Below are 54,129 nucleotides of genomic sequence, written 5' to 3'. Positions count from 1 at the left end.
CCAAGACTACTCCGTCTCGGTGAAGCAGCTTCTACACCCCACCATAATATAACGTCAATCCCTAAAATCAGAAAAAATTCATATTCTTCAAAGAAGTGCATTTTTTCGTAAAATAAGGCGGCCATACGGCCGCCCAATTTTTACACTCAGTTTTTAGCAACAGCCTTGGTTTTCTCTGGGAACGCAGTCTCCCAGCCCCCCCCAAGGGCATTATAAAGCTGCACCAAATTACCCGATATAGTTGCGGTGCTATCCGCCAACTGCGTCTGAGACTGCAAAAGCCGACGCTGTGTATCCAAAACCTGCAGATAACTTTGGAGCCCATGTTTATATTGGCTCTGCGCTAGTTCGAGAGAGCGCGCATCTGCCGCAACCTGGTTACGAATGTTCTGATTACGCTTTTGCTCTGCCTGATAGGCCGTAAGGGCGTTATCCACTTCCTTCCATGCGTTCAGAACCGTTTTACGATACCTCAGGGCGGCAGCTTTTTGTGAGGCCTTCTTCATGTGCAGTTGGCCTGTTAGACGCCCACCCTGAAAAATAGGCAACGTGATAGCTGGCCCAACATTCCACATACGGGAACTCCAGAAGCCCATATCGCGGAAAGAGAAGGACTGGAAACCAAAGCCCGCATCAATAGTGACTTTTGGATAGAAATCCGCTTCAGCCTGCCCCACCTCTGCTGTAGCGGCATGAAGCTCCTCACCCGCTTCTCGGATATCGGGGCGACGTTCTGCCAGTTCTGATGGCAAACCAACAGGCACTTGCGGCGGCACTGGCGGAATACCTGCGGTTTGCTCCAATTCCGTATTCAATCCGCCTGGAGGCGCGCCCATCAGCAGATTGATCGCATTGATCTGCATAGCAATGCGCTGCTCAAACTGAGGGATAAGCGCACTTGTCCGCTCCACCTCTGAACGCGCACTATCCACATCTAGCTCGCTGACCAAGCCGCTTTTATAACGTGATGAGCTCAATTGCAGGATTGCTGATGCTGCATCACGATTCTCTTTCGTGATGCGCAACTGTTCCTGCAAGTTACGCAGAGTCATGTAATCTGATGCCAATTCCGCCTGCCGTGCAATCAGAATACCTCGGCGCTCTTCCATAGTCGCGTTCATATACGCTTTAGCAGCTTCGTACTGCCTGCGCACACGGCCCCAAAGATCTACTTCCCAACTGGCCTGCACCCCATCCTGCCACTGATTCAGCAAAGGAATGGAGATGGAAGAGGACTGCGCAGAAAGCATTTCCCCCATACCTGTTCCAGCCGCGTTTTCACCAATACGCTCTACAATACGCTGCAACTGTTTGCTGCTATACTGCGCCCTGCGGTATGATCCAGAAGCTGCAAGATCTGGAAACCGCTCTGCTCCGGCTAGCAGTAACTGACCACGACTAACTGCAAATTGTTCAGTGGCTTGCTGTACATCAAGGTTCTGATCTGCCAGACGTTTTTCAAGCGATGTGAGTTCGGGATCATTAAAAATGGCCCACCACTGCGGATCTGGCGCTTGCGTTGTAGGAACACTCAGCATCTGTGATGTATCTTTATTTGCTGCGCGCTGCCACTGGGAGGGAGACCATGTATCCGGCTTTTTATAATCTGGCCCCACCATGCACCCCGCCAGCATGAAAACCAGCGCCAACGCGCCTGTGCGCTGTGCATTCCGTTTTGCCACCCGTTCACCCTCACCGAAAATGATATGCCTGATAGAAAATACCAGCCCTTGCACTGACCGACCAGTTCGGTCAGCATGGTAACCTACCTTCTTTCCTCTGTGCGTCAATCGCCTGATCTTTAAAGTCTGAAATCCTGATGTCCGAATCTTCCTCCGTTTCCTCCCTCACTTCTGCTTGCACGGGGGAATCAGAAGCAAAGCGAGAGCAGATTTTAAAAGGGGCTTACAACGTGTTTGCTGAACACGGTTACGAAGGCGCCAGCATGTCTGCCATTGCGCGGGAGGCAGGTGTTTCTAAGGGCACATTATATAATTATTTCACCAATAAAGCTGATCTCTTTGGGGCTTTTGTAGAAAAATGCTGCCGGGAAAAACTCCCTCCTGCCTTGGCCCCCGTACAAAAAGAGGCATCCCCCAAAGAAACACTTACAGCCGTAGCCCGTGCCATGGTACAACTGATTACCCAGCCTGAAAGCTTGATGCTTTACAGAATGATTGTTTCTGAGGCCCCGCACTTCCCGCAACTTGCAACCATCTTTTGGTCTCATGGCCCACGCATTGCCATTGAAACTCTGTCCAACTGGATTCGCGAACAAACCCAGCGCGGCACATTAAAAACAGATGATCCTGTTTTTGCTGCAGAGCAGTTTTTCTCACTTTGCCAGACACGAATTGCGCATAGAAAGCGCTTCAACATGCCCTATGACAACATGACTGAGGACGAAGAGAAAATTATTCATGCCTCTGTAAACATGTTTCTGGCCACTTATGGCACATAAAATACCCACTAAAAACAAACCCCGCACACATGATTGTATGCGGGGCTGCTTAAGCAAATAGCTTGGGAGCAAAGATTTATTTCTTCAGCTCTTCAACCAACTGCGGCACAACTTCAAACAAGTCAGCTTCCATTCCATAATCAGCAACCTGGAAAATGGGAGCTTCTGGGTCTTTATTGATCGCCACAATCACGCGGCTATCTTTCATGCCAGCAAGATGCTGGATAGCGCCGGAAATACCGAAGGCCATGTAGAGTTCAGGCGCAACAATCTTGCCTGTCTGCCCCACCTGATATTCGTTCGGCACAAAACCAGAATCCACAGCAGCGCGAGATGCCCCAATAGCTGCACCCAGAGCATCTGCCAGTGGGTCTAGCGTATGGAATTTTTCTTCGCTCTGCATTCCGCGCCCACCGGATACCACCACACGGGCTGTTTCCAGATCTGGACGTTCAGAATCAGACAGCTGTACAGCCTCAAACTTAGAAACTGCTGGCGCATCCACTGCTTCCACAGCTTCTACCGGAGCATTGCCGCCCGTAGATGCTGCTGCATCAAAGGAAGCATTGCGCACTGTCAGCACTTTTTTAGCATCTGAGGATTTGACCGTAGCCAGAGCATTGCCTGCATAAATGGGGCGTACAAATGTTTCTGCATCCACAATGCGGACAACGTCTGGAATAGGCTGCACATCCAGCAGAGCAGCCGCACGTGGCAGCACGTTTTTGCCCGTGGCGCCCGCAGCCGCAACGATATGATCGTACCGGCCTGCCAGAGAAACAATAAGAGCAGCCAGAGGTTCAGCCAGCTCATGTGCATAGCGTGCATCTGCTGCGTGCAGCACCTTGGCAACGCCCGGCACAGCAGCCGCAGCCTGCGCGATGGAGGCATCACCCGCCACCAGCACATGCACTTCACCCAACTGGGTAGCTGCCGTTACAGCAGACAGAGCGGCCTTTCTGATCTGGCCTTCTTCATGATCCAGAAGAACAAGAGCGGTCATGATCAGATCACCTTTGCTTCGTTACGCAGTTTTTCCACCAGTTCCGCAACGGAACCAACCTTGATGCCAGCCTTGCGTTCCGGCGGCTCAGCCACGGAAACAACACTTAGGCGGGGTGTCATATCCACACCCAGCTCAGCGGCTTCAATGGTTTCCAGCGGCTTTTTCTTGGCCTTCATGATGTTCGGCAAAGACGCATAGCGTGGCTCGTTCAGGCGCAGGTCGGCCGTGATGATAGCGGGAAGCGTGAGGGAAACTTCCTCCGTGCCACCATCAATTTCACGGCTAACACGTGCATGGCCATCAGCAATTTCTACCTTGCTGGCAAATGTGCCCTGCCCCCAGCCAAGCAGGCCAGCAAGCATCTGGCCTGTGGCGTTCATGTCATCATCAATGGCCTGCTTGCCCAGAATAACCAGACCGGGCTCTTCCTTTTCAACCAGCTTACGCAGCACTTTGGCTACGGCCAGAGGTTCAGGGCTTTCTTCTGACAGAACGAGAATGGCGCGGTCTGCACCCATCGCCATGGCAGTGCGCAGCGTATCCTGCGCCTTCTGAACACCAACAGAAACCACAACAACTTCAGAAGCAGCGCCTTTTTCACGCAGGCGCACAGCTTCTTCCACCGCGATTTCATCAAACGGGTTCATGGACATCTTGACGCCAGTGGTATCAACACCACTGCCATCTGCCTTCACACGCGGTTTGATGTTGTAATCAACAACCCGCTTTACAGGTACAAGTATCTTCATGACTTCTTTCGCTTGCAGACGCAGGATGGTTCGGACGCAGCCTTACCGTACTTTACTCCAAATTCACATACCGGCCGGATAATTAGGACCACCACCACCTTCTGGCGTGGTCCAATCTATATTCTGGGCGGGATCCTTGATGTCACACGTTTTGCAGTGCACGCAGTTCTGGGCATTGATCTGCAAATGTGGATTTGTGGCTTCGTCTGCCACTTCATACACTCCAGCGGGACAATAACGGCTTTCCGGCGCACGGAAAACATCCCAGTTCACCGGCTTCCACAGGCTGGGGTTGCGCAGGCGCAGATGCACCGGCTGATCTTCCTCATGATTCGTAGCAGACAAGAAGACCGAAGAAAGACGATCAAACGTTAGCTTGCCATCGGGCTTCGGATAGAACGGCTTTTCAGACAAAGAAGCAGGCTTAAGGGTATCGCTATCTTCATGCTTAAAGTGCAGTGTCCACGGGGCACGGCCACGCAGCAACATGGCATCAATAGCCGCGTACACAGCACCACCCTTGGCACCAAAATGCGCAAAAGCCGGACGAATATTGCGGGCAGAACGTAGTTCTGGCCACAACCATGAACGCCGCACTTTTTCTGTAAATGCGCCGGGTTCAACACGGCCGGTTTTTATGGCTTCTACAACGGCTTCTGCCGCCAGCATGCCGGACTTCATCGCTGTATGGGTGCCCTTGATTTTAGGCACGTTCAGGAAGCCAGCAGAATCCCCAATCAAGGCGCCACCGGGGAAAGTTAGGCGCGGGATAGCCTGCAACCCACCTTCAGAAAGAGCACGTGCACCGTAAGAGATGCGACGACCACCTTCCAGATGCTGGCGGAAAGCCGGATGCAGCTTGATCCGTTGCATTTCTTCAAAAGGAGAAAGCCACGTATTGGCGTAATCCAGCCCAACCACAAAACCATAGGACACCAGATTTTCGCCAAAGTGGTACAACCATGCACCACCATAAGTGCTGTCATCCAACGGCCAGCCAAAGCTGTGCTGCACCAAACCGGGGCGATGTTTTTCCGCCGGAATTTCCCACACTTCCTTAATGCCAAGGCCGTATGTTTGTGGGTCCACATCCTTGCGCAGATCGTAATGCCCCATCACCTGCTTGGTCAGAGAGCCTCGGCACCCTTCTGCAAACAAGGTGTAACGGGCACGCAGTTCCATACCGGGCTGGTAATTGGGGCCGGGCGTGCCTTCTTTGGTTACACCCATGTCTCCCGTTACAACGCCAACCACGCGGTTACGCTCGATAATTACATCGGCACCGGCAAAACCTGGATAGATTTCCACGCCCAGTTCTTCTGCCTGCGTGGCTAACCAGCGGCAGACTTCCCCAAGGCTGACAATATAATTGCCGTGGTTGGCCATGTGCGGCATGACTTTATCCAGCAGGGGCACGCGCAGGCTGCCCGTTTCGGTCAGATACAACATATCTTCCGATGTTACCGGCGTGTTCAGCGGCGCACCACGTTCCTTCCAATCAGGAATGAGTTCTGCCAGTGCGCGGGGTTCAATAACGGCCCCGGAAACAATATGCGCCCCGATCTCGCTGCCTTTTTCAATCAGGCAGACGCTCAGATCTGGAGAAAGCTGGCGTAGGCGAATTGCAGCAGCCAACCCGGCCGGGCCGCCCCCAACAATAACGACATCAAATTCCATCGATTCCCGCACAGGCTCGCTCATTCCCGTTTCATCCCCGTTTAAAGATATGCTGCTTCCCTAAACCCGATTTGGCGCAGAATTGCAAAAACGGGCACGCAGGCCCGTTCTGCCAGAAACAGCCATGTCAGAAAAATTAGTGCTGAACAGAGCGCGGCCCAAACGCCAGTTCGTGCACTGCCCGCCAGTTCTGATCAACAAAATTAACAATCAATGTGCGACGCGTACCTTTAATGGGCCGCTTTACAAAACCGTGCCATGTTTTGTCAGACGGAATAAAAAGCACAGCCGAATTAAATGCCCCAGAAGCACGTGCAACTGATTTGCCATCTGGAGTCATCAAATCTGTCCCCAGTTCATCGGCCCCTTCCCCAGTGGAAAGAGAGATAAGCAGGGTAAGTTTTTTAGCCCCAATATCCGTATGTGGCTCTAACCAGAAGCCATCCGAATCCAGACACAATTCCAGACGCAGCGCTGCTGTATCCAATTTTACATTACAGACACGTTCAAACGCATGCCGCATGGCATCACTATCCAGCAAATGCGCCATACGGTTTAAGCGTTCATCTTGCTGACGAACCGCGGGATCAACAAACACGCGAGACTTGTTCCGTGTTTCACGCCGACCGCCCACATCCCCTGCAATAGCCGACTCGCCTGGATCCCATGCCAATAATGCCTTGCAGGCATCTGGCTCCAGCACATTTGCCAACATCCAATGTGGAAAAGGGTGAGAGGCCACTGGCGTTTGCGCCAGCAAATTTGGCAGAGAGAATGTCCCGCTCTGATCGGGAGCAGTGGCATCAGGACTCATGGCGTCCGATCCTTCAGCTGTCACAGAATATCGGCTGGATAAAGGCAGCGCTATGGCTGTCTTGCATAGCTCCCTTTCATGGGAAAGCTTTCCTTCCTTGCGCCAAAATACTGGCACAATCAAGGCTTGGTTCTACTTAAAGAGCAGCAGAAAACTGTGGTGCAGCACCTTGCCCTGTTGCCTGTGCCTGCTGCTGCAAAGCACGCCGCCGCGTATCAAACACAGCCGCCACATGCCTTACAAAAGGCCGGCCAAACGCAGTAACGCTGATGTTCTGGCCATCAATCTTCACCAACTCATCCTGCTCAAATGGACGAAGTTGTGCAAGCTCTTCAGAAAAATCGTACCCCTGCCCTACAGCGGCAAGGTCAACAGCCATATCGCACATAATGCGTTCAATAATGGCCCCGCGCAGTTTGTCATCTTCCGTAAAAGCAACGCCACGCGCTACCGGGAGAGAATCGGAATTTTCAGCCATTGCCCGCGCATAAGCGGCCACACTTGTAATGTTCTGGGCAAACCCGGCAGGCAACATGGAAATGGCCGAAGCCCCCATCCCTAACAAAACAGGGCAGGAATCTGTTGTATAACCCTGAAAGTTACGATGTAGCGCTCCAGCTTTGGCTGCTTTAGCCAAACCATCTTCTGGTAGAGCGTAATGATCTAACCCTATGGGTTGGTAGCCCTGTGCCTGCAAAACCCGATCTATTTCCGCCCGCTGCGCCAGTCTTTCATCAGACTTCGGCAAGGAGGCTTCCGGGATCAGGCGCTGCCGCTTTTGCTTCCACGGCACATGCGCATACCCAAATACCGCCAGCCGATCTGGCCGTAAGGAGGCAATTTTAAGCGCCGTTGCGCCCACGCTTTCTACTGTCTGGTAAGGTAAGCCGTAAATCAGATCAATATTCACGCCAGACACACCAGCGGCACGCGCTGCCTGAATACTTGCTTGCGTCTGCTCAAAAGACTGATGACGACCACACGCTTCCTGCACCCGAGGTTCCAGATCCTGCACGCCGAGGCTAATACGGGTAAAACCCAAGTCACCTAGCAACGCAGGATAATCCTGCGGCACATGCCGAGGATCAAGCTCCATCGCCAATTCGGCTTGTGGATCAAACTGAAAAAATGTTCGGATAGAGCGTATAATCTGCCGCAAAGCATGCGGAGGTAAAGTGGTAGGCGTGCCGCCACCAAACTGCACATGCTTTACTGTGCGTTGTTCCCCCACAAGGGCCACAATACGGCGCATTTCCTCACGCAGAAGATCACCGTAAGCTAAGCGCCCATCCTCATGCCGCATAACGGATGTGTTGCACCCACAAAACCGGCAGAGTTCATCGCAAAAAGGAACATGAAAATAGAGGGAGACAGGTTCATTCTCAGGCAGTGCTTTCAACCAACCTGCAACCTGTTGGGGGCCGACCGCTTCCGTAAAGCTGGCTGCGGTCGGGTAACTTGTATAGCGCGGCAGATTCCCACCGTAGCGGGAAATCAAATCAGATACGGATACCGCGCCCATAATGTGCCTTAGAACCGGTAAGCGATACCAGCGGAAACCACTGTCGGATCCAGAGATTCGTGTGCTTTCACTTTCAGGCTTTCTGCCGGGTTTTCAACCCAAGCATGCATACGCACAAACATCTGTTTAACATCTGCGTTGAAGAACCAGTTGCCCACGATCTGGTAATCGAAACCAACGTTAACAGACGGGCCACCGGTGAAGCCAGCGTTCAGCTTGGTCAGACCCAGAGCAGAACCACGGTTACCGTTCATGTTGTGGAACCACATAGCCGTTGCACCCACACCCACATATGGGTTGAAGCGCTTATGCGGACGGAAATGCCAAGCGAATGTTACCGTTGGGGGCAGAACCCATGCGCTACCAACATCCAGCTTGCGGGGGCCACCCAGAGAAGGCACATCGCTACCCAGCGCAGCCACTTCATGACGGGTGCTGGTGGCAATCAGATCAACAGACAGGTTGTCTGTGATGAAGTATTCCACCGTCAGTTCCGGCATGGCCTGATTGGTGGTGGAAAGATGCGTGTTGTTCAATGGCAGATGGTTCAGACCAAGGCCAGGAGCTGTCAGCCAAGCCTTGCTATCACGATCCTGCGGCAGAACGCCCACACCGGACAAACGGATCATGAAGTCCCCACGGCCAAGACCGATTTTTGTGCTGGCGCAGGTTTCAAACAAGCCACAATGCCCCGCACCCGGCTTTGGTGCATCGGGAATGCGCTGCATGACCGGTGCATTCACATATGCAGCGTTAGGAGCTGTTGTCTGAGCTTTGGCGGTACCGGCCAGAGCGGCAACGCCAGCCACCACTGCCGTAAAAAGGGAACGGAACTTGACCATGCCTGTGTGTCTTTCCACTGCGCTAGAGAACAATATCTGAAGCGGGAAAAATCATGCGCGCGTTCTTCCAGCCTTGATTTAGATCAAATCCCAGACATCTCCGCCCCATATGCGACAATACTGTGTCATTTTAACCACAGCGCATTTTAAGGCCTATAGCCAAGGCAAATTGTAACCAATCCACCCCAGACAACTGCGCATTATTGATTTATATCAACAAGGACATAATAGTTACGCCACATATTCCTTTTCTTTCCGGTCCAGCACGTTCGCCATAATGCTGAAGGTACCGGGTTTTCCGGATTCTGCTTCCATGCCACCTTCTCCTTCCGCTCAGGCACTTCATTCCGTTGGCAAACGCACCGGACGCACAGATACCGATTCCACTCGATGTTTGATGTGCAAGGTGCGCGAGTATAACCTGTGCAGCAGCATAGAAGATCAGGATGTGGCGGTTTTGGCACACGCCACACGTCAGATTTCCTTGCCTCCGGGCACGGCAGTTATTGAAGAAGGCACACCGGCATCTGCTTTTTTCAATGTTATTAGCGGCACAGTTAAACTGTTTAAATCTCTACCAGATGGACGCCGCCAGATTACCGGATTTGCAGATGCAGGCCAGTTTGTTGGCCTTAGTAACTCACGCACCTATTCTTTTGGGGCAGAAACCGTAAGCACTGTATTATTGTGCCGCTGCACACATGCGCAGATAGAAAATTTATTGGCCGAATACCCAGGATTTGCCCGCCATCTCCTCTCGGCTGTCACGCATGAATTGGCTGATGCACAGGAACAGATGCTGCTGTTAGGGCGCAAAACCGCCAAAGAAAAAGTTGCCAGCTTTCTTCTAGACCGGATCAAACAATATCACCGCACCTATCCGCATGATCCCGATGCAGAAACCACAGCTTCTGTGCCCATGACACGTGTGGATATTGCAGACTATCTAGGGCTGACAATTGAAACGGTAAGCCGCACCATCAGCGCCCTCCGCCGTGATAAAATTATTTCGGGCACAGAAAATCACTGCATCCGCATTCTTTCCCTGCCCAATCTGCAAGACATCGCTTACGGCCTTAAATCCATTTAGCGCATAAAAAAAGACTGGCCCATTTCTGAACCAGCCTTTCCAACGATTCGGATAACCTCAATTTTTTAGTTATCGTCGTCATCACCGCCATCATCAGATGACGGGGCATTATTACTGCCATCTGGAGAGATCGCGATAAACAGAGACTGATTATCCCGCATAACCCGCAACAACACAGGCTTTTTAGACGCCAGTGCGGCCTTTACGCTGGCCACCGCCGCCCGCGGGGAATCCACAGCCTGACTGCCAATTGCCTGAATGACATCTCCTGGCCGAATACCCGCCTGATCTGCCGGGGAACCAGGATCAACGTCACTCACAACAACGCCGCGCACATCTGCCGAAAGCCCCAACTGCTGGCGCACATCGCGAGAAAGGGGTGCCAAGGCAATACCAAGCCGCTGGCCACGTGCAACATCCGTATTACTGCCGCTGCTGCCATCACTGGAAGCAGTTTTCAGATCTCCGATTGTAACGGTAGCTGTCTGGGCTTTACCGCCACGTAGATAACCGATTGTAGCCTGCTTACCCGGTGCCATAGACGCCACGCGCACAGCCAGATCATGTGGGTTGCTGACTTTCTGCCCATTAAAATCGGTAATCACATCTTCCGATTTCAGGCCAACTTTTTCAGCCGGACTACCGGGGCTTACGCTTGCAACCAGCGCACCCACTGGCGGTGCCCCCGGTGTGGAGGGAGATGGCAAACCAAGGGCGCGCGCCATAACAGGAGAAATAACCTGTGCATTTACGCCCAGATAGCCGCGTACCACATGCCCCGTTTTGCGAAGCTGCTCGACCACATTGCGCACGGTATCCGATGGAATCGCAAACCCGATGCCAATAGACCCCCCGCCAGAAGGTGAAAGAATGGCGGTATTCACCCCAACAACCTTACCGTCCTGTGTAAACAGCGGGCCGCCGGAATTCCCACGATTAATGGGCGCATCAACCTGAATGAAGTTATCGTACGGGCCTTCGTTAATATCTCGGCCACGGGCAGAAACAATACCAGCCGTAACAGTGCCCCCCAGCCCATACGGATTACCAACGGCAATCACCCATTCACCGGGCTGCACATCATCTGATTCCCCCAGTTCAATAAAGGGTAGTTTTTCAGACGTTGTCACCTTCAGAAGCGCCAGATCGGTTTTGCCATCACGCCCTACCACCTTGGCAGGCAGCGTTGTGCCATCATCCAATGTTACCGTAACCTTGGTGGCGCCTTTGACCACATGGTTGTTGGTCACCACGTAACCATCGGCTGAAATCACAAAGCCGGAGCCTCTGGCCTCAATCGTCTGATGAGAAGGCTGCGGCATCATCTGGAAAGGAAACGGGAACGGGAAGGGCATGCCGCCCATACCGCCGCCATCCCCTTCCACTGCATCTGCCCGGATCATGGATGTAATAGACACCACGGCTGGCTTAACCTGCTTAACCAGACTGACAAAATCCGGAATACGCTGAGAAGTGGGGGTGTTCGGCTTAATAACACTATCAGCTTCTGCGCGTGCTGGCGTGCTGCACCATGGAGCGGCGGCCGTTACCAATACACAGCTTGCCAGAAGGGCTGAGAGCCAATTACGGCGTCTGTTCCGCGCCCAAACTTTTGTCACAGATTTTCCCGACATCACGACTTCGACTGTTCCTTGTTTTATCCCGACAGGACAATTCCCGGACGGTCCAAACACCCCTCTCTGGCAGCCACCACAGATTGCCCAGAGTTTACAGTGTCTTACGCCTACAACGCTAACATGGTTTCTTAACCAAGAAAAAAAAGCTGTCTCTTTGATAATTTCACAAGATGTTATCGGCAGCGTAATGTCTGGAAAAAAGTTTTCAGCATTTCCGCCGATTCCTGCTCCCTTACGCCGCCTATAACTTCCATACGATGTAAGGTTTCGGGGCGATGCGGCAAGCGTGCACCGTGCTCTACGCCACCGCCTTTGGGGTCATACGCGCCAAACACCACCCTCCCCAGCCGAAAATGCGCCATAGCCGCCGCGCACATAGGACATGGTTCAAGCGAGACAAATAAGGTGCAGTCTGCCAGCTTTTGCCCCTGCCGCTGTTGCACGGCTTCGCGCATGACCAACATTTCAGCATGAGCTGATGGATCATGCAGCTCTTCAACGCGGTTACCTGCCTGCGCCAACACTTTTCCGGCGCTATCTAACAGCACGGCCCCCACCGGCACTTCTCCGTTTGCAGCAGCAAGATGCGCCTGCCACAACGCCAGCTCCATGCCGTTTTGTTTAGTCATGCCGTATGCTCACGAAATGTTACTCTCTACCATCCGAAACGTTCAGGTTTTTTTCGCTTTTATCTACTAGAAAATATCCAGATTCTTCTTGCAATCGTGCATGCTTTTTTGTCATCCTGCCTTAAAGGAGCCTTAATCTGTTCTGTAACAGAGCGTGAGGGTGCCTTTGGGGTTGTTTTTCAAGCATACCAAACCCGATTGAGGAGGGTCAGAAACATGCATAGCCTGTCTTTCATTCTGGCTGCTGCGGCCATTGGATTTGGTCTCGCCATTGCAGACGGTGTCAATTACGAACCGGCAACCTTGGCGCCGCCCCCCACCGCCACCAAAACGCTTCCTATCAGTATTCCTTCCTTTCTGTCCCGCTAACAGGCAAGCCAGAAACGGATTGACCGCACGGGTTTTTGTTTCCCGCACCAATACTTTGCTACATACCCCTGAAAGAACGGTATTGCCTCTCTTTCTCCTCCGTTCTTTCAGGATAGTGGCATATGATAGAAAAACGTCCCGTTATTGGTATTACGCTTGATTTGGAAGATGGCGGTGAAGGCCGTTATTCCCTCTTCAAATGGTATGCCATGCGGGAAAATTATATGTCTGCCGTTTCCACCGCAGGCGGGCTGCCTGTTGCGTTGCCTTTGTTTCCGCAGCTTTGTGCCGATTACATGCACCTGCTGGACGGATTGATTATAACGGGTGGTGCATTTGATATTGATCCCTCTTTATATGGGGAAACGCATGTGCACCCCACCGTAAGCCTGCGCCCTCGCCGCACGCAGGCTGAGGCTGCTTATCTGGCTGAAGCCTTACAGCGTGATATGCCGGTTTTGGGTATATGTGGTGGCATGCAACTTATAGCCGTGGCCCTTGGCGGCAGCCTGATCCAGCACATTCCAGAAGAATGCCCCACAGCCCTTCCGCACGAACAGCCAAACCCACGGGATGAAGCAAGCCACAGTGTAACGGTCACGCCGGATACCTTATTGGCCCGTATTACGCACAACCCCGCACGTATTGGCGTTAATTCATCCCACCATCAGGCTGTCAAAACACCGGGAAGATGCATTATTAACGCTGTAGCAGAAGATGGTATTATTGAGGGGATTGAAGATCCCACACATTCTTTCTGCCTTGGGGTGCAATGGCACCCGGAATTTGGCATAGACCCCGCAGACAAAGCACTTTTCAAAGCCTTCATACAGGCAGCAGGAGATTCAGCGTGACGCAGGAAACCCGAGGGGAACGCATAGCAAAATGGCTGGCCCGCAGTGGCGTTGCCAGCCGCCGTGATGCGGAGCGCATGATAGAGGAAAACCGCATCCGCCTGAATGGCCAGCCGGTAACACACCCTGCCACCTTTGTAACAAATGGCGATATTGTGCAGGTTGATGGAGAACCCGTTTCAGCCCCGGAACGCACTCGTTTGTGGCGTTACCATAAGCCAGATGGTTTGGTGACAACGCACAAAGACCCGGAAGGTCGGCCTACGGTTTTTGCCTCCCTGCCAGAGGGTATGCCGCGCGTTATCAGCGTTGGACGCCTTGATCTGAACAGTGAAGGACTGCTGCTACTCACCAATGATGGCGAGCTAGCCCGCAGGCTGGAACTTCCCTCCAACGGCTGGCTACGCCGCTACCGAGTGCGCGTCTTTGGCGTGGTGGATGAAGAACGCTTGGCAAGCCTTGCCCAAGGCAGCGTGTTTGATGGTGTGCGTTACGGCCCTATCCATGCTGTTCTGGATTCGCGCAAGGGTGACAATGCGTGGCTGACAGTTTCCCTCAAGGAAGGGAAAAACCGTGAAATCCGTAAGGTAATGGCGGGCATGAACCTGCACGTCAGCCGCCTGATACGCACCAGTTATGGGCCTTTTCAGCTTGGCACTTTGCTGCGCCGTGAACTGGAAGAAGTTTCTCCCCGCGTGCTGCGTGATCAGCTCCCCAAAGCAACAGAAAAGACCCCAACCACCCAGCGCGCACCTGCAAAACAGGCAGATTAATGGTTCGGATTATTGCTGGCAGCCGTAAAGGGCGGCTACTAACAGCCCCCACAGGGCAGACCACACGCCCCACGGCAGACCGTGTACGGCAGGCCTTGTTTGATATGCTGCTACATGCACCTTGGGGTGGGCCTACACTTCTCTCAGGTGCGCATGTGCTGGACGCATTTGCTGGTACAGGCGCATTAGGGCTGGAAGCGCTTTCTCGCGGTGCAAGCCATGCGACTTTTTTCGAAACCAGTCACCCGGCCCTAGCCGCGTTACGGGCCAATATTCAAGCCTGCAAATGGGAAGATAGCTGCACCGTGATTGCGCGGAATGTCATCTCCCCACCGGCCTGCACGGCCTCGGCTAGATTGGTGTTTCTAGATCCCCCCTATCACCAGAAGCTGCCTGAGCGCGCCCTCAAAGCCCTACAAAGCAAAGGCTGGATTGCTCCAGATGCCATTGCGATTATTGAAACAGGGCGTGAGGAAGCTTTACCTTTTTCCACCCAAGAAGAAGCGTTAGAAACGGCAAGCACACCTGTTTTTCTAGCAGAACGCCAACATGGCGCAGCCCGATTTTCTATCTGGCGGCTTTAAGCTTTCACCTGTTCGGCCAGTGCGCTACATAGGCAGAACGAAAATGGATTTTACGCAAATAGAAGGTAACGGCATTCATGGCTGGCAGCGTTAACAAGGTTATTCTGGTCGGCAATCTGGGCAAAGACCCCGAAGTGCGCTCCAGCCAGAGCGGTGCAAAGATTGTTTCCTTCTCTCTGGCCACCAGCGACACATGGAATGACCGCGCATCTGGTGAACGGCGTGAACGCACAGAATGGCATCGCGTAGTCATTTTTAATGAACGGCTGGCAGATGTGGCCGAACGTTTCCTGCGCAAAGGCCGCAAGGTTTATCTGGAAGGCTCCCTGCAAACCAGAAAATGGACAGATCAGGGTGGTCAGGAACGCTATACAACGGAAGTGATTATTGACCGCTTCCGTGGTGAGCTGGTGCTGCTGGATAGCCGCAATAGTGGCGAAGGTGAAAGCGAAGGCGGCGGTGGCTTTAGCGGTGGAAGCGGCAGCAGCTACGGTGGCTACAACAGTGGGGGCAGCGGTAGTGCTTATGGCGCTCCATCATCCGCACCACGCCAGCCGCCAGCGCAGCGCAGCGGCGGCAATAACTCCGGCGGCTGGGATGCATCTGGCGGCAACGGGGATCTTGATGACGAAATCCCGTTCTAATCAACCCAACTGATTGGAGGCTGGCTGCACTATCTTATGGCCAGCCTTATCCATTCCAGACATGCCTCCTGCTGTTTCTTCCCCATTCCGTATTAAGCTGGCTGGATATCTCACAGCAGCAGGTTTGGTGTGTCTGAGTATCTTCCCATTTTTTCTATTCTATAGCCGCGCCCTTTCGGACACGTTTGCTTCTATCATCGGGGGGCTGTTTCTGTTGCACAGTGTCCTGTTGCAGGACTGGCAATGGATTAAACAACCGTGGCTTAAACTGGCCGCATTATTTTGCGGATTATGCCTGCTTTCTTCCATGCATGTTGGCATTACGGAGGAATGGGTGCAGGCGCTTTGCCTGCCTCGGCTTTTTCTGTTTTGCGTGGCACTACAATGCTGGCTTCTTGCCACTAAAGCACAACGCATGTGGCTGGAACGAATCTGCTTACTGGCCGCTTTGTGGCTGATAAGCCAATGCTGGCAACAGTATCTAACCGGCATAAACCTGATGGGAATGCCGCGCTGGGGTGATGGCAGCCTGACAGGGCCATTCACAAAACCCCGCGCGGGGTTTACGCTGCTGATGCTGTTTTTTCCCGGCATTATGCCAAGCGTTTTACGCCTGTTACGCCAAAATAAGCTGAAATACTGGGTTCTTGGCTGTGCGCTTCTGTTGCTGGGCGTTACAACCATGGTGCTGATCGGCCAACGTATGAGCTGTGTGCTGCTCTTTTTTGGGCTGTCTCTTACGGCATTTATCTTTCCCCGCTTTCGCCTGCCCTTTGGCCTCATTCTTGCGTGCGCTGGTGGATTGATTGCCTGCTTGCCTGTCATCTCTCCGCCTGTTTACGCCAAACTTGTCCTAAAATTTTCTGATCAGTTGCATCATTTTGCCCAAAGCGACTACGGCAAGCTTTTCCGTTCCGCCATTGCTATGGTTGCCCAACACCCTTGGACGGGGCTGGGTATGGATGGCTTTAGGAATTTCTGCCACGTCCCTATCCAAACACATGCCTTGTCTTTTCTAGGTATAGAAACGCTTACAAATGATACGGATCGGGGCTGTAATATTCACCCGCACAACTATTATCTGCAAGTTGCCACAACAGCTGGTTTACCGGGCCTTGTGGCATTTATAGGTTTGGCTTTTCAATGGGTGCGCATTGGCTGGCGAGCGCTGGATGTAGAACACCATCCGCAGCAAGCCATGCTCTTTGTAGCCTGTTGCATTCTGTTATGGCCCATTACTTCAACCAGTGCTGTTTTTTCTTTCCCCACTGCGGGATGGATTTTTATGTTTGTTGGTTGGCTTATAGCAGCATCAAGCTCACAAAAACGTGCATAATTTTGTTAAGAAAGCGTTTATAAAAACGGGAACTTTCTTAAAATATTTTTTCATTACTCATTTTAAATGCAGTCTTTTCTTACTCTTACTTTATCCTTTGTCGCTTTTCTGCGTTTTAGCCCCATAAAATTGTTGGCGGGTGAGCGGGATGCCGCTATAAGCCGCGTCATTCTTTCAAGGCAGGCTGCCTGTCATTGCAAAGGCTGACGACAGACATGATTACCTTACCGCCAGATTATCGCCCCTCTGAAGATGAAGAGTTCATGAATCCCCTTCAGACGGAGTACTTCCGGCAGAAATTGCTTAAATGGCGCGCCGACCTTCTTAAAGAAGCAGGAGATACGCTTGCCAGCCTTTCTGAAGGCGGCATCCATGAAGCTGATATTACTGACCGTGCTAGTGTGGAAACAGACCGTGCACTGGAACTGCGTACGCGAGACCGTGCCCGCAAGCTGATTGGCAAAATCAACCTTGCTTTGCAGCGGGTTGAAAACGGCACATATGGTTACTGTGAAGAAACGGGTGAGCCCATTGGCCTGAAACGGCTGGAGGCACGCCCCATTGCCACACTTTCCATTGAAGCGCAGGAGCAGCACGAGCGCATGGAAAAAACCCACCGCGACGATTAATTTTTTCGTCTTTTTTACCGTATCTGGTCTTGCGGCGTTCCGCGCGAACAGCTAGAACGCCCGCAGACTAAGCTGCTGTAGCTCAGTGGTAGAGCACTCCCTTGGTAAGGGAGAGGTCGACAGTTCAATCCTGTCCAGCAGCACCAGTCTCTCCCTTAATACTTTATAAGAATTGCTGTTTCTGTGCTGCGTTGTACAAAACAGGAAGCTGTTCGCCTTTTAGGTGGCCACCCGTACCACCTTAAATCTGCCTTGCCAGATGCCGGAAAATGGCATCTCCATTTTCAAAAAACTTCTCTTTACTGAACTTTTCCAGCACAAATTGCCTTGCGTTCTGACCAACCTCAGCAAGCCGCCCTGGCTGCGCAAGAACTGTTGCCAATGTATCGGCCAACATAATCGGGTTTTCTGGCGGCACCTTCCACCCGGTTACATTTTCTACAATAGACCGATCCATCTCCCCCACATCACTGCCAATAACAGGCAAGCCTGCCTGCATGGCCTCATGCATGGCGATACAGAACCCTTCGCGCCGAGATGGCTGAAGATAAAGATGCTGGGTGTATAGAAAATCCTGCGATGAAGATGCAAAGCCTGAAAAACGAATATTCGTGAGCTTTAATTCTTTTGCCATCTGCTCAAGATGAGCCCGCTCCTGCCCTTCTCCTGCAACTGTCACTTCAAACGCAGGCAAGGATGTATAGGCCTGAAGGCGCTTAAGGGCTGCGCAGAGAATATCGTAACCTTTGGCAACATGCAGCCGCCCAAGTGAGCCTGCACGAATCACCTCTCCCTGCGTCCAAGGCTGTGCTGGCTGAATATCCGGCAAAGCTTGAAAAACCGGCCAAGACATAACTTTATTTGCCGGCAGTTTGAGGCGTGCGCGCGTAATATCTGCCACGCATTCCGAATCACATACCCATAATTTTGAAAGCGATTTGGCTGCCCGTAAAAGACGAATATTTCCCGGTTTCAAAAACGCATTGTGTTGCCAACTGATAACCGGCGCGCGCAAGCTGCGCCCAACTTGCTGCCCGATCAAAGTAGAGCGTGTTAAAGACGTCCAAATCTGGGTGGGCTGCCACGCAGCCAGTTTACGGCGTAGCCATAAATATGCTTGGAGATGATCGCTTTCTCCACCTTCTCTAATGTGTATATCCAGCCCCGCGGCTTGGAGCGCTGGCTCTGCCCGTTTATCCCGTGGGGTCAGCACAAAAACGCCAACATCACACCCACGCGCACGAAAAAAACCCGTAATGGAAGGCACCATAGCGCCCGTGCCACCACCTTCTAGCGAGTTAATAACGTAGGCAATTTTTTTAGGGTACAGCACGCCATCAGCTCCTGCGCAGAGAAACACTAAAACCCATCTGTTCAGAACTGATTAGGTAAGCAAAAAACTGTTTCCAGTAAAAAGGCAGCACCTTCAAACTTTGAAAAATGCTGCCTTGGCAAGATTATCTGTGACCACCACCAGGGCCACCACCGCCACCGGGACCGCCAGGGCCACCACCTGGTGGGCGACCACCACCACCGCCTGGGCGTGGGCCAGGGCCAAAGCCACCGGGGCCACCATGCCCACCGGGTCGGCCACCGGGACCAAAACCTGGGCGAGGCCGCGGGCCTCGGCCACCACCGCCCCAACGGCCATAACCATAATAATCATCATATACGGGGCCATAGCCTGAATACCCGTATGGATAATACAGGCCGCCATCACCATAATAGGGGCCACCGCATGCGCTTAGGCTGCACAACAGCCCCAAAGCAGACAGTTTTAACGCCAGTTTTTTCACGGTAGCCTCCTTATCGGTCTATCAGGCTGAACCCCCAACCTTCACCAGAACATGATGTTTTTTACCAGCAGAAAGTTTGATGGCTCCATCCACCATATCCTGCTGTGTAATCAGCCTATTTTCATCTTGTATCACATCATTATTAAGGCGCGCCCCGCCACCTCGTACCAAACGCCGAGCTTCCCCATTTGTTTTAACCAACCCTGCTTCTGCAAACAGGCGAAAAACTGGAATGCCTGCGGCCATATCGGCCTCTGCCACTTCATGCACCGGCAGATCTGCCGCAGCTACGCGGCCTTCTTCAAACGTCTGGCGGGCAGCTTCTGCCGCAGCCAAGGCCGCATTGCGTCCATGACATAGAGCCGTTGCTTCTGTTGCCAGAACTTTCTTGGCTTCGTTAATTTCCGCGCCTTGCAGGGCTTCCAGACGTGCACATTCTTCAAGCGGCAGTTCGGTAAACAGCCGCAGAAAACGACCTACATCTGCATCTTCCGTGTTGCGCCAGAACTGCCAGTAATCAAACACTGGTAAACGTTTTTCAGAAAGCCACACGGCACCGTTGGCTGTCTTGCCCATTTTGGCACCAGATGCCGTTGTAAGCAGTGGTGTAGTTAGCCCCATAACGCTCTTCTGGTCTGTGCGGCGCACCAGTTCCACACCAGAAATAATGTTGCCCCATTGATCTGACCCGCCAAGCTGCAACACAACATCCATGCGGCGGTTCAATTCACGGAAATCGTAAGACTGAAGAATGGAATAGTTGAATTCCAGAAATGTCAGCCCCTGCTCGCGCTCAAGGCGATTTTTTACGGAATCAAACGCCAGCATGCGATTGATGGAAAAATGCACCCCCACATCACGCAGCAGGTCAATATAGGCCAGCTTGTCCAGCCAATCTGCATTGTTCACAAGCACTGCTTCTGATGCACCAGAACCAAAGGTGAGGAACTGGCGCAAGCAACCTTCTATACCGGCCAGATTGGTCTTAATGATATCTTCCGTCATCAACCTCCGGGCTTCTTCCCGGAAGGATGGATCACCAATACGGGCTGTGCCGCCACCCACCAGCGCTATTGGTCGGTGGCCGTGTTTTTGCAACAGCCGTAACATCATAATCTGGATAAGGCTGCCAACGTGCAGGCTATCTGCCGTAGGATCAAACCCGATATAGGCCGCCACGGATTTTTCTGCCATCAGCGCATCCAGCGCATCGGCATCCGTGCACTGGAAAATAAAGCCGCGTGCAGCGGCCTCCCGCATGAAAGAACTCTTAAACCCGTTCTCGACCATTTATCCTGTCCCTTCTCTCCGGCCCCTGTCTGCAGGGCAGAACCAGCAGACAGACGCTCTAGCATGAGAGAGCAGAGAACAGAAACACTCAGCCCAAAAGCATTTGGCTGAAAAAAGCCTTAAGCTGTGCCGCCTACGGTCAGGCCAGTCATTTTAAGGGCAGGCTGGCCCACCCCAACCGGCACGCCTTGCCCGGCTTTACCGCAGGTGCCGATACCGGGGTCTAGCTCCAGATTGCCACCAATCATGGAAACCTGTGTCATGGCCTCCGCCCCGCTTCCAATCAGGGTAGCACCTTTTACAGGCGCCGTTACACGGCCATTTTCGATCAGATAAGCTTCAGATGCGGCAAACACAAACTTGCCTGAGGTGATATCCACCTGCCCCCCCCCAAAGTGCACCGCGTACAGGCCACGCTTTACGGATGAGATCATTTCCTCCGTTGTAGAAGACCCGGGCTGCATGATGGTGTTGGTCATGCGCGGCAAAGGCATATGCGCGTATGACTGGCGACGCCCATTTCCTGTAGGCGCCATGCCCATCAAGCGTGCATTCAGCCTATCCTGCAGGTACCCCTGCAAAATACCGTCTTCAATCAACACCGTGCGGCCTGTGGGCGTGCCTTCATCATCAATAGTCAGGCTGCCGCGCCGGTCGGGTAGAGATCCATCGTCCACAACCGTAACGCCGGGGGAAGCCACACGCTTACCGATGCGCCCGGCAAATACGGATGTGCCTTTGCGGTTGAAATCCCCCTCCAACCCGTGGCCAACGGCCTCATGCAGCAAAATGCCGGGCCAACCTGCGCCTAACACAACCTCCATGGCACCTGCTGGTGCGGGTTGTGCTTCTAATGCAACCAATGCTTGCCGCAACGCTTCATCCACAGCGCCCTGCCATGTTTCTTCATTCAGCAAGCGGTTGATCTCATACCGGCCACCTAGCCCGTAACTTCCGCTTTCACGCTTGCCATCATGTTCCACCACAACAGATACATTCAGCCGCACCAAGGGGCGCAAATCTGCCGCACGTGTGCCATCGGCCCGCATGATCTGCACAGCCTGCCATTCCCCCGAAAGGGAGGCCATAACCTGCACCACACGATTATCTTTGCCCCGCGCATAGGCATCTATTTTTGAAAGCAGGCCAGAACGCGTTGCAAAATCGCTATCACCCAGCGGGTTGGCGTCTGTGTAAAGCCGCTGGTTGGTGGCCCGTGGCGGTGATGCCATCTGGCCTGAGCGTCCGGCACGCACGGCGCTTACAGCATCTACAGCACGCAATAAGGAAGACCGGCTGAGTTCATCCGAATGGGCAAAACCCGTTTCTTCCCCCAATACAGCGCGCAGACCGAATCCGCTGCTGGTATTAAAGGATGCCGAACGGATAACACCATCGTCCAATGCAATGCCTTCACTTTCTCTGTATTCCAGAAAAAGTTCACCATCCTCCATTCCGGCCAATGCCGTTTTTGTCAGCTTTTCCGCATCATCTTTATGCAGTTGTGCATCTGGACGATGAAAAAACAGCTGGTCCGTAACGGCGAGAGCACCCGGATGCTGAGAGGAAGAAGACATGCACGACAACCCTTCAGGAAGAAATAGCCACACCGTAATGGCGCATACACAAAACATAGGAAGTTAAACCGCCACGTAAACCCGGCATGGCTGGCTTTTCCGTAGTAATTTTGGCTGGGCCCGGCTTATACGCCAGGCAATTCATTTACAGTTACAACGCGCCAGCCCACGTCCAAACGTTCCAGAATGGTTAGCGCCAGATTCTGCACGGAAAAATGAAGTGCTGTTTCCGCATGAATGCGCAAGGCATGGGCCAATGCCGCACGCACTACGCCACCATGTGTTACCGCTATAATATCCTGCTGCGCATATTTTTCTGCCAGCCTGTCCAGCAAGCGGCCCACGCGCGCGCAGACATCAATCATGCTTTCACCCTCTGGCGGGCATTCCGTTGCCCCAACAGCCCAGAACGGATGCGGTGCAAGATTAAGATACTGGGGCAGTTCCTCATAAGGCAGGCCCTGCCATGAGCCCAGATTCTGTTCAATCAGATCTGGCTCTACTGTCAGCTTGGCGGGGCCATAGCCAGCTTCCTGCACGGCCTGCGCTGTGCGTTGTGTGCGAGATAACGGGCTTACAAGCCAATGTGCTGGCTTAGGCAGGCGTTCTGCCAAAGCCCGATACATAGGGCGTTGCGCAATAAGGCTATCGGGGCACAAAGGCACATCCATTGCGCCATACATGCACATACGGGCATTTTCTTCCACCAATGCGTGGCGGATCAGCCAGAAACGCGTAATACCCGGCGCCAATTTAGGGCCATCCAGAAAATGATCCTGAGATGAAGGTAAAACTTTGGGAAGGTCTCTTATTTCGTTCATAAAGTGTGTTGTGCGGCCGGCTAACTTGTGACGCAAGAGCCGAAATGGTGCCCCCTACAATGCAACAGGAAGCAATACTTCCGCCTCAACATCCATCACGTTTTCAGACTGTGCAGAAGCCGCCTTTTCCTCCGCTTTCTGCAAAAATGGCCAATAGCGCAGGATCAGGGAAATCTTTTCCATGACATATTGAATATTTTGTATCTCCTGATCCAGATACGTTTGATACGCCATACCTGTAGGCATATCTGACCCAGAAATATGGCGGGCACTAACAGAAATTCTTAAAGCACCCGCCATTTGCCCGCGCACCTGTGCATAAGGCACAGCAACAGGTTGCCCTAGCTGATAATTTTTGGCCATAATCTGATACACAGAATTTGGACAGCCGAATGGCAGATAGCCAGAGATATCCTGTTTTAACCACACATGTAGCTGGCGACATTCCTCAAGGTTTAAGACGGGAGTCATGCCGCTATTACCCCCACCATTGATCAGAAAAGAAAAAATGGTTTGCTGTTGATCCCACGCATCGGGCAGAGCGCTCCGCTTTGCAAAGGTATCTGGCAATAGCTCTATTGTCTGATCCTGCTCCAGAATATGGCGTATTCCACCCAGAAACTGCCCCAAGCGATGGATTTTTTCTGTGGCAGGCACGTCAGAAAAACGTTTGATTTCCGCACATGCACCAACCCAGCGCAGTAATAGCCCCAAATTAAACCCATTGTTTAAAGAAGCTGTTGCCTTACAGGCGGGCCATTCCGCCTGATTAAAATAGGCTACCAGCCCTGATGGCAACACAGCATGATCCAGCCGTTGCCGCCACGCTTCTGGCAATAACAGTGCCCCACAAAACGCCGGGCCTGTATAAAATTTGGAACCCGTAACCATAACAGCCCAGCCACGCTGCAAATAGGCCTTGATACGCTCTGGCATCAGGCGCGCTTGGCAAGCATCCACCACAACATCAATCTGGCCCGGATATGTATGGCAAAGCGCCTGCACGACCTGCATATCGGGAACAAGCTGGCCCGTTTTAGAGGTATCCAGCAAATAAAGCAGCACACGTTGCCCGGCCTGTATGGCTTTATGAATCTGCTGCTGACAAATATGGAAAATATTTTGCCGAGAATTCAGCTCGCCATTTTCGGTGCGCAATGGGGCTGTTACCAACTGTGTGCCTGCTGGAAACCCGGATATCTTCTCGCTTTTACGAACACGGAAACCCAATGCAGTTGTGCTTGCAAAATGCCGACCTTGCGTTGCCAATGGCACACCGCTGCCGGTTTCTTCCACACCTGCCAAAACCACACCTACGGCAGGGTTAACAACCAAAGAAAGAGCCAACGCAGCCAGCACGGAATCCGTACCTGATGGCGCTAAAATACAGTTATCTGGTTTTTCAACACCGTAATATTGCGCCAAAAAGGCCTTGGTATCTGCTTCAAGCGCAAGCAATGGTACTTCTGGAGGCTGCACAAGCATTTCCCGCACCAGCTCCAGCCGACATTTCTCCACAGCATTAAATGCATGCAAAGACGGCGATGAGGCCGTGGAAGAAGAATACTGTCCGCCTGTTACAGAAGGACTATAGGTGCAGCCATAACGATTCTGATGGGTTTGAGGATTAAGGCCGAGTCTTTCATCCCCACCTTCTGCCATAAGCACGTCAGAAGATCCGAGGTAAGGCCAGACGCGCTGCACCCACTGGCAAAAATCATTAACATTTTCAGTTTGACCAGAAAAAACCTGCGGATCGTTTCCTACCTGAAATACAGAAGATAACTGCTGTTGGCATACCTGCTGCAACCATTCCATATCAGGCAGCCTATCTGCTGCCAGCGCTTCCACCCATCTTTCCGGGCAGTTTTCTACAGCCCCACCAAAAATCTTCCACCACCGCGCCGCACTGCGGGCGCAAGCTACCCAAATGCGATTTAAATATTTCTTCACATCATGCGCAGGCAGGCTATTCAGCAGAAAAGCCAATTCCAGCGCCATGCGCCCATAAAAAGAAATTTGTTCTTTATTTTCCAGAAACAGTTTCCCAAAAACCGGCGTCCATGCTCCATTGTGTTGCTCACAAACAAACGGTTTTGATTGCTCTGGTTTTCCAATAACAGGAGAGGAAGCAGCCAGAAATGCCAGTTCCGGAACCATATGCACCCACTGCATTGGATCTGTTTGGCGGGTTCCTGTCATTGAATTAAAAACACCCTCATTTATAGAAGTTCTACCTCAATTAGACTGTGTATATTTTTGTCTAACGGGTGAGATATCCTTCTCTATCCAGATTTGCATAGAAAAAACGTAAGAATGCTGGAGAATTGCTTTCTTCTCCCATATGACTGATAAGCTGTTATCAGGCAATTATATCATTCTGGTCTTGAAGAACGACATAGCATGCGCATCTTATTAACCGGTGGTTGTGGGTTTATCGGGTCTGCCGTTATTCGCCACATCATACACAATACCTCACATTCTGTCCTGAATGTTGACTGCATGACTTATGCAGCTTCTCCTGAGACAGTTGAAGACGCCCCAGAGAGCGAACGCTATACGTTCTCACAGACCAACATCATAGATACACCTGCGCTGGAAAAGCTGTTCAACAGTTTTAAACCAGATGCAGTTATGCATCTGGCGGCGGAAAGCCATGTTGATCGCTCCATTGATGGGCCGGGCGTCTTTATCCAGACAAATGTGGTGGGCACATACTCCATGCTGGAGGCCGCCCGCAAATACTGGATGACTCTGGATAAGGAAGCGCAAGAAGCCTTCCGCTTTCATCATATCTCCACGGATGAGGTTTTTGGTGCACTCGGCCCCAATGATCCGCCATTTACCGAAACAACGCCGTATGATCCACGCAGCCCATATTCGGCCAGCAAGGCATCTTCCGATCATCTGGTTCGGGCTTGGTATCATACCTTCGGGCTGCCCACTTTTGTCACCAACACGACAAATAACTACGGCATCTGGCATTTTCCTGAAAAACTGATCCCGCTTATCACCATTAACGCCATTGAGGGCAAAGAACTGCCCGTATATGGCAAGGGTGACAATGTGCGTGATTGGCTGTTTGTGGAAGACCACGCAGAAGCTCTGGTGAAAGCCGTTGAAACGGGCAAACCTGGTGAAACCTACGCTATTGGCGCCCGCCAGCCGCGCACCAATCTGGAAGTTGTGCAGACAATCTGCCGCATTCTGGATGAACTTTCTCCAGATACCGCAGGCCCACATGAACGGCTGATCCGTTATGTAACAGATCGCCCCGGCCATGATTTCCGTTACGAAATTGATCCTTCCCACGCAGAAAAAGCGTTGGACTGGAAAGCTAAGCATAATTTTGAAACCGGCATCCGCCGCACTGTCCAGTGGTATCTGGACAACCGCGCGTGGTGGGAAAGCATTCGCGCCCGCCGCTATACTGGCCAGAGACTGGGAACCACTGCTCCATGATTCAAAAACCTGCTACTCCTACCCCCATGAAGGGCATTCTGCTGGCTGGCGGATCTGGCACGCGGCTTTACCCCATGACACTGGCAGCCAGCAAACAGTTGCTGCCAGTTTATGATAAACCAATGGTCTATTATCCGCTTTCCACGCTTATGCTGGCAGGTATCAAGGATATCATGATCATCAGCACCCCGCTGGATCTGCCGCAGTTTAAGCGCCTGCTAGGAGATGGCTCTCAGTTTGGTGTAAACTTTGAATACCGTGTCCAGCCTTCACCAGATGGTATTCCGCAGGCCTTCCTGATTGCTGAAGACTGGCTACAGGATGCACCTTGCGCATTGGCTCTGGGTGATAACCTGATCTTTGCCGATCACCTCAGCGCTTCCTTGCAAAAAGCGGCTGCACGCCCACAAGGCGCTACTGTTTTTGCTTATCAGGTACGTGACCCCGAACGTTATGGGGTTGTTTCCTTTGATGAAACAGACCGTGCGCTTGATATTGTGGAAAAACCCACCAACCCACCTTCAAACTGGGCAGTAACTGGCCTGTATTTCTATGATAACCGTGTGTTGGATTTTGCCAAAAAGGTAAAACCTTCCGCACGTGGTGAGTTGGAAATTACAGATCTAAACCGTTTTTACCTGGAAGAAGGCAACCTGCAAGTTGAGCGTCTGGGCCGTGGTTGTGCCTGGTTGGATGCGGGTATTCCCGATAGCCTGCTAGAAGCCAGCCAGTTTGTGCACACCATTCAGGCACGTCAGGGCATGCTTGTCGGTTCTCCTGCAGAAGTGGCCTTCCGTATGGGGTATATTTCTGCCGATCATCTTAAAGAACATGCCAAACGCATGGGTAAAACAGAACTGGGCCGGGTATTGTTCAACCTAGCTTCATCTGAAGGTGCAGGCCACTAAGGCCTGCTTTTTCCTTTCCCCTATAGCAACGCAGGAGTTTCCCGCGCATGAAATCCGAACGCCTTGCCATTCCCGATGTTATTCTGATTACGCCACCACGCTTTGGTGACAATCGTGGGTTCTTTTCAGAAACCTACAATATCGAACGCATGCGCGAAGCAGGCATTACGGAACCTTTCGTGCAGGATAACCAGAGCCTTTCCCGCCAGAAAGGCGTTATCCGTGGCCTGCATTGCCAGCTTGATCCGTTTGCACAGGGCAAACTGGTACGTTGCACTCGCGGTGCCATTTGGGATGTTGCCGTAGATGCGCGCACAGGCTCCCCTACTTATGGCAAATGGGTTGCGGCTGAACTTTCTGAAGAAAATTGGTCTCAGCTCTGGATTCCACCTGGCTTTCTTCACGGCTTTTGCACCCTGACTGAAAATGCAGAAGTGCAATACAAATGCACGGCTCTTTACAGCAAAGCATCTGAACGCGCCGTTATCTGGAACAGCGCGGAACTCGGGATTGAGTGGCCCGTTAAGGCTGAGGATGCCGTATTGTCTGAAAAAGACTTGCTGGCCCCAGAATTTTCAGCAGCCAAGGGATGGTTTCAGTATACGGGGAAAGAAGGCTAAGCATGAGCATTCTGTCTGAAACTGGCGGCCCTGTTCTGGTAACTGGCGGAAAAGGCCAACTGGCAACATCTCTGGTAAATCTCGGTGGCCCGCGCATCCGTTGCGTCGGTCGTCCTGATTTTGATTTTGACCGCCCTGAAACACTTAAGGCTACGCTAGACGCCATCAAACCGGTTGCTGTGGTAAACGCCGCAGCATGGACGGCTGTTGATCTGGCAGAAAGTGAACCTGAAGCCGCAGCTCGTGCCAATACAACGGGGCCAGAACTGCTGGCCCGCCTGTGTGCAGAACGCGGCATACCTTTTATCCATGTTTCCACAGATTATGTTTTTGCTGGAGACAAAGGCGCACCTTATGTGGAAACAGACCCTGTTTCTCCACAGACTGTTTACGGCAGCACCAAAGCTGAAGGTGAACAGTGCATTCTGGCGGCTGATCCGCGTAGCATCATTCTGCGCACCTCTTGGGTTTATTCAGCGCACGGGAAAAACTTTGTGCGCACAATGCTGAATGTTGGCGCCAAAAACCCAGCCTTGAAGGTTGTGGGGGATCAATGCGGCAACCCAACCTGTTCCGATGATCTAGCGCAGGCTATTCTTTCCATTCTGGCCACTATTGAAAACACCGGCTGGAAAGATGAATACGCAGGCATTTACCATGCTTGTGGCACGGGTGAGACAACGTGGCATGGTCTGGCCGAAGCCGCGCTACAAAAAGCGGCTGAATATGGCCAAGCCAAACCCACCATTACAGCCATTCGCACAGAAGATTGGCCAACCCCTGCCAAGCGTCCGGCTGATTCCCGCATGGATAACAGCAAACTCGCGCACGTATTTGGTATTCAAATGCCGCAATGGCAGGAAAGCGTGAACAAGGTAGTACACCAAATCTTCACCACACCTTCCTGACACCTCTCTGGGGAAACAGGCGGCCCCAGAAGGTTATTTCAATCAATACCGCCTGACAAAATGCAGAAGTGAACAGTCAGGTGCAGACACCAAACGTGCAACACGGGATGGATCTTCCCCAATCTCAGGAAACCGTTCCTGTTGCCGTTTTACTTTCTGTTTACAATGGTGCTGCATTTTTAAATGATCTGCTAACATCTCTTAAACAGCAAACGCATACAAACTGGGTTCTGCTGTGGCGAGATGATGGATCTACAGATGCAAGTATCGCATGCATGCATCAGTTTACCCTGGATGTCGGCCATCAACGTTGCAGGCAAATTACGTCATCCCCTGCGCATGTGGGGGTTGTACTTTCTTACGCAACACTTCTGAAAGATGTGCCCGCGGGCTTTTTTGTTGCCTTCTGTGATCAGGATGATGTCTGGTTTCCGCATAAACTGGAACGTGGGCTCACAGCGCTAACAACCACCCAAAAACCTGCGCTTTATTGCTCACGCCAACGCTTAACAGACACCAAGCTGCGCCCAATCAGCATTTCACCGCAGTTACCGCCAAATCCATGTTTTCAAATGGCATTAACGCAGAATATTGCCACAGGCTGCACCATTATGCTTGCCCCTGCGGCGGTCTCCCTCTTGCAAGGCAGCTTTCCGCCGCCCAATCATATTTTGCATGATTGGTGGGCTTATCTGGTTGTAACTGGCGCAGATGGCACAGTTATTACAGACAATCAGCCCACACTATTTTATCGCCAGCATGATAATAATGCCGTAGGTGCACCTGCCTTATTTACGCAACGGGCATTAGCCGCCCTTCGGCGCGGGCCTTGGCAGTTTATGTCTATCTTTCGGGATAATCTGGCCTATCTTGGCAAGCAAACTTACCTTTCAGCAAACAACCGCCATTTTTTAGATGCATTACAGAGAGTGCTATCACAATCAGGTATAATAGGAAGATGGCACAGATGGCAGATGCTACAGCACTCCCCCAAACTGCGTAGATATACTTGGCCGGAACAAATTATTTTCAGGCTGTGGTTTCTGCTGGGCTGAATAATATCTCGTAGTTTTGAGATTGGCTTTGCGCTTTTCCATTACCAATAGCGTGCAAACAAAACATTATGAGCAAGATAATGTGCTCAACACCTGCATTTTCTTTACACCTTCCTTAACAAAACCACGTTCCAGTGCTTCTGCTATAAAGCTGTTCACGATAGATTACCGCTACTGCTAAAACCGAATCATTCTCATCAATCACCCGCAAACATTTTTCTGGCATGCTGGAAACGTGTTTCGGCTTCTGGAGTCAGGATCAACACCCTTGGCGCGCATAAGCCCTACGCAATCCGATCATTATCCCCCATCCTCACACAAAAGCACGTTGCGTTTGCGCCTGGAGGAAGGTGGTGGGCTTGCGCTATGCGTTCTGGCCTGCGCTTTATTGGCTGCACTTGTCAGCTATAATCCCAATGATCCATCCTTCAACACAGCAACAGGCCAGCCGCCTACCAACCTGTTAGGCATAAGCGGGGCCTTTTTTGCCGATACGCTGTTGCAGGGCGTGGGGTTGGCAGCCATTCTGCCCGCGTTAATTCTAATTGCATGGGGCTGGCGGTTTATGAGCCACCGGCTACTGGGCCACGAATCATGGCCTGTATTTGCCATGCGTGTTGTAGCTATTCTGTGCCTGTTACCAGTTTCTGGCGCATTGCTATCTGCTATTCCTCTGCTCTTCACTGCCCTGCCCGCCATTAACTGGCCAACCCAAGCGGGTGTTGGCGGGGGCATTGGCCATTCCATTGCCCAAACATCCATTGCTGCTGGTATGGCGGCCATTGGTCCGGCTGGTGGTATGGTGCTGTGGCTGCTTGGGTTGCTACTGGCTTTTCTGCTTATGGCTTTAGCAACAGGCCTGCGGCGGGAGGAATGGTTTGCCATCTGGCGGGTAACACTTACGTTGCTGCGCTTGCCGGGCAAGCTTGGGGTGCGCTTTGTGCGTTACTATGCCAGCCGCAAACCCCAGACCGATGCCTATACTCCCACGGAAACAGCCGATCTTTATAAAAACCGACCTCAAGCTTCCTCACAGTCTCTCTTTGCTCATGATGAACCAGAGGTAGAAGAAGTTTCCCACGCGGCACCAATATCTACGCCCGCATCTGCTGGCACAGCCTTGGTTTTGCATAATGAAGAAGACAGCAAAAAACCTGCGGTTTCTTCTTCCATGGAATTAGCACATCATATGCCAGACCCTGCGCCTGCTGCTACGCCGGCTCCAGTCGTCACACAAGCGCCCCCTCCGCCTCTGCAACCCGTTGCAGAAAAAGCGGCTAAATCGGGTATTCTGGGGCGTCTGTTTTCTGGAAGTGCAAATCAGGAAAGCAGCACCAACTCTACGGCCCGTGCAGGCGCCACAGTGCGTAAAGGTGGATGGGAACTCCCACCTCTCAGCCTTCTCAAACCGGCCCCGAGCAATACACGCACAGGCCCTTCCCCAGAAGCGCTTCACGCAACAGCACGACTTCTAGAACAGGTGCTGGCCGATTATGGTGTGCAGGGCAAAATTGTAGGCATGAGCGCAGGGCCCGTTGTTACGCTCTATGAACTGGAGCCAGCGCCGGGTATTCGTTCTGCCCGTATTATCGGCCTTTCAGATGATGTGGCACGCTCTCTTTCTGTGTTGAGTGTGCGTATTGCCACGGTGCCGGGCCGTAACGTGATGGGCATTGAAGTGCCTAATCAAACGCGTGAAACGGTTTACCTTTCTGAGCTGCTCAACCAGCCGACATGGCGGGATGATCCGGGCCAGCTTCCTCTGGCTTTGGGCAAAGATATTGCTGGTGAGCCGACATTCAGTGATCTGGCGCGTATGCCGCACCTGCTAGTAGCTGGCACCACGGGTTCGGGTAAATCTGTTGGTGTAAACGCCATGATTCTGTCGCTGCTTTATCGGCTTTCCCCCGATGAATGCCGCCTGATCATGATTGACCCTAAGGTGTTGGAACTCTCCATCTATGATGGCATTCCACATTTGCTTACACCGGTGGTGACAGAGCCGCCAAAAGCCGTAAACGCCCTTAAATGGGTTGTGCGCGAAATGGACCGCCGTTACCGCACCATGGCACATATGCAGGTGCGGAATATTGCGGGCTATAATGCCCGTGCAGCAGAAGCCCGTGCCGATGGTGAAGTGGTTGTGCGCCGCGTGCAGACAGGGTTTGACCCCGAAACGGGAAACCCGGTTTTTGAGGAACAATCTGTTACGCTAGACCCCATGCCCTATATCGTCGTGATTATTGACGAAATGGCTGACCTGATGATGACGGCCGGGAAAGAAATTGATGCCTGCGTGCAGCGTCTGGCCCAAAAAGCGCGTGCTGCTGGTATTCACGTTATTATGGCCACGCAACGCCCCTCTGTGGATGTAATTACCGGCACTATTAAAGCCAACTTCCCCACCCGTATTTCCTTTCAGGTTATCAGCAAGTTTGATAGCCGCACCATCTTGGGCGAACAGGGGGCTGAACAGCTATTGGGCCAAGGTGACATGCTATTCATGCAAGGTGGCGGCCGCATTACCCGCGTGCACGGCCCCTTTGTGGCTGATAGTGAAGTGGAGCAGGTTGTTAACTTCCTGAAAGAACAGGGAGAACCTGTTTACGATGATGACGTGTTGGCAGAACCCGTGGATGAAACAGCATCCTCCAATAGTGGTTCTGGCCGTTCTGGCGGCGGTGATAACGGTGAATCCGAAATGTATGATGAAGCCGTTTCCATTGTAACTGCTGAAGGCAAAGCCTCTACCTCCTTCATTCAGCGCAAGCTTTCCATTGGCTATAATCGTGCCGCCAAGTTGATTGAGCAGATGGAAAAAGACGGCATTATCAGCCAAGCCGACCGCGTTGGCCGCCGCAAGGTGTTGGTTGGCGCTAATCGGGAGGATTAAACATTCCTCCTTCTTCACCCCCCATCCTCTATCAGAATCATCATCTGGTTATTTTGAATAAACCGGCAGGCCTGCCTGTTCATGCAGGCCCTGCTGGTGGGCCAAGTGTTGAAGACTGGTTTCCGCTGCTTTCTCGTCGTAAGGATGGGCCATGGCTGGCGCATAGGCTGGATACAGATACATCAGGCTGCTTGGCCATAGCCTTACGCAAGCAACCCCTTCTGGCCTTGCAACAAGCCTTTGCCACCAAAACAGCACAGAAAATCTATTGGGCCGTTGTACAAACCGGCCCACAGGCAAACACTGGCCGCATAGACCTGCCACTTGAAAAACAATCCTCTAAAAAAGGCTGGCAGATGGTTGCATCTCCTTCTGGCACGCATGCCGCCACAAAATGGAAAGTTCTTGGCCGAAGCAAGGGGATGTGCTGGCTGGAGCTTACCCTTGAAACAGGGCGCACACATCAGGCCCGCGTGCATTGTGCCGCCATGGGCTGGCCTATTATAGGTGATCCTCTTTATGGCACGCCGCACTCTGAAGGATTGCACCTTCTGGCCAGAAGTTTAACCCTGCCACTTTCTCCCCCCATTACAGCGGTTGCACCGCCCCGCCCCGGCATGGTGCCAGCTTTGCAAGCTTGCGGATGGAAACCTAACGAGGAAGCCAAACTTTAAGCGCCCCAAAAGATGGAAGTTTATTTTCTTTTATGCAGCCACGTTTTGACAATGCCTTCATGTAAAAGCTGCCGTTTTTTTCGGATAATTTCTGCATCAAATTTTTGGGCCTGTTTACTACCTGCAACAGACATCTGGCTGCGCTTTTGCGGATTGTTCATCAAACCACGCAAAACATTCGCTAAAGCCGGAACATCATCCGGGTTAGCATATACCCCGGCATTTCCGACCACTTCTGGCAGACCACCACGAGAGGAAGCGACCACAGCCGCACCCATTCCCATGGCTTCTAGGGCTACCATGCCAAAAGGTTCTGGCCAACGGCTAGGTATGACAACAATAGCTGCCCGCCCCATAGCATCCAACACTTTATGATGGGGTTGATACCCGGCCATCGCCACATGGGCTGCCTGTGCTTGCACACGCAACTGCTTTAAAAAAGGCGTTTGCGGAGAATCCGGGCCGAACCTGTCTGCACCAATAATTTCAGCACGCCATACAGGATGGGAGGGTAATATTTCAGCACAAGCTGCTACAAAGGAATCCACACCTTTATCGGCAACAACACGGCCCGCAAACAGCAACAGATTCTCGCGCTTTTGAGAAACTTCAGGCAAAGCTGAAAAGTCCAGACAATTGGGCAGCACATACACATCCGCAGCAGGTACTGAACTTTTAAAGCGCTTTTGCACCCATTCAGATACGGCAACCACCGCCACCTTGCTTGCCAGTGTTTCTCGTTCTGCTGCTGTGCGCGCCTTCTTCATGCCGCACGGATCATTATGCAGCACTAAAGAAACAGGAAGATGAGGGAAACGCTTGCGCAGCCCCAGTGCAATATCTGGCCGGTTATGAACCTCAACGAGTTCTGGTTGAAGCTGCCGAATTTTTCTGGCTACTCCGGCTATATATCGGCCAATCCGCCCCCACGGATACAAAATGGAAGGAACGGGCTGGAAAGCCACACCCTGAAAACTTGGAACAGATAGAGGTGACCCTACAACAGTTTCACCTTCTAAGGCTGTGCGATGCACCAGTAACGCAATGGCCCCAGCCTGTTGCGGTGCAAATCTTTCTCGGGGGGGTAAAACTGTTAAAACCCGTAAGGCACGCGCCATTTTACCCCTCCGGTATCATACATTCTGTGGGGCACACTGTAGAACGTCACACCGTATCAGGGGATGGATTCATACATATCCAACTGCCACTCTGCCGGTTCATCTGCCGCCTCTTTATACCATTCCCGCATCAGCGGGTGCTGCCGCACGGCTTCCATATAAGCGCGGGAAACATCGGATAGCCCTGTAACGTCATAGGACAGGAATCGGCAGACAATCGGGGCAAACATGGCATCTGCATTTCCAAAAGATGCACCAAACAGATACGGGCCATTAGCCCCATAACGGGCTCTGGCATCTGTCCAGATGGCATCAATTCGGGCGATATCCTTTAACACATCTTCCGCTAAAGGCTCTGCCAGCGGACGAGAATCTCGCCCCAGATTCATCGGCAGAGCAGAACGCACGCCACGGAATCCGGAATGCATTTCTGCTGATATGGAGCGTGCGATCGCACGTTCGCACCGTTCAGACGGCCATAGTGCAGGCTGGTGTTCTGCGCAGTATTCCGCAATGGAAAGCGAATCCCACACAACAGCGCCTTCATGCTCCAAATACGGCACACACCCGTTGGGAGACAGTGTTTTAAGCACTGTGGTTCTGCCACCACCTGCTAGCGGCACAACATCTATATCCACATTCAGTTGTGCCAGCTTTACCATCAGCCAGCCCCGCAAAGACCACGAAGAATACCGCTGCGTACCAATAACAAGCCGACCATCAGCCATCATTCGTGCCCTTTACCCCAAAATTATGCTGGAACAGTTTCTTCCATACGGCGGATAAACCCACCCCCCAGAATACGCGTGCCCTGATAGAATACACAGGCTTGCCCAGGGGCGGGCATAGCTGGTTCTTCCAGATACACCATAGCCCCCTCCGGCGTAGGCACCACGCGGGCGGCCCGAGGCTCTTCCCGCGCGCGCATCTGCACGCGGCAAACCAAACCTTCTGGGGGGGCATCTACCAGCCAGTTCACATTCCGCACGGAAAGGGCCGTAACAAAAGATTTTTCCCGCGGGCCAATAATCACACGCCTGCGGCCCGGTTCTACACCAACCACCATCTGGCGTTCACCATTCAGGCGCGCGGCATTCCCCAGCCTTTTGCTTTGGCCCACCGTAAACCGCATAACGCCTTCGTGCTGGCCGACAATCTGCCCCTGCTGATCCACAATTTCACCCGGACCAGCCATTTCAGGGTGCATTTTTTCAACCAGATCCACGTAGGAGCCATCGCTTACAAAGCATAGGTCCTGGCTATCGGGTTTGCCCGCAACAACCAGACCAAAGCGCTCGGCTTCTTTTCTAACGGCAGCCTTGTCTGGCATATCGCCTAGCGGAAAGCGCAGAAACTCAAGCTGATCCCGCGTGGTAGCAAACAGGAACCAGCTCTGATCCCGGTCTTCATCACACGGACGGTGCAGTTCTGCGCCCTCTGGCCCTTCTACACGACGAACGTAATGGCCTGTTGCCATAGCATCTGCGCCAATTTCACGCGCAAGGCCCAACAGATCCGTAAACTTTACACCCTGATTGCACGCCACACAGGGCACTGGCGTTTCACCCGATGCATAGGCATCTGCAAAACGCTCTATAACGCTATCCTTAAAACGGCGTTCCGCATCAATCACGTAATGCGGAAAGCCCAGAAGGTCTGCCACTGCACGGGCATCCCGAATATCCTGCCCCGCGCAGCACGCACCTTTTTTTGCAGCCCCACGCGAATCGTAAAGCTGCAAGGTAGCACCCACAACTTCATGCCCTTCCTCCAGAAGGCGAGCAGCTACAACAGAGCTATCCACCCCACCAGACATGGCAACAAGTATACGCATGAGCGCTATATCCTTTTTAAAACGGCTTCAGGCCTTGCTGGGCAGGCGTACAACCAAACCATCCAGTGCATCTGTCATGACAATCTGACAGCCCAAGCGAGATGTTTTTTCCAGCCCAAAAGCCAGATCCAGCATATCTTCTTCATCATCTGTAGGGGCAGCCAGCTTGGGGGCCCAAGTTGGATCTACAATCACATGGCACGTTGCACAGGCCAGAGAACCCTCACACGCGCCTTCAAGATCAATGCCATGCTTGTGGGCAATTTCCAGCACGGAAAGGCCAACCGGCGCATCCACTTTGTGTTCGGTTCCGTCCTGTTCAACAAATGTCATCTGGGGCATTGGTTTTCCATCCTGCCAAAGGCTGTTTCATTGCAGCATGTGGGGTTATGGCGCTTCTGTCGGGTTGCACTTGGTAACTTACGTTACGCTCCGCACCCGCAAGACAGCCTGCGCCAAATTTTCTGCCGCGCGTTCTGCTTCGGCGGCTGAGGTAAAACGTCCGGGAGACAGACGCAAGCTTCTTCCCGCTTCTTCCCTACGCAACCCCATTGCTTCCAGCACATAAGATGGGGCGAGTTCTGCCGAAGAACAGGCCGATCCTAAAGAAACAGCAAGATCTGGCATAACCGCCACAACATCCAAAGCCGAAACGCCTACGGGCAAGCGCAGGTTAAAAATACCCGGCAAACGTGGGGCTGCAACGGCATTAACCTCACACCCCGGCAAAACAGCATTCAATTTGTTTAGAAAAACGCGCTGCAACATGGATAAATGCTCAAAGCCGGTATCCATCTCCTGCTTTACAATCTGGCAGGCTTCTCCAAACGCAGCCACAAGAAAACCGGGCACGGTGCCAGAGCGCACGCCACGTTCCTGCCCTCCGCCAGAAAACAGAGACGCCAGACGGACACGTGGCCGACGCCGCACAAACAATGCTCCAGCACCTTTTGGGCCATACAGTTTGTGGCTGGAAACAGAAGCCAAAGCCAAACCCCATGCCCGCACATCTACAGGAATTTTCCCCGCGGCTTGCGCCAGATCAGAATGCAGTAAAGCTCCTGCTTCATTCACTAAAGCGCTAAGAACCGGCATGTCTTGCAGCACGCCTGTTTCATTATTCGCCGCCATAATGGAAACAAGTGCTGTGGGCACTTTTAGCGCCTCTTGTAGCACAGATGGATCAAGTAGGCCGTTAGCATCTACTGGCAGCACAACAGGTTCAAACCCTTCCTGCGCCAGATCTCGTACGCTTTCCAAAACACATTTGTGCTCTGTAGCGACAGTTATAACACGCTTACGCGGGCTACCCTGTGCCGCCAGATGGCGTACAGCCCCTTTAATGGCCAGATTATTGGCTTCTGTAGCACCCGATGTAAAAATGATTTCCTTAGCATCAGCCCCTATCAAGCTGGCAACCTGATTACGCGCATGTGCTACTCTGTCTGCCGCACGCATACCCGCTTCATGTGTTGTGCTGTGTGGGTTACCATTTTCATGGTCCAGAACATCCAGCAGCACTTGGCGCACCCGCGGATCACACGGTGTGGTGGCTGCATGATCAAAATAAATAGAAGATGCCATGATCGAAATTACACCAGAGAATCCATGAGCCCAATAGCTGCCGGGCTTTGCGCCATACGGGTATAAGATTCGATAAAGCGGGCAACATCTTGCTCTGTCACATTCCACGGCAAAGAAACGCGTAAGGCCTGCCCCGCCAAGTCATCCGCCCCCATAGCTTCCAACACGTGTGAAAACGCTACTTTACCCGAAGAACAGGCCGAGCCAGCCGAAACACAAATACCATCCAGATCTAGACGCATCAGTTGCGCCTGCGCCCGCCTGCCCGGCAATGCCAAAGAAACAGTATTGTTCAGGCGCGGCACATCTGCCCCAAATACTTTGGCGCCTGCGGCCACTGCCGCCTGCTCAATACTATTCCGCAACGGGGCTAGATCTCGCGGCTGCTCCAGCGCCGCACCTAAAGCTGCGGCCAGGCCCGCAATAGCCGGTAGCGGAGGCGTGCCACCACGACGGCCCTGCTCCTGCCCTCCGCCCTCAAATATTGGCAGCACACGTGCTGGGGCTGGCCCACGCAACAACAAGGCCCCCGCCCCTTTTGGTCCACCCATTTTGTGGCCTGAGCACGCAAGGCTATCGATTCCGCTTTTCTCAACAGATAATGGCAAGCGCCCGGCTGCCTGCACCGCATCTACATGCAAATGCGCCCCATACTTCCGACACAGCAAAACCACATCATCAATCGGGTGCAGCACGCCTGTTTCATTATTCGCCAGCATCAAACACACAAAAGCAGGTGTTTCATCCTGCGCCAGCACCTGTTCCAGCTTATCTAACCGTACCTGACCATTGGCATCCACATCCAACCACGCCACGTGTGCATCTTCTGGTGCACCCTTGCGAACAGCATCATGCTCCGTGCGCCCTATCAGAAACCTGCGGCCTTGGCCGAGTCCCCTCATGGCCAGCACATTCGCTTCTGTTCCGCCTGATGTGAAAATACAGTTCAGCGGCGCTACATCCAGATAACGTGCAACCGTATTACGGGCTTGTTCCAACAAAGCGCGAGCCTTACGGCCAGCCCGATGCACGGAAGATGGATTCCCTGTTAAATCAGCAGCTTCCAGCAAGGCTTCACGCGCTTGCGGGCGCAAAGGCTCTGTTGCATTAGCGTCCAGATAAACCACATCTGAACCACTGCTGTTTTTTTCTGTTCTGCTTGTCATGATGCCCCAAATCAGATCGCCTGCCACACAGACATGCCATACCCAAAAGGGCGAAAAACAGCCATTATAACGATTTATGTGGAAATCTTGGTCGCACAGCCGCTATAGAAAGCCGCATGGTCAACACCACGAGGTGCAGCATGCCTAATCACGCTGGGAGAAAAACCTTCCCCCACGCATTACGATCTCCACGGAATCTTGGTGCATGATTATGCCTGTGTCTTCTCCAAGGTCAACGGCAGAAAACACCTTCTGCTATTTTCTCTACACATCAGAGACACCATATACCTAAAGAACCTTTCCTTTCCATTTCCTCCCCACAAACGGAAAGGAAAGGTGTGTTGAACATTTAACTGCGTGGCTTCTGCCCCGCATGGCCTGATTAGGAACGTGGCATCGTTTTTAGCCAGACCTGTTTACAGAACCCGGAAACGTCATGCCCACGGACGTTTTCCATGATCAAGCGGAACCCGAATGCCAGAGGTTATGTTTGCCGGCCCTGATGGTCGTCTTGAAGGGCGCTATCACCATTCAAACGAGCCCAACGCCCCGCTTGCCCTCGTGCTGCACCCCCACCCGCTGCACGGCGGCACCATGAACAACCGCATTACCTATGCGCTGTATCGCACGTTCGAAAAGATGGGCTTTTCCGTCATGCGTTACAACTCGCGCGGGGTTGGCCGTTCTCAGGGGCGGTTTGATGGCGGTATTGGCGAAATTTCAGATGCCGCCGCAGCGCTGGACTGGATGCAGATGGTTAACCCCAACGCCAGTGGTCTGTGGATTGCAGGTTATTCTTTTGGTGCTTTTGTTGGCATGCAATTGCTGATGCGCCGCCCAGAAATTACCGGCTGGATCAGCATTGCACCACCTGCCGCGCATTATGATTTCGGCTTTCTGGCACCCTGCCCCTGCGGTGGCCTGATGATTGCTGGCGGCAAGGATGATATGGCCCCAGAACCTGCCATTCATAAACTGGTAGATAAGCTGAACACCCAAAAAGGTGTAACAGTTGATTACCGCGTTTTCCCCGAAGCGGATCATATCTTTGCCAAACAGGTAGATAAGATTACCAACGCGGTGGAAGACCACGTAACCAAGGCCATGGCGCACCATAATATGCCTTTGGCGGCGGACTAAAAACCGCTTTACTGCTGCCAGCCATTTTTATGGACTGGCAGCAGATATATTTCCTTAAAAAATATCAGTCTTTTCGGCGCGGGTGTGCCAGCTCTCGTACAACACCATGCAACGTGCGCAGTTCCTGCTCTGTTACCTCACCGCGTGTAAAAAAGTGGCGTAGGTTCCGCACCATACCGGGCCGTTTCTGCTCATTGCGCAGAAAACCGCAGCTATCTAGCTCACGCTCCAGATGTTGCAGAAAGTTTTCCAACTCCCCTTTGGTGGCCACATGGGTCTCATTCGTCATGAGTTCATGCGGGGGGGTCTGATCCTCTGCCATCCACCATTCATAAGCCATGATCATGACGGCCTGCGCCAGATTAAGCGACATGAAAGCCGGATTAAGCGGATAGCGAATCAGTGCATCTGCCCGCGCCATATCTTCATTATCAAGGCCAGCACGTTCGGGGCCAAACATCAGGCCAACTTTTAACCCGCGCCCTGTTGCCGCACGCAATTCCGCTGCACCACCACGGGCCGTTAAAACTGGCTTGATGATATGCCGAGGCCGTGGGCACGTTGCATACACATGGTGCAAGTCTGCCACGGCATCATCCACACTCTCATGCACCGTTGCAGCTTCCAGAATCCGATCTGCCCCGGAGGAAGCACGCCATGCGCGCTCTTGCGGCCATCCATCCCTTGGGCTGACAAGCCGCAAATGGAAAAGGCCCCCATTGGCCATGGCGCGCGCTGTGGTGCCAATATTTTCCGCCATCTGCGGACGCACCAAAATAACAACTGGCGTATTGCCTATTGGCTCCAGAGGTGCGCCTCCGTCCCGCCCGGTCATGCGCGCCTCCAGCTTGTGCCGTCTTTGGTATCTTCCAGCACAATGCCCTGAGCCTGAAGCTGATCACGTAGCGCATCGGCCTTTGCAAAATCCCGCGCTTTGCGAGCCGCCAGACGTTCGTTGATCAGGGCTTCAATCGCGGCGTCTTCATCAGATGCATCACCTTTAAACCACTGGTCCGGGTCACCCTGTAAAAGCCCCAGCATGCCTGCACCTGCTTTAAGCGCGCCTGCGGCTTGCCTATCTCCTGCCAAAGCTTGCGCTGCAAGAGCGTGCAGCTCCGCAATAGCCTTGGGTGTATTAAGATCATCTGCCAGAGCTTGCAAAACGCCCTCTGGCACATCTGTTTTTGGCACCGGTCCCGCAGCAAGCGCACGGTAGAACCGATCCAGCGTTTTACGCGCTTCCTGCAAACCGGCCTGCGTATAATTGAGCGTAGAGCGATAATGCGCCCCCAACAGCAGCAACCGCAGAGCTTCTGCCGGGGCTTGGGCCAGCACATCCCGAATGGTCAGAAAATTGCCCAAAGACTTGGACATTTTCTCGCCCTCAACCAGTAGCATGGCATTGTGCACCCAATAATTGGCAAACTTGCCATGTGGGAAGCAACACAGGCTCTGGGCACGTTCGTTTTCATGGTGCGGGAACAGAAGGTCTGATCCGCCACCATGAATATCAAAGCTATCCCCCAAATAGCGATGGGACATAGCCGAGCATTCAATATGCCACCCCGGCCGCCCACGGCCCCAAGGGCTATCCCACCCCGGCTGGTCTGCATCCGATGGTTTCCACAGCACAAAATCACCCGGTGCTTTTTTGTAGGGAGCCACCTCTACACGTGCGCCAGCTTCAAGATCTTCCGGGTTGCGGCCAGAAAGTGCGCCGTAGGATGGAAAGGAGCTGACCGAAAACAGCACGTGCCCTTCGGCCTCATACGCGTGGCCGTTTTTAATTAACCGCGCAATCATGGCCTGCATTTCACCAATATTATGTGTGGCGCGCGGCTCTATATCCGGCGGCAGCACATTCATGGATGCTAGATCTTGATGGAATTCTTCTGTCGTGCGCTGGGTAAGAGAACCAATATCCTCCCCATTCGCACGGGCACGGGCGGTAATTTTGTCATCAACATCCGTGATGTTCCGCACAAATGTCACACGCGGGTAAACATGCCGTAGCAAACGCACCAGCACATCTGCCGTTAACATAGCCCGCAAATTGCCGATATGGGCCAAGTCATACACTGTTGGCCCACAATAATAGACTTTTACATGTGCCGGATCGATAGGCGTAAACGGCACCGTGGCACGGCTTTGGCTATCGTGCAGGGATAGAACTGGATGAGGAGGAAGATGAGAGTGCGGCATGCAGCCTAGATGCGCCAGCAGCGGTTTGGATGCAATATCCTGCCGCCTCAAAAAACCTTCCATCAACGTAAAAACAGGTCTTGACGACAGGGGGTAGTTTCAGCTTAATTCTGCCCCTGCGCAAGACGCATGAGTGCCCTTATAGCTCAGTGGTAGAGCAACCGCCTTGTAAGCGGTAGGTCGTGGGTTCAAATCCTACTGGGGGCACCACTTTTTCTTCCCCATTGAAAACTTAGCGTTTAGTGGCAGGCGGCCGGTTTACGCGGCCACCCATCCATCCTGCTTAAGGGCTACTCCTGCCAGATATAGACTGCCACAAATCAGCACTCTTGCAGGTGGCTGTGGATTCTGGGCAACCAGCGCATCCAACGCCTCAACCAGCGTTGGCCCAACCTGAGCCTTTCCGCCAGAAGCTTCTACAATAGCTTCCACCGGCAATGCCAAATGCTGCTGAGGCTCACAAATAGCCCACACGCTAGATGCAAATGGCAATACAGGGTGCAAAAACCCTGTTGCATCTTTGGTTTGTTTCATGCCCACCAGCACATGCAGGGGCTGATCTTTCCAGTGCGCCAGTTCCTGCGCCAAAGCATTGCCTGCACCGGGATTATGGCCACCATCCAACCAGAGTTCCCAGCCCTTAGGCAGATGAGAAGCCAATGCGCCATGAAGCTGTTGCATGCGTGCAGGCCAGTTTACACGGCCAATGCCCTGCCACGCCTGCTCCGGCACATGCAGGCCGGAAACGCGCAATGCCTCTACAGCAAGCCCCACATTTTCAACCTGCCACGGCCCAACCAACGCTGGCTGAGGCAATGTGAGTTCTCCGGCCCTGTCTGTAAATGTCAGCCTAGCCGTGCCCGACTCCGCACCGTTTTGCGAAAAAACTGACCATTCAGCCCCACGACGATAAAGCGGAGCCCCTACCTTTTCGGCCTCCGCTTGCAGAACTTTCATAACCGCCTCTGGCTGCTTGCCCGTTACAGCAGGCACACCCGGCTTGAAAATACCGGCTTTTTCTCCGGCAATAGCTTCCAGCGTGTCCCCCAAAAATGCCTCGTGATCGCGCGAGACGGAGGTAACAATACATGCCACAGGTTTACGCAGCACATTGGTGGCATCACACCGGCCACCAAGCCCCACTTCGATAATAGCCAGATCTGCCGGATGGCGAGAAAAAAGCAGAAAGCCAGCCGCTGTCAGAACTTCAAATACGGTAATGGGCGCACCAGCATTCACTCGCTCGATTTCTTCCAGCGTGGCAACCAGTTCCGATTCGCTAACAAGTTTACCAGCAATACGAAACCGTTCTGTAACATCCACCAGATGTGGGGATGTCATCACATGCACACGCCAGCCTGCGGCCTCACCAATCGCACGCAGAGTTGCGCATGTGCTGCCCTTCCCGTTTGTGCCTGCAACATGGATAACGGGGGGCAGCTTTTCTTCCGGGTGCCCCAGCTTTGCTAGCAGCGCCTCTAACCGCCCAAGGGAAAGATCAATCAGGGCTGGATATAGGTTATTCAACCGCTCCAACACCGCGCCAGTCCGGCCCGTAAATTCTGCTGTTGGGCCAGAGGCTGCTACTTTTGTCATGGAAAATTACTCTGCGGCGGCGGGAGCCGGTGCTTCTGGGCGCGGCGGCGGTGCTTTTACATCAGCCGGTGCATGCATCAGCAGCCCGATCACGCGGGCCAATGTTGTGGGCACATCCTTACGCGGCACCACCATGTCCAACATACCGTGATCCAACAGATATTCAGACCGCTGAAAACCTTCTGGCAGCTTTTCGCGCACTGTATCCTGAATAACGCGAGGGCCAGCAAAACCGATTAGCGCATTGGGTTCGGCCATCTGCACATCGCCCAACATGGCAAAGGAAGCCGTAACCCCACCTGTGGTTGGATTGGTCAGCACCACAATATAAGGCAACCCGGCTTCTTTAAGCATTTCAACGGCTACGGTGGTGCGTGGCATCTGCATTAGGCTGATAACGCCTTCCTGCATACGTGCGCCGCCAGAAGCCGTAAATATAACCAGAGGGGCTTTTTGCAGAATAGCCAAGCGTGCAGCGGCCACAAAGCGCTCACCAAACGCAGCCCCCATGGTGCCTGCCATAAATTCAAACGCCATCACACCTACAACAGCCTGATGGCCACCAATGGTGCCGTGGGCCACAATAAGCGATTCATCCAGATGGCTTTTTGCGCGCGCATCTTTAAGACGATCTGTATATTTTTTCTGATCGCGGAACCCAAGCGGATCAACCGGAGCAGATGGCAGTTCGATACGGGTGAAGTCCCCGTTATCAAATGTCCATTTCAGACGGTCTATAACCGGTGCTCGCATATGATGCCCACAATGGGGGCACACATTCAATGCCTTGTGCAGCTCTTTGGTCAGAATCATCTGGCTGCATGAGTCACAGGTCGTCCACAGATTATCCGGCACATCCCGACGCAGCAGGCCGCGAATTTTGGGACGAACATATTCGGTGATCCAGCTCATTTTGAACCCTGTGACTGCACAATACAAATTGCAGGGACAAATATAATATGGCCCAGCACGCGTTGCATTACGCTGGCTGAAGCTATCTGCCAAGTTTTATGAGAACTTACAGGCTATATGCCCCTGCGGAAACTAAGCCTGAAGCTTGTAATTCACCCCCAAGCTTCAGGCCATAACTGAGGCTCTGATTACAGAGCGCCTTCCACCCATGCCTTCAACTGGCTTTTGGGCAGGGCACCCACTTTTTTATCTACAACCTCACCATCACGCACCAGCATAAGGGTAGGAATGCTACGCACCTGATACGCATTGGGGGTTTCTGGATTGTCATCAATATTTACCTTGGCGACAGTCACCTTACCGGCAAGTTCCTTGCCAATTTCTTCCAGTGCTGGGCCAATCATCTTGCACGGACCGCACCATTCTGCCCAGAAATCTACCAGCACAAGGCCAGATGCCTTGAGAACATCTTTATCAAAGCTGGAATCGCTGACAGCAAGCGTGTGTTCACTCATTTTCTGGTTCCTTAAAATCTCCGGCACGCGCCTGCATGCCGTGAACTGCCTTTACCAATACAGGGTAACAAGTTGAAACGGCTTACTACCCAACTCTTCCTAACACTTAAGGTTGCGCTTGCTGTGGTCAAGATACAGCCGTAGGCAAAATGCCGGGGGCGTGTTTATCCAACACCGCATCTGGCAGAACATCTGCACGTGGCATTTCTGTCCAAACCAAAACGCAAACCACTGGCCGATCTGGCCATATGCCCTGCAGAAGGGCACGATAAGCCGCCATCTGTCGGAGATATAGAACAGGTGTATCCTGCACCCTACGGGGAGCATGGCGGCCAGTTTTAAAATCACACACCAACACTTTGTTTGGCAGCACACGCAAACGATCCACCTGCCCCACAATAACCTGCCCGCCAGCCACACCGGCCAAGCGCTGCTCCGCCCGTGCAGTAGGATCAAACAGATCAGCCAGTTCCGGCAGCCTCAAAACCGCAATAACCTGTTGTGCAAGCACGGTGGCTTCATGCGATGACAAACCACTTGCTGGCCGTGCCAACCACTGATGCGCCATAGCGGGTTGCTGTTCTACCGGGCAATTTGGCAAAAACTGCAACAAAGAATGTACCAGATTACCACGCCGAAAAGCTGCCTCACGCGCCTTGGCGGGTGTAACAGCAGCAATATCCAGTGGCGAACGCACAGGTGGTAACGGCCCAAGCATGGTATCATCTGGTTTACTTGGCGCCAATGGCCGCGCTAGTGGGCTTTCAGCTTCTGGCAAAATAGGTTTCCATAACGGAGCAGTTCCCATCCACAATGGCAACGAAGTTACGTTCATACGGTTGTCAACAGAACTCGGGCGGGACTTTTGGGAATTAAGCTGTTCCTGCTGCGTTTCTTCTAGAAGCAGCATAGGGCCAGACCATCCTCCTTCCTGAAAATCTACTTCTGTTGCACCTGCTTTTTCAAAACCAACCCGGCATCTTTCGTACCAACTTTCTGCGGGCACATTGCGCCCCGGCTTCCATCCACACACAACCAACCGATCCGCCGCACGTGTAAGTGCCACGTAAAGCAGTCGATTATATTCCTCCACCACACGGCTCCGCATAACGTCCTTAAGGCTCCTCGTTAAACCGACAGACAAAGCATTACGCGGCACATACAAAGGCACATCTACATTTTGTGTTTTATCATGCGCCCAAAACAATCTGTCCTCAAAACGCGGAAGGCCAACTGTATCCGGCAAAATCACCAAACGAGCCTGCAACCCCTTAGAACCATGGGCTGTCATGATTCTTACAGAATCTCCCCCAGCTTCAGCTTCCCGCTTCACGGTTTCTTCTGAATGACGCATCCAATGCAGAAAACCTTGTAAAGAAGGCGGATGCTGATCCTGATATCTTATTGCTGCAGAAAGTAATTCATCAATTGGTTCTGCTGCTTCCGGACCCAATCGTGCAAGAAACCGTGCACGTGCTCCACCCGGCCCCAGTGCAGCAGAAAGAAGCTCATAAGGCGTAAGATAATCTACCTGTCTGAACAAACCATTCAGAAAATTCCACGCTTGTTTCCAATCTGATTGTTCTGTGTGGCGCTCTCGCAGTGCTGACCATAACGGTTCTCCTTTTTCACGCCCCGTAGCCAAAGCCATCAAACTATCATCCGATACACCACCGAGCGGAGATGTGAGCACACACGCTAATGTTAAATCATCTTGCGGCAACAAAAGTGCTGCACATAATGAAAGCATATCCTGTACAGCAAGATGCTCGGCCAATCCCGTACGCACAAGCGTAACCACTGGAATATTATGGCCTTTCAACGCACGCACTAACATCCCCACAAAGGGAGAACGGCGCGGCACAAGAACCAGAACATCTCCTGCTGTTAAAGGATTTTTCTCAGATAAAGATTTTTTATTTAACTGCCGGAAGATATACCCTGCCACAGCATCTGCCAATTTTTGGCGTGAGCTCTGCCGTGTGGCATTTCCTTGTGCTGGTTCCCACGGGCTAATACTATCTTCTTCATCTTCAGTCTCAACCAATGGCCATAACTCTACACGCCCCCCTTCGCCAGGGCGTGCCGTAATATGCTCCATAATTTGCCCAGGTTCTTCAATAACCCCTTTGGCTGCATCAGATTCTGCAAAAACTGCATCAACCAGTTTAAGAACGGGCGCAGTTGATCTAAAGGAAACTGTGAGTTCTGGTTCACGCCATAATAAATGCGCATCCTGAACACGCTTTTTGAACTTCTGACGCCATTCTCGAAAAGAATCTGGATCTGCACCCTGAAACCCGTAAATGGACTGCTTATAATCCCCTACAGCAAAAATAGTCCGCGGCGGTTCCTCTTCACTTCGTCCACCAAGGCCAGCAAAAAATTCTTCTGTAAGATCGCCCGCTATACGCCATTGTTCAGGAGAGGTATCCTGCACCTCATCCAGCAACAAATGGTCTATACCTCCATCCAACTTATACATGACCCAAGCGGCGCCTGGTTCTCGCAAAAGTCCCAATGCACGTTGAATAAGATCATCATACTCAATTTGACCATGTCGTGCTTTTTGCGTTGTATAAAGGCTAGAAACATCTGCTGCCATTTTAAGCAATGCACTTCCCATTTCTGCCAATTTTCGTGCACGCAGTTGCTCTTCCACTCTGGATATACGCTCACCCTCTTTTTGAATATAGAGCGCAATATCAGAATATTTTTCAGAAAGTTTTTTAGAAATTAAACCGGTAGAACGTAGCTTTCCATCTTTTGTAAGAAAACCGCTTTGCCACACAGACCATTGCCTTGCCCGCTCAGAGGCAGGCAAGGCAAGCCAATCTAAAAGAGAAAAAGCATTTCTTTTAATTGCTTCCGACCCCTCCTTAGAAAGAATCTGAAACCCCTCTCTTAAATTCTGTTCTTCTGGAAAATCAGAGCATAATTTTTCAAGAAATTCAGAGGTGCTGCCATGTAATATATCAGGTGATAATCCTAGAATCTGGCATAATATAGCCTCAGCCTTATGAGGAGCTTCTACAATGAGTTTTAGCAAAGACGCTGATCTCTCATCTTTTCTTAAAACCCCTGAAATAAAAATAAAATCTCCAAGAGAGATCTGACCTGCCAGTGGAGAGATAACACCTTCTTTTTGCTGCCCTAAAATGGCTTCTACGCACGATTGCAAAGCCAAGGATGCATCTGTTTCTTCCATAACTGTAAAATGCGGATTCATGGAAGCTTCCAGAGGGAAGCGCCGCAACAGAGATTGGCAAAACGCATGGATTGTTCCAATGCGCATACCCCCAGGAAGATCAAGCACCTCTGCAAATAATGCACGCGCACGCCTGCGTGTTTCATCTGTGCAAGGAACGTACAACCCTGCCAACTCTTTATCTAATTCCTCATCCAACAATGTTACCCAACGGCCAAGACGCTTTTGCAGACGAATGGACATTTCCGCTGCGGCTGCCTTCGTAAAGGTTAAGCACAAAATACGGGCAGGTGAACTTCCGGGCTGGATAGAACCATCTTCTGCCAAACGCGGCAGCATCAAGCGCAAAAGGCGGTCAATCAGCAGTTTTGTTTTACCACTTCCCGCAGAAGCTGAAACAAAAACCGAAGCCGAAGGATCCGAGGCCAGAGCTTGCTGCGCGTTCGCCTGAGAAATAGCTTTTTGTAAAGCTTTCTGTGCAGATATGCTCATTCCTCATCCTCCTTACGGGCTGAATTCCACTCAGGCACACGCGCCAGACGTGCATAATCGGCAAAGCGCGGCTCTCTGCCCGGATGGGGATGAGAAAGGTAAGGTTGATCTGGTTGATCGTATGCAGCCACCCGCAATAGCAAATTTTCCCAAGTTTGTTCGGCCAAATCGGTAAGGCTGAGTGCTTCACGGGTCTTCACAACCACCTCTTCTCCCGGATCAGCGCCACCCGTTAGGCGCCAATAAATAAGATCTGATATTTCTCTTGAATGTTCGGGAACCTCTTTAAAACCACCCCGAATAATCATAGCGGCCTCAAGCGGAAGCTGCGGGCTCCAACCGGCCCAAACATCTTTGGCAGAGGGTAATGTGCCCGTTTTATAATCCTGCACAATCACATGCCCATCAGCATTCAATTCTATACGGTCTGCCCGACCAACAATGTCAAACTTACCGCCTGGAGCATCCATAATGCTCACACGCCCACGAATTTCTGTCAGAATAGCGCGCGGCACACCGTGTTCACTACGTCGTTTTTCTTCAGCCTGCACCACCCATCGGGCAATACGTGTTAATCTGGGCGCCCACCATGCACGCAATGCTGGGCGCAAAACATGTTCCTGTAAACTTGCAGAAAATAAATCGCATAATTTCTTTTCTGCATTCTCTGGCCATGCCACACCATAAGCTTTTACCCAGCGCTCCAACGCCTTATGCACAATCATACCATAGTCAGATGCATCGGCTGCTTCTTCCAACTCTGGCAAGACTTCAAGGCGCAAAACGTGTTTTGCGTAAATAGTGTAAGGATCTCTTATCCAAGTTTCTATTTCTGTCACACTCAAACGACGTGGCCGCAATGCAACGGGGGGCATGGGCTGCGGTGGTGCAACAGGTGTTGCTGGCCCTAATGGCTGATCCAACTTATTCAACCAAACTAAAACAGGGTGATTAGGAATATACCCATTACGGCCAGCCAAAAAAGCATCAAGCCGCGTAAGCCATCTGGCCGGAACAACAGGTGCACCTTCTCTCCGCCGTGCGCTGGAAAGAATAACTGTATCTGCGGCGGCTGCGCTTGCAAAAAAATCGTGCGCGGCCTGCCCTACTGCCTGCTCTGGAGATGGAAGCCCCATTCTTTGCCGCATAGGCCGGCTCATCCATGGGCCAGCATCTACTACGGGCGGCCACACACCTTCAGAAAGCCCGCCCAGAATAACTGTTTCTGCTGTTTGCAAGCGTGATTCAAACAAACCCCAGATTAAAACACGTGGATGTAAAGATTTGGGGTCTCCACCTCGGCGCATAGCAACGCGTTCAGGAGCAAGAACTGCTGTTAACAAGCCATCCAAAACAACAGGCGGTTGAGGCGGTAAAACCTCTGATGCTAACATCAACTCTGTTAACTGGCTGGCAAGCATATTGCCTTCTTCACCACGCCATAAACGCTCTGATGCGCTTTCTTCATCAGTTGCAACCAAACGCTCTACTGTTGCAATTAATGCAGCAAGTAAGTCTGGCACAGGCGCGCAGTGCTGCTCTAAATCTTGCGCTGTCTGCACGCTTGCTTCTACCGCATCCAGCTCCCACCCAAGAACCGGTTCCAGACAAAAAGCTAAACGCTGCATGAAAACAGACAATGCTACCGGACCAAAAGGCCTATCCGCCGTAACACCACCTTCCAGCTTGGCTTTTGCTCTTTCATTCAGGTTTTCTAAAGCATTATTCACAACCCGACATAAAGCTGCAAACCCAGGTGGAGGTGCTGGACCACGCAAAATAGCACGTTCCAAAAGGCGTGCTGTTGCACGGCAGACACCTGATGAAAAACCACATGCAACCAAAGGATGTTTTAAAACACTCAAAAGAGAAACTGGCGAAAATCTGCTATCCACCATTTGAGCAACAAGACGTAATAAAACAGCCGCAGGTGTATCCACCAAGGATGAGCCTGCACTGTCATCCGCCAGCACACCCCAGCGTGCCAGTTCCGTTGCCACACGTGCAGCCAATACTCTATCTGGCGTTACAAGGGCGACACGATGCATTGGTTTTTCGATCGCCTCACGCATGATCATGCTGATTGCAACAGCTTCTTCCTGCTGATCCGCTGCATCTAGCCTGTAAACATTTTCTAACTCAGCACCACCTGGATGAGACCAATCATCCAAAGCTTCAGCCGGAAGAAGAACGCGCGCAAGAATGGCAGCTCGTTCTGCTCCTTTTCCTGTTTCTTCCCAAACTTGAACTTTATTTCGTGTGATTTCTAAATTTTTTAGTAAAACACTTAACCCAGCCTGAGGGTGACTATCTGGCAAAGAAAGAAAGGTTTCCTCTGCCATCATCATATCCAATCCAGGCAATACAACCTTACCTGCAGGACATTCCAGAACGGCTTGCAACACCTTTACTGTAGGCTGCATAACATGTGTAAACCCGGCCGCCCATATAGGTGTACTATCACCCTGTTGCGCGAGTTTACGCCATAAATCTGCCTGTGCTTCAAGCAACGCAACCTGTCTGGCCACAGGGTTCATAACCCCGTTTTCCCTTAACCATTCTGGCCATGCCTGTGTTACAATTTCTAGAAATCTTAAAATAATTTGCCAATGTTCTGCAAAGTTTTCTTGCACAGCTTCTGGCAAACGTTCTGCCAGATTAACGCCAGACCACTCGGCTTCATCCATTAAATCTGCCAGAGCTTTTGCCAAAGGCCATGCCTGATCCAGTGTTGGCCGTGTGCCAAATGCTTTATCTGCCTGCAAAACCAGCCGAGCCAATACAGCTAACCTTGTCATACTGGCAACAGCGGGGGGCAAGTCCAATGCCAGCTCACTGCCTATGCCAGCGGACAATCCCAGTTCAGCTTCATCCAGCGCACCGATAGGCACAATGCGTGGCAGCAATACACTCTGCCCATCCATATGGCGCAAAAAAGCTTCTGTTAATGCACGTGCAGCACGTCTGCCGGGCAATACAATAATGCCTTCACCTATAGCTTCTACATCATGATTTGCAGATTCAATCCAACGTATGGCGAGTTGATCGAGGAAAGGAAGGTGTGCGGGAATTGTTGCAAGTTTCATGCGCCAATCCCATAGCCAGCCATATCTATCTTTTTCAATCTTTCTTCCCATCCTGATAATCTGGCTTGGCGCTGCCCGTCAGCCAGAACATGTATTTCAAGATTCAAGGCATCTTCAGGCAACAAGTCTTCCAGTTTTTGGGGCCATTCAACCAGCACCACACCTTCTCGCGCCTCATCCCATCCGAGCTCCTCAAGCTCATCTGGGCCACCCAATCTCCAGAGGTCAAAATGAGACACAATGCATAAAGGAGATTCGTAAGATTGCACTAAAGTATAGGTCGGGCTTGGCACCTCTAGGTTGGGCTCTTGGCAAAATGCTCGCAAAAAAGCACGTGCAAAAAGGCTTTTCCCAGCCCCTAGCGGCCCAGAAAGTAAAATAGCATCCCCTGCTTGCGCATATTCTGCCAGCTTTGTGGCCAGTTTTATTGTTGCATCTTCATCTTGCAGAATCATTTCTCTGGCCATCTTACTCTTCTCCGTTCATTGCCCAGCCATTTGCTGTAAATCACAACAATGAGAGGTTTTTTGTTACGTCAGTTTCGATATCACAAAGAAGTGTAGCTTAAGCTAAGCAAACAAATATTTTCTACATTCCATTGTTTATAAATAACTTTCTTGAAATTTCACGAATAAAATCTAACATTTTTTATCATTTTCTTAATCTTTACTCATTATTATGTTCCTTTCGACATGCATAAAATGCATGATTGATACGCGCTAAAGAGAAGCTCTGAACGAAATATTGTTTGTTTCTTTTTGAAACACGTATAGGTTTAGTGATAACAAAAAATGCAACCATAGAGTGCATTTTGATTCTCTGAACCATAATGAGGTTCCACCATGCGTATTTTGCTTTTAGAAAATAATTGCACCTCCAGCCGGGCCATATTTTCGGCATTAACAAAAGCCTCTTTTTCGGTGGATATGGTTCAGTGTGATCAGGAAGTTATAGAATTACTCAGAAACTATGATTATGGCCTTGCCATTCTTCACCTGCAACACCCTGATATTCATGGGTATGACATTCTCAGCACGTTACGATCTTTAAAACTCACAACACCTGTTATCGTTATCTCACCAGTTAATAATCCTGAGGTGAAAACCAAAGCTTTTACCGTGGGCGCTGACGATTATCTAACAGATCCTTTTGATTCAACTGAACTTACAGCGCGCATTCAAGCCATTTTACGGCGGGTTCACGGCTATGCTCACCCCATTGTCCACATTGGCAACCTTACAGTTAACTTCAACAGTCATGCCGTAACGGTCAACAACCAGCCTGTTCACCTTACCGGAAAAGAATTTGCCATTCTTGAACTCCTTGTATTGCGCAAAGGCATTGCTCAAACCAAAGAAACCTTCCTCAATCATCTTTATGGAGGACGGGATGAACCGGATATAAAAATTATAGATGTTTTTATCTGCAAACTTCGCAAAAAACTTCAGACTGCAGGTGTAGGAAATCTTATTTCTACGGTATGGGGCAAAGGTTATATTCTGAATGACCCACAAGCACCTAAAGCGTGTGTATCTATGCCTACACTCAGCAAACCCATGGAACAATCTCAATCAGTATCTTCCCGGCATGCTTCCCACCCTCAGCATGTTGCGGAGAACAGTGCCTAAATTACCAAAATATATTTGAATTATAATG

Annotated in this window: 47 protein-coding genes and 2 tRNA genes; 20 read left to right on the top strand and 29 right to left on the bottom strand. The window is 51.9% G+C overall.

The features are described 5' to 3' along the window. Window positions 1-146: 146 nt before the first annotated feature. Window positions 147-1,736, bottom strand: a complete 1,590-nt coding sequence (locus FKW19_RS08765) for an efflux transporter outer membrane subunit (protein WP_116100200.1) — start codon at window positions 1,734-1,736, stop codon at window positions 147-149. An 83-nt stretch (window positions 1,737-1,819) separates the two neighbouring features. Here FKW19_RS08765 and FKW19_RS08760 point away from each other — a divergent pair, with 83 nt between their 5' ends. Beyond that, on the top strand, window positions 1,820-2,461 hold the full coding sequence (locus FKW19_RS08760) for a TetR/AcrR family transcriptional regulator (protein WP_006115582.1): 642 nt from the start codon (window positions 1,820-1,822) through the stop codon (window positions 2,459-2,461). Window positions 2,462-2,537: 76 nt separating this feature from the next. Here FKW19_RS08760 and FKW19_RS08755 read toward each other — a convergent pair whose 3' ends face one another. From FKW19_RS08755 to FKW19_RS08730, 6 genes are all read right to left on the bottom strand, one after another. Then, window positions 2,538-3,464 (bottom strand): FAD-binding protein, encoded by a 927-nt coding sequence (locus FKW19_RS08755; protein WP_063354745.1) that lies wholly within the window; start codon window positions 3,462-3,464, stop codon window positions 2,538-2,540. Between the two features lie 2 nt (window positions 3,465-3,466). Beyond that, window positions 3,467-4,216, bottom strand: coding sequence for an electron transfer flavoprotein subunit beta/FixA family protein (locus tag FKW19_RS08750; protein ID WP_006115584.1), 750 nt, complete (start codon window positions 4,214-4,216; stop codon window positions 3,467-3,469). 63 nt (window positions 4,217-4,279) lie between these two features. Next, window positions 4,280-5,917, bottom strand: a complete 1,638-nt coding sequence (locus tag FKW19_RS08745) for an electron transfer flavoprotein-ubiquinone oxidoreductase (protein WP_089179783.1) — start codon at window positions 5,915-5,917, stop codon at window positions 4,280-4,282. A gap of 112 nt (window positions 5,918-6,029) precedes the next feature. Next, the gene (locus FKW19_RS08740; protein ID WP_063354747.1) at window positions 6,030-6,707 is read right to left on the bottom strand and encodes a 2OG-Fe(II) oxygenase; all 678 of its coding nucleotides are present in this window, start codon (window positions 6,705-6,707) and stop codon (window positions 6,030-6,032) included. Window positions 6,708-6,843: 136 nt separating this feature from the next. Further along, window positions 6,844-8,229, bottom strand: coding sequence for an oxygen-independent coproporphyrinogen III oxidase (gene hemN / locus FKW19_RS08735; protein WP_063354748.1), 1,386 nt, complete (start codon window positions 8,227-8,229; stop codon window positions 6,844-6,846). Between the two features lie 8 nt (window positions 8,230-8,237). Beyond that, the gene (locus FKW19_RS08730) at window positions 8,238-9,071 is read right to left on the bottom strand and encodes an OmpW family protein (protein ID WP_035353084.1); all 834 of its coding nucleotides are present in this window, start codon (window positions 9,069-9,071) and stop codon (window positions 8,238-8,240) included. Between the two features lie 277 nt (window positions 9,072-9,348). Here FKW19_RS08730 and FKW19_RS08725 point away from each other — a divergent pair, with 277 nt between their 5' ends. After that, window positions 9,349-10,161, top strand: a complete 813-nt coding sequence (locus FKW19_RS08725) for a Crp/Fnr family transcriptional regulator (RefSeq protein WP_006115589.1) — start codon at window positions 9,349-9,351, stop codon at window positions 10,159-10,161. A 65-nt stretch (window positions 10,162-10,226) separates the two neighbouring features. Here the strand turns inward: FKW19_RS08725 and FKW19_RS08720 are convergent, their stop codons facing one another. Further along, window positions 10,227-11,795 (bottom strand): Do family serine endopeptidase, encoded by a 1,569-nt coding sequence (locus FKW19_RS08720; RefSeq protein WP_089179784.1) that lies wholly within the window; start codon window positions 11,793-11,795, stop codon window positions 10,227-10,229. A 176-nt stretch (window positions 11,796-11,971) separates the two neighbouring features. Beyond that, window positions 11,972-12,427: a nucleoside deaminase gene (locus FKW19_RS08715; protein ID WP_063354751.1), complete on the bottom strand. Its 456-nt coding sequence runs from the start codon at window positions 12,425-12,427 to the stop codon at window positions 11,972-11,974. Between the two features lie 216 nt (window positions 12,428-12,643). Here FKW19_RS08715 and FKW19_RS15430 point away from each other — a divergent pair, with 216 nt between their 5' ends. From FKW19_RS15430 to FKW19_RS08680, 8 genes are all read left to right on the top strand, one after another. Continuing rightward, window positions 12,644-12,796 (top strand): hypothetical protein, encoded by a 153-nt coding sequence (locus tag FKW19_RS15430; RefSeq protein ID WP_003626506.1) that lies wholly within the window; start codon window positions 12,644-12,646, stop codon window positions 12,794-12,796. A gap of 122 nt (window positions 12,797-12,918) precedes the next feature. After that, complete coding sequence (locus tag FKW19_RS08710) at window positions 12,919-13,650, top strand: gamma-glutamyl-gamma-aminobutyrate hydrolase family protein (protein WP_089179785.1); 732 nt, start codon at window positions 12,919-12,921, stop codon at window positions 13,648-13,650. Then, window positions 13,647-14,423 carry a pseudouridine synthase gene (locus tag FKW19_RS08705; RefSeq protein ID WP_006115595.1) on the top strand — a complete coding sequence of 259 codons (777 nt, stop codon included), beginning with the start codon at window positions 13,647-13,649 and terminating at the stop codon, window positions 14,421-14,423. The genes FKW19_RS08710 and FKW19_RS08705 overlap by 4 nt, the downstream gene beginning before the upstream one ends. Next, the gene (gene rsmD, locus FKW19_RS08700; RefSeq protein ID WP_089179786.1) at window positions 14,423-15,007 is read left to right on the top strand and encodes a 16S rRNA (guanine(966)-N(2))-methyltransferase RsmD; all 585 of its coding nucleotides are present in this window, start codon (window positions 14,423-14,425) and stop codon (window positions 15,005-15,007) included. Before FKW19_RS08705 ends, rsmD begins: the two co-directional genes overlap by 1 nt. Window positions 15,008-15,084: 77 nt before the next feature. After that, complete coding sequence (gene ssb, locus FKW19_RS08695) at window positions 15,085-15,651, top strand: single-stranded DNA-binding protein (RefSeq protein ID WP_006115597.1); 567 nt, start codon at window positions 15,085-15,087, stop codon at window positions 15,649-15,651. A 61-nt stretch (window positions 15,652-15,712) separates the two neighbouring features. Beyond that, window positions 15,713-16,987 carry an O-antigen ligase gene (locus FKW19_RS08690; RefSeq protein WP_089179787.1) on the top strand — a complete coding sequence of 425 codons (1,275 nt, stop codon included), beginning with the start codon at window positions 15,713-15,715 and terminating at the stop codon, window positions 16,985-16,987. 215 nt (window positions 16,988-17,202) lie between these two features. Then, on the top strand, window positions 17,203-17,616 hold the full coding sequence (gene dksA, locus FKW19_RS08685; RefSeq protein ID WP_003626519.1) for an RNA polymerase-binding protein DksA: 414 nt from the start codon (window positions 17,203-17,205) through the stop codon (window positions 17,614-17,616). Window positions 17,617-17,687: 71 nt separating this feature from the next. Next, window positions 17,688-17,762, top strand: a tRNA-Thr gene (locus tag FKW19_RS08680). Window positions 17,763-17,857: 95 nt separating this feature from the next. Here the strand turns inward: FKW19_RS08680 and FKW19_RS08675 are convergent. The 6 genes from FKW19_RS08675 to FKW19_RS08650 form a co-directional block, all read right to left on the bottom strand. Continuing rightward, window positions 17,858-18,949 (bottom strand): glycosyltransferase family 4 protein, encoded by a 1,092-nt coding sequence (locus FKW19_RS08675; protein ID WP_193561051.1) that lies wholly within the window; start codon window positions 18,947-18,949, stop codon window positions 17,858-17,860. Between the two features lie 124 nt (window positions 18,950-19,073). Next, window positions 19,074-19,412 (bottom strand): hypothetical protein, encoded by a 339-nt coding sequence (locus FKW19_RS08670; protein WP_089179789.1) that lies wholly within the window; start codon window positions 19,410-19,412, stop codon window positions 19,074-19,076. A gap of 21 nt (window positions 19,413-19,433) precedes the next feature. Continuing rightward, the gene (gene tyrS, locus FKW19_RS08665; protein WP_089179790.1) at window positions 19,434-20,702 is read right to left on the bottom strand and encodes a tyrosine--tRNA ligase; all 1,269 of its coding nucleotides are present in this window, start codon (window positions 20,700-20,702) and stop codon (window positions 19,434-19,436) included. Between the two features lie 119 nt (window positions 20,703-20,821). Next, window positions 20,822-22,279, bottom strand: coding sequence for a metalloprotease TldD (tldD, locus tag FKW19_RS08660; protein WP_035353069.1), 1,458 nt, complete (start codon window positions 22,277-22,279; stop codon window positions 20,822-20,824). 125 nt (window positions 22,280-22,404) lie between these two features. Further along, entirely contained in the window at window positions 22,405-23,100 is a 696-nt protein-coding gene (locus FKW19_RS08655) for a histidine phosphatase family protein (RefSeq protein WP_035353066.1), read from the bottom strand. A gap of 54 nt (window positions 23,101-23,154) precedes the next feature. After that, window positions 23,155-25,302, bottom strand: coding sequence for a GMP reductase (locus tag FKW19_RS08650; protein ID WP_089179791.1), 2,148 nt, complete (start codon window positions 25,300-25,302; stop codon window positions 23,155-23,157). Between the two features lie 201 nt (window positions 25,303-25,503). Here FKW19_RS08650 and rfbB point away from each other — a divergent pair, with 201 nt between their 5' ends. The 7 genes from rfbB (at window position 25,504) to FKW19_RS08615 (ending at window position 33,620) form a co-directional block, all read left to right on the top strand. Beyond that, on the top strand, window positions 25,504-26,562 hold the full coding sequence (rfbB, locus tag FKW19_RS08645) for a dTDP-glucose 4,6-dehydratase (protein ID WP_089179792.1): 1,059 nt from the start codon (window positions 25,504-25,506) through the stop codon (window positions 26,560-26,562). Continuing rightward, window positions 26,559-27,470 carry a glucose-1-phosphate thymidylyltransferase RfbA gene (rfbA, locus tag FKW19_RS08640; protein WP_035353063.1) on the top strand — a complete coding sequence of 304 codons (912 nt, stop codon included), beginning with the start codon at window positions 26,559-26,561 and terminating at the stop codon, window positions 27,468-27,470. The genes rfbB and rfbA overlap by 4 nt, the downstream gene beginning before the upstream one ends. 47 nt (window positions 27,471-27,517) lie before the next feature. Further along, window positions 27,518-28,090, top strand: coding sequence for a dTDP-4-dehydrorhamnose 3,5-epimerase (rfbC, locus tag FKW19_RS08635; RefSeq protein ID WP_006115609.1), 573 nt, complete (start codon window positions 27,518-27,520; stop codon window positions 28,088-28,090). A 2-nt stretch (window positions 28,091-28,092) separates the two neighbouring features. After that, window positions 28,093-28,998 (top strand): dTDP-4-dehydrorhamnose reductase, encoded by a 906-nt coding sequence (gene rfbD, locus FKW19_RS08630; protein WP_089179793.1) that lies wholly within the window; start codon window positions 28,093-28,095, stop codon window positions 28,996-28,998. An 80-nt stretch (window positions 28,999-29,078) separates the two neighbouring features. After that, window positions 29,079-30,053 (top strand): glycosyltransferase family 2 protein, encoded by a 975-nt coding sequence (locus tag FKW19_RS08625; protein ID WP_193561052.1) that lies wholly within the window; start codon window positions 29,079-29,081, stop codon window positions 30,051-30,053. Between the two features lie 235 nt (window positions 30,054-30,288). Next, the gene (locus tag FKW19_RS08620; protein WP_193561053.1) at window positions 30,289-32,946 is read left to right on the top strand and encodes a DNA translocase FtsK; all 2,658 of its coding nucleotides are present in this window, start codon (window positions 30,289-30,291) and stop codon (window positions 32,944-32,946) included. 53 nt (window positions 32,947-32,999) lie between these two features. Continuing rightward, window positions 33,000-33,620 carry an RluA family pseudouridine synthase gene (locus FKW19_RS08615; RefSeq protein ID WP_238331299.1) on the top strand — a complete coding sequence of 207 codons (621 nt, stop codon included), beginning with the start codon at window positions 33,000-33,002 and terminating at the stop codon, window positions 33,618-33,620. Window positions 33,621-33,640: 20 nt separating this feature from the next. Here the strand turns inward: FKW19_RS08615 and FKW19_RS08610 are convergent, their stop codons facing one another. The 6 genes from FKW19_RS08610 to FKW19_RS08585 all read right to left on the bottom strand — a co-directional run bounded on the left by FKW19_RS08610 (window position 33,641) and on the right by FKW19_RS08585 (window position 39,349). Further along, on the bottom strand, window positions 33,641-34,738 hold the full coding sequence (locus FKW19_RS08610) for a glycosyltransferase family 4 protein (protein WP_089179797.1): 1,098 nt from the start codon (window positions 34,736-34,738) through the stop codon (window positions 33,641-33,643). 56 nt (window positions 34,739-34,794) lie between these two features. Beyond that, window positions 34,795-35,466: a glutathione S-transferase gene (locus tag FKW19_RS08605; RefSeq protein WP_063354762.1), complete on the bottom strand. Its 672-nt coding sequence runs from the start codon at window positions 35,464-35,466 to the stop codon at window positions 34,795-34,797. A 23-nt stretch (window positions 35,467-35,489) separates the two neighbouring features. Continuing rightward, window positions 35,490-36,572 (bottom strand): tRNA 2-thiouridine(34) synthase MnmA, encoded by a 1,083-nt coding sequence (gene mnmA, locus FKW19_RS08600; protein WP_063354763.1) that lies wholly within the window; start codon window positions 36,570-36,572, stop codon window positions 35,490-35,492. 27 nt (window positions 36,573-36,599) lie between these two features. Then, window positions 36,600-36,914, bottom strand: a complete 315-nt coding sequence (locus FKW19_RS08595) for a ferredoxin family 2Fe-2S iron-sulfur cluster binding protein (RefSeq protein ID WP_006115619.1) — start codon at window positions 36,912-36,914, stop codon at window positions 36,600-36,602. A 78-nt stretch (window positions 36,915-36,992) separates the two neighbouring features. Beyond that, on the bottom strand, window positions 36,993-38,156 hold the full coding sequence (locus tag FKW19_RS08590) for a cysteine desulfurase family protein (protein WP_089179798.1): 1,164 nt from the start codon (window positions 38,154-38,156) through the stop codon (window positions 36,993-36,995). A gap of 8 nt (window positions 38,157-38,164) precedes the next feature. Beyond that, a complete protein-coding gene (locus FKW19_RS08585) occupies window positions 38,165-39,349 on the bottom strand; it encodes a cysteine desulfurase family protein (protein WP_089179799.1) in 1,185 nt (394 codons plus the stop codon). A gap of 447 nt (window positions 39,350-39,796) precedes the next feature. Between FKW19_RS08585 and FKW19_RS08580 the strand changes: the two genes are divergently transcribed. Beyond that, window positions 39,797-40,462, top strand: coding sequence for an alpha/beta hydrolase (locus tag FKW19_RS08580; protein ID WP_003623374.1), 666 nt, complete (start codon window positions 39,797-39,799; stop codon window positions 40,460-40,462). A gap of 64 nt (window positions 40,463-40,526) precedes the next feature. On the opposite strand, the gene FKW19_RS08575 is transcribed toward FKW19_RS08580, so the two are convergent. Both FKW19_RS08575 and cysS read right to left on the bottom strand, forming a co-directional pair. Further along, a complete protein-coding gene (locus FKW19_RS08575) occupies window positions 40,527-41,297 on the bottom strand; it encodes an RNA methyltransferase (RefSeq protein WP_006115623.1) in 771 nt (256 codons plus the stop codon). Beyond that, complete coding sequence (cysS, locus tag FKW19_RS08570) at window positions 41,294-42,727, bottom strand: cysteine--tRNA ligase (protein WP_089179800.1); 1,434 nt, start codon at window positions 42,725-42,727, stop codon at window positions 41,294-41,296. Before cysS ends, FKW19_RS08575 begins: the two co-directional genes overlap by 4 nt. Window positions 42,728-42,799: 72 nt before the next feature. Here cysS and FKW19_RS08565 point away from each other — a divergent pair. Beyond that, a tRNA-Thr gene (locus FKW19_RS08565) sits at window positions 42,800-42,874 on the top strand. A gap of 48 nt (window positions 42,875-42,922) precedes the next feature. On the opposite strand, the gene FKW19_RS08560 is transcribed toward FKW19_RS08565, so the two are convergent. The 6 genes from FKW19_RS08560 to tsaE all read right to left on the bottom strand — a co-directional run bounded on the left by FKW19_RS08560 (window position 42,923) and on the right by tsaE (window position 52,940). Beyond that, entirely contained in the window at window positions 42,923-44,260 is a 1,338-nt protein-coding gene (locus tag FKW19_RS08560; RefSeq protein WP_089179801.1) for a folylpolyglutamate synthase/dihydrofolate synthase family protein, read from the bottom strand. Between the two features lie 6 nt (window positions 44,261-44,266). Continuing rightward, window positions 44,267-45,172, bottom strand: a complete 906-nt coding sequence (gene accD / locus FKW19_RS08555; RefSeq protein WP_089179802.1) for an acetyl-CoA carboxylase, carboxyltransferase subunit beta — start codon at window positions 45,170-45,172, stop codon at window positions 44,267-44,269. Between the two features lie 188 nt (window positions 45,173-45,360). Beyond that, window positions 45,361-45,687, bottom strand: a complete 327-nt coding sequence (gene trxA, locus FKW19_RS08550; protein ID WP_089179803.1) for a thioredoxin TrxA — start codon at window positions 45,685-45,687, stop codon at window positions 45,361-45,363. A gap of 127 nt (window positions 45,688-45,814) precedes the next feature. Further along, complete coding sequence (gene addA / locus FKW19_RS08545; protein WP_089179804.1) at window positions 45,815-49,387, bottom strand: double-strand break repair helicase AddA; 3,573 nt, start codon at window positions 49,385-49,387, stop codon at window positions 45,815-45,817. Continuing rightward, a complete protein-coding gene (gene addB / locus FKW19_RS08540; protein WP_089179805.1) occupies window positions 49,384-52,473 on the bottom strand; it encodes a double-strand break repair protein AddB in 3,090 nt (1,029 codons plus the stop codon). Before addB ends, addA begins: the two co-directional genes overlap by 4 nt. Then, window positions 52,470-52,940: a tRNA (adenosine(37)-N6)-threonylcarbamoyltransferase complex ATPase subunit type 1 TsaE gene (gene tsaE, locus FKW19_RS08535; protein WP_063354771.1), complete on the bottom strand. Its 471-nt coding sequence runs from the start codon at window positions 52,938-52,940 to the stop codon at window positions 52,470-52,472. The genes addB and tsaE overlap by 4 nt, the downstream gene beginning before the upstream one ends. A 375-nt stretch (window positions 52,941-53,315) precedes the next feature. Between tsaE and FKW19_RS08530 the strand changes: the two genes are divergently transcribed. Then, window positions 53,316-54,101 (top strand): response regulator transcription factor, encoded by a 786-nt coding sequence (locus FKW19_RS08530; RefSeq protein WP_006115633.1) that lies wholly within the window; start codon window positions 53,316-53,318, stop codon window positions 54,099-54,101. Window positions 54,102-54,129: the final 28 nt, after the last annotated feature.

It is taken from the genome of Acetobacter sp. DmW_125128, assembly GCF_008704325.1.
Taxonomy (GTDB): Bacteria; Pseudomonadota; Alphaproteobacteria; order Acetobacterales; family Acetobacteraceae; genus Acetobacter; species Acetobacter oryzifermentans.
This window is presented reverse-complemented; position numbering and strand designations above follow the sequence as displayed.

Coding starts and splice junctions, on each gene's coding strand:
- dksA (WP_003626519.1), top strand. CDS start 17,203: ATGATTACCTTACCGCCAGATTATCGCCCCTCTGAAGATGAAGAGTTC.
- ssb (WP_006115597.1), top strand. CDS start 15,085: ATGGCTGGCAGCGTTAACAAGGTTATTCTGGTCGGCAATCTGGGCAAA.
- FKW19_RS08580 (WP_003623374.1), top strand. CDS start 39,797: ATGCCAGAGGTTATGTTTGCCGGCCCTGATGGTCGTCTTGAAGGGCGC.
- FKW19_RS08530 (WP_006115633.1), top strand. CDS start 53,316: ATGCGTATTTTGCTTTTAGAAAATAATTGCACCTCCAGCCGGGCCATA.
- FKW19_RS08730 (WP_035353084.1), bottom strand. CDS start 9,071: ATGGTCAAGTTCCGTTCCCTTTTTACGGCAGTGGTGGCTGGCGTTGCC.
- tldD (WP_035353069.1), bottom strand. CDS start 22,279: ATGTCTTCTTCCTCTCAGCATCCGGGTGCTCTCGCCGTTACGGACCAG.
- tsaE (WP_063354771.1), bottom strand. CDS start 52,940: ATGGCCAGAGAAATGATTCTGCAAGATGAAGATGCAACAATAAAACTG.
- tyrS (WP_089179790.1), bottom strand. CDS start 20,702: ATGGTCGAGAACGGGTTTAAGAGTTCTTTCATGCGGGAGGCCGCTGCA.
- FKW19_RS08650 (WP_089179791.1), bottom strand. CDS start 25,302: ATGACAGGAACCCGCCAAACAGATCCAATGCAGTGGGTGCATATGGTT.
- FKW19_RS08690 (WP_089179787.1), top strand. CDS start 15,713: ATGCCTCCTGCTGTTTCTTCCCCATTCCGTATTAAGCTGGCTGGATAT.
- FKW19_RS08740 (WP_063354747.1), bottom strand. CDS start 6,707: ATGAGTCCTGATGCCACTGCTCCCGATCAGAGCGGGACATTCTCTCTG.
- FKW19_RS08560 (WP_089179801.1), bottom strand. CDS start 44,260: ATGACAAAAGTAGCAGCCTCTGGCCCAACAGCAGAATTTACGGGCCGG.
- FKW19_RS08720 (WP_089179784.1), bottom strand. CDS start 11,795: ATGTCGGGAAAATCTGTGACAAAAGTTTGGGCGCGGAACAGACGCCGT.
- FKW19_RS08745 (WP_089179783.1), bottom strand. CDS start 5,917: ATGAGCGAGCCTGTGCGGGAATCGATGGAATTTGATGTCGTTATTGTT.
- FKW19_RS08575 (WP_006115623.1), bottom strand. CDS start 41,297: ATGACCGGGCGGGACGGAGGCGCACCTCTGGAGCCAATAGGCAATACG.
- addA (WP_089179804.1), bottom strand. CDS start 49,387: ATGAGCATATCTGCACAGAAAGCTTTACAAAAAGCTATTTCTCAGGCG.
- FKW19_RS08715 (WP_063354751.1), bottom strand. CDS start 12,427: ATGACTAAACAAAACGGCATGGAGCTGGCGTTGTGGCAGGCGCATCTT.
- FKW19_RS08755 (WP_063354745.1), bottom strand. CDS start 3,464: ATGACCGCTCTTGTTCTTCTGGATCATGAAGAAGGCCAGATCAGAAAG.
- FKW19_RS08710 (WP_089179785.1), top strand. CDS start 12,919: ATGATAGAAAAACGTCCCGTTATTGGTATTACGCTTGATTTGGAAGAT.
- trxA (WP_089179803.1), bottom strand. CDS start 45,687: ATGAGTGAACACACGCTTGCTGTCAGCGATTCCAGCTTTGATAAAGAT.
- FKW19_RS08590 (WP_089179798.1), bottom strand. CDS start 38,156: ATGGCATCTTCTATTTATTTTGATCATGCAGCCACCACACCGTGTGAT.
- FKW19_RS15430 (WP_003626506.1), top strand. CDS start 12,644: ATGCATAGCCTGTCTTTCATTCTGGCTGCTGCGGCCATTGGATTTGGT.
- FKW19_RS08725 (WP_006115589.1), top strand. CDS start 9,349: ATGCTGAAGGTACCGGGTTTTCCGGATTCTGCTTCCATGCCACCTTCT.
- rsmD (WP_089179786.1), top strand. CDS start 14,423: ATGGTTCGGATTATTGCTGGCAGCCGTAAAGGGCGGCTACTAACAGCC.
- rfbD (WP_089179793.1), top strand. CDS start 28,093: ATGAGCATTCTGTCTGAAACTGGCGGCCCTGTTCTGGTAACTGGCGGA.
- addB (WP_089179805.1), bottom strand. CDS start 52,473: ATGAAACTTGCAACAATTCCCGCACACCTTCCTTTCCTCGATCAACTC.
- mnmA (WP_063354763.1), bottom strand. CDS start 36,572: ATGCGTATACTTGTTGCCATGTCTGGTGGGGTGGATAGCTCTGTTGTA.
- FKW19_RS08760 (WP_006115582.1), top strand. CDS start 1,820: ATGTCCGAATCTTCCTCCGTTTCCTCCCTCACTTCTGCTTGCACGGGG.
- cysS (WP_089179800.1), bottom strand. CDS start 42,727: ATGGAAGGTTTTTTGAGGCGGCAGGATATTGCATCCAAACCGCTGCTG.
- FKW19_RS08595 (WP_006115619.1), bottom strand. CDS start 36,914: ATGCCCCAGATGACATTTGTTGAACAGGACGGAACCGAACACAAAGTG.
- FKW19_RS08655 (WP_035353066.1), bottom strand. CDS start 23,100: ATGAACGAAATAAGAGACCTTCCCAAAGTTTTACCTTCATCTCAGGAT.
- rfbC (WP_006115609.1), top strand. CDS start 27,518: ATGAAATCCGAACGCCTTGCCATTCCCGATGTTATTCTGATTACGCCA.
- accD (WP_089179802.1), bottom strand. CDS start 45,172: ATGAGCTGGATCACCGAATATGTTCGTCCCAAAATTCGCGGCCTGCTG.
- rfbB (WP_089179792.1), top strand. CDS start 25,504: ATGCGCATCTTATTAACCGGTGGTTGTGGGTTTATCGGGTCTGCCGTT.
- FKW19_RS08750 (WP_006115584.1), bottom strand. CDS start 4,216: ATGAAGATACTTGTACCTGTAAAGCGGGTTGTTGATTACAACATCAAA.
- FKW19_RS08610 (WP_089179797.1), bottom strand. CDS start 34,738: ATGGCGCGTGCCTTACGGGTTTTAACAGTTTTACCCCCCCGAGAAAGA.
- rfbA (WP_035353063.1), top strand. CDS start 26,559: ATGATTCAAAAACCTGCTACTCCTACCCCCATGAAGGGCATTCTGCTG.
- FKW19_RS08605 (WP_063354762.1), bottom strand. CDS start 35,466: ATGGCTGATGGTCGGCTTGTTATTGGTACGCAGCGGTATTCTTCGTGG.
- hemN (WP_063354748.1), bottom strand. CDS start 8,229: ATGGGCGCGGTATCCGTATCTGATTTGATTTCCCGCTACGGTGGGAAT.